The 57,671-nt window shown below is 36.8% G+C and carries 59 protein-coding genes, 1 other RNA gene and 1 riboswitch (1 of these 61 cut by a window edge); of the genes, 16 read left to right on the top strand and 44 right to left on the bottom strand.

Translation table 11 applies throughout. The annotated features are described in order from the left end of the window. Window positions 1-51: 51 nt before the first annotated feature. From M948_RS24465 to M948_RS24485, 6 genes are all read left to right on the top strand, one after another. The gene (locus M948_RS24465) at window positions 52-1,002 is read left to right on the top strand and encodes a metal ABC transporter solute-binding protein, Zn/Mn family (protein ID WP_021288984.1); all 951 of its coding nucleotides are present in this window, start codon (window positions 52-54) and stop codon (window positions 1,000-1,002) included. 74 nt (window positions 1,003-1,076) lie between these two features. After that, a complete protein-coding gene (locus tag M948_RS24470) occupies window positions 1,077-1,832 on the top strand; it encodes a metal ABC transporter ATP-binding protein (RefSeq protein WP_021288985.1) in 756 nt (251 codons plus the stop codon). A 15-nt stretch (window positions 1,833-1,847) separates the two neighbouring features. Continuing rightward, window positions 1,848-2,699, top strand: coding sequence for a metal ABC transporter permease (locus M948_RS24475; RefSeq protein ID WP_021288986.1), 852 nt, complete (start codon window positions 1,848-1,850; stop codon window positions 2,697-2,699). Between the two features lie 17 nt (window positions 2,700-2,716). Continuing rightward, window positions 2,717-3,136 (top strand): Fur family transcriptional regulator, encoded by a 420-nt coding sequence (locus M948_RS24480; RefSeq protein WP_021288987.1) that lies wholly within the window; start codon window positions 2,717-2,719, stop codon window positions 3,134-3,136. Next, the gene (gene crcB / locus M948_RS42705) at window positions 3,115-3,510 is read left to right on the top strand and encodes a fluoride efflux transporter CrcB (protein WP_051739042.1); all 396 of its coding nucleotides are present in this window, start codon (window positions 3,115-3,117) and stop codon (window positions 3,508-3,510) included. Before M948_RS24480 ends, crcB begins: the two co-directional genes overlap by 22 nt. Next, window positions 3,507-3,851: a fluoride efflux transporter FluC gene (locus M948_RS24485; protein WP_021288989.1), complete on the top strand. Its 345-nt coding sequence runs from the start codon at window positions 3,507-3,509 to the stop codon at window positions 3,849-3,851. The genes crcB and M948_RS24485 overlap by 4 nt, the downstream gene beginning before the upstream one ends. Before the next feature lie 55 nt (window positions 3,852-3,906). Here the strand turns inward: M948_RS24485 and M948_RS24490 are convergent, their stop codons facing one another. The 6 genes from M948_RS24490 to M948_RS24515 form a co-directional block, all read right to left on the bottom strand. After that, on the bottom strand, window positions 3,907-4,689 hold the full coding sequence (locus tag M948_RS24490) for a VLRF1 family aeRF1-type release factor (RefSeq protein WP_021288990.1): 783 nt from the start codon (window positions 4,687-4,689) through the stop codon (window positions 3,907-3,909). A 76-nt stretch (window positions 4,690-4,765) separates the two neighbouring features. Next, window positions 4,766-5,080 carry a DMT family transporter gene (locus M948_RS24495; protein WP_021288991.1) on the bottom strand — a complete coding sequence of 105 codons (315 nt, stop codon included), beginning with the start codon at window positions 5,078-5,080 and terminating at the stop codon, window positions 4,766-4,768. A gap of 2 nt (window positions 5,081-5,082) precedes the next feature. Beyond that, window positions 5,083-5,418 (bottom strand): DMT family transporter, encoded by a 336-nt coding sequence (locus tag M948_RS24500; protein ID WP_021288992.1) that lies wholly within the window; start codon window positions 5,416-5,418, stop codon window positions 5,083-5,085. Window positions 5,419-5,508: 90 nt separating this feature from the next. Then, window positions 5,509-5,610: riboswitch (guanidine-I (ykkC/yxkD leader) on the bottom strand. Between the two features lie 115 nt (window positions 5,611-5,725). Continuing rightward, window positions 5,726-7,012, bottom strand: a complete 1,287-nt coding sequence (locus M948_RS24505; protein WP_021288993.1) for a hemolysin family protein — start codon at window positions 7,010-7,012, stop codon at window positions 5,726-5,728. Window positions 7,013-7,243: 231 nt separating this feature from the next. Continuing rightward, the gene (locus M948_RS24510; protein ID WP_021288994.1) at window positions 7,244-8,758 is read right to left on the bottom strand and encodes a BCCT family transporter; all 1,515 of its coding nucleotides are present in this window, start codon (window positions 8,756-8,758) and stop codon (window positions 7,244-7,246) included. 153 nt (window positions 8,759-8,911) lie between these two features. Further along, window positions 8,912-9,532: a nitroreductase family protein gene (locus M948_RS24515; RefSeq protein ID WP_051170017.1), complete on the bottom strand. Its 621-nt coding sequence runs from the start codon at window positions 9,530-9,532 to the stop codon at window positions 8,912-8,914. A 269-nt stretch (window positions 9,533-9,801) separates the two neighbouring features. Between M948_RS24515 and M948_RS24520 the strand changes: the two genes are divergently transcribed. Continuing rightward, on the top strand, window positions 9,802-11,043 hold the full coding sequence (locus tag M948_RS24520; protein ID WP_021288996.1) for a Bcr/CflA family efflux MFS transporter: 1,242 nt from the start codon (window positions 9,802-9,804) through the stop codon (window positions 11,041-11,043). Window positions 11,044-11,123: 80 nt separating this feature from the next. Here M948_RS24520 and M948_RS24525 read toward each other — a convergent pair whose 3' ends face one another. The 5 genes from M948_RS24525 to M948_RS43420 form a co-directional block, all read right to left on the bottom strand. Beyond that, window positions 11,124-12,239 carry an MFS transporter gene (locus M948_RS24525; protein WP_021288997.1) on the bottom strand — a complete coding sequence of 372 codons (1,116 nt, stop codon included), beginning with the start codon at window positions 12,237-12,239 and terminating at the stop codon, window positions 11,124-11,126. 78 nt (window positions 12,240-12,317) lie between these two features. Beyond that, window positions 12,318-12,854, bottom strand: coding sequence for a TetR/AcrR family transcriptional regulator (locus M948_RS24530; RefSeq protein ID WP_021288998.1), 537 nt, complete (start codon window positions 12,852-12,854; stop codon window positions 12,318-12,320). A gap of 201 nt (window positions 12,855-13,055) precedes the next feature. Beyond that, window positions 13,056-14,279 (bottom strand): C40 family peptidase, encoded by a 1,224-nt coding sequence (locus M948_RS24535; protein ID WP_031334955.1) that lies wholly within the window; start codon window positions 14,277-14,279, stop codon window positions 13,056-13,058. Between the two features lie 320 nt (window positions 14,280-14,599). Continuing rightward, window positions 14,600-15,877, bottom strand: coding sequence for an isocitrate lyase (aceA, locus tag M948_RS24540; protein WP_021289000.1), 1,278 nt, complete (start codon window positions 15,875-15,877; stop codon window positions 14,600-14,602). Between the two features lie 62 nt (window positions 15,878-15,939). Continuing rightward, window positions 15,940-16,044: a hypothetical protein gene (locus M948_RS43420; RefSeq protein WP_021289001.1), complete on the bottom strand. Its 105-nt coding sequence runs from the start codon at window positions 16,042-16,044 to the stop codon at window positions 15,940-15,942. Window positions 16,045-16,227: 183 nt separating this feature from the next. On the opposite strand from M948_RS43420, the gene M948_RS24545 reads away from it, so the two are divergent. Next, entirely contained in the window at window positions 16,228-17,274 is a 1,047-nt protein-coding gene (locus tag M948_RS24545) for an FUSC family protein (protein WP_021289002.1), read from the top strand. Between the two features lie 36 nt (window positions 17,275-17,310). Here the strand turns inward: M948_RS24545 and M948_RS24550 are convergent, their stop codons facing one another. The 8 genes from M948_RS24550 to M948_RS24585 all read right to left on the bottom strand — a co-directional run bounded on the left by M948_RS24550 (window position 17,311) and on the right by M948_RS24585 (window position 24,182). Then, the gene (locus M948_RS24550; protein WP_021289003.1) at window positions 17,311-17,940 is read right to left on the bottom strand and encodes a response regulator; all 630 of its coding nucleotides are present in this window, start codon (window positions 17,938-17,940) and stop codon (window positions 17,311-17,313) included. After that, window positions 17,933-18,973 carry a sensor histidine kinase gene (locus tag M948_RS24555; RefSeq protein WP_021289004.1) on the bottom strand — a complete coding sequence of 347 codons (1,041 nt, stop codon included), beginning with the start codon at window positions 18,971-18,973 and terminating at the stop codon, window positions 17,933-17,935. The genes M948_RS24550 and M948_RS24555 overlap by 8 nt, the downstream gene beginning before the upstream one ends. Further along, window positions 18,970-19,701, bottom strand: coding sequence for a cell wall-active antibiotics response protein LiaF (liaF, locus tag M948_RS24560; protein ID WP_021289005.1), 732 nt, complete (start codon window positions 19,699-19,701; stop codon window positions 18,970-18,972). Before liaF ends, M948_RS24555 begins: the two co-directional genes overlap by 4 nt. A gap of 89 nt (window positions 19,702-19,790) precedes the next feature. Beyond that, window positions 19,791-20,423, bottom strand: a complete 633-nt coding sequence (locus M948_RS24565) for a PspA/IM30 family protein (RefSeq protein WP_021289006.1) — start codon at window positions 20,421-20,423, stop codon at window positions 19,791-19,793. An 18-nt stretch (window positions 20,424-20,441) separates the two neighbouring features. Beyond that, window positions 20,442-20,798 (bottom strand): lmo0954 family membrane protein, encoded by a 357-nt coding sequence (locus M948_RS24570; protein WP_021289007.1) that lies wholly within the window; start codon window positions 20,796-20,798, stop codon window positions 20,442-20,444. A 726-nt stretch (window positions 20,799-21,524) separates the two neighbouring features. After that, window positions 21,525-22,499 (bottom strand): LLM class flavin-dependent oxidoreductase, encoded by a 975-nt coding sequence (locus M948_RS24575; protein WP_021289008.1) that lies wholly within the window; start codon window positions 22,497-22,499, stop codon window positions 21,525-21,527. A gap of 21 nt (window positions 22,500-22,520) precedes the next feature. After that, the gene (locus M948_RS24580) at window positions 22,521-23,579 is read right to left on the bottom strand and encodes a M42 family metallopeptidase (RefSeq protein WP_021289009.1); all 1,059 of its coding nucleotides are present in this window, start codon (window positions 23,577-23,579) and stop codon (window positions 22,521-22,523) included. Window positions 23,580-23,606: 27 nt separating this feature from the next. Next, window positions 23,607-24,182 carry a DUF1836 domain-containing protein gene (locus M948_RS24585; RefSeq protein WP_021289010.1) on the bottom strand — a complete coding sequence of 192 codons (576 nt, stop codon included), beginning with the start codon at window positions 24,180-24,182 and terminating at the stop codon, window positions 23,607-23,609. A gap of 147 nt (window positions 24,183-24,329) precedes the next feature. Between M948_RS24585 and M948_RS24590 the strand changes: the two genes are divergently transcribed. Continuing rightward, a complete protein-coding gene (locus M948_RS24590) occupies window positions 24,330-24,977 on the top strand; it encodes a PAQR family membrane homeostasis protein TrhA (RefSeq protein ID WP_021289011.1) in 648 nt (215 codons plus the stop codon). A gap of 112 nt (window positions 24,978-25,089) precedes the next feature. Here M948_RS24590 and M948_RS24595 read toward each other — a convergent pair whose 3' ends face one another. The 3 genes from M948_RS24595 to shc all read right to left on the bottom strand — a co-directional run bounded on the left by M948_RS24595 (window position 25,090) and on the right by shc (window position 27,842). Beyond that, the gene (locus M948_RS24595; RefSeq protein ID WP_021289012.1) at window positions 25,090-25,527 is read right to left on the bottom strand and encodes a CBS domain-containing protein; all 438 of its coding nucleotides are present in this window, start codon (window positions 25,525-25,527) and stop codon (window positions 25,090-25,092) included. A gap of 113 nt (window positions 25,528-25,640) precedes the next feature. Next, window positions 25,641-25,877 (bottom strand): YppG family protein, encoded by a 237-nt coding sequence (locus tag M948_RS24600; RefSeq protein ID WP_021289013.1) that lies wholly within the window; start codon window positions 25,875-25,877, stop codon window positions 25,641-25,643. A gap of 78 nt (window positions 25,878-25,955) precedes the next feature. Further along, entirely contained in the window at window positions 25,956-27,842 is a 1,887-nt protein-coding gene (shc, locus tag M948_RS24605) for a squalene--hopene cyclase (protein WP_021289014.1), read from the bottom strand. Window positions 27,843-27,924: 82 nt separating this feature from the next. Here shc and M948_RS24610 point away from each other — a divergent pair, with 82 nt between their 5' ends. From M948_RS24610 to cyoE, 3 genes are all read left to right on the top strand, one after another. Further along, window positions 27,925-29,067 carry a DUF2515 family protein gene (locus tag M948_RS24610; RefSeq protein WP_021289015.1) on the top strand — a complete coding sequence of 381 codons (1,143 nt, stop codon included), beginning with the start codon at window positions 27,925-27,927 and terminating at the stop codon, window positions 29,065-29,067. Continuing rightward, on the top strand, window positions 29,048-29,458 hold the full coding sequence (locus M948_RS43945; protein ID WP_031334959.1) for a CBO0543 family protein: 411 nt from the start codon (window positions 29,048-29,050) through the stop codon (window positions 29,456-29,458). The genes M948_RS24610 and M948_RS43945 overlap by 20 nt, the downstream gene beginning before the upstream one ends. A 125-nt stretch (window positions 29,459-29,583) precedes the next feature. Then, a complete protein-coding gene (gene cyoE, locus M948_RS24620; RefSeq protein WP_021289017.1) occupies window positions 29,584-30,501 on the top strand; it encodes a heme o synthase in 918 nt (305 codons plus the stop codon). 684 nt (window positions 30,502-31,185) lie between these two features. Here cyoE and ssrA read toward each other — a convergent pair. From ssrA to secG, 6 genes are all read right to left on the bottom strand, one after another. Beyond that, window positions 31,186-31,525: a transfer-messenger RNA gene (gene ssrA, locus M948_RS42710) on the bottom strand. A 135-nt stretch (window positions 31,526-31,660) separates the two neighbouring features. Beyond that, a complete protein-coding gene (gene smpB / locus M948_RS24625) occupies window positions 31,661-32,125 on the bottom strand; it encodes an SsrA-binding protein SmpB (RefSeq protein ID WP_021289019.1) in 465 nt (154 codons plus the stop codon). Window positions 32,126-32,199: 74 nt separating this feature from the next. Beyond that, a complete protein-coding gene (gene zupT / locus M948_RS24630; RefSeq protein ID WP_021289020.1) occupies window positions 32,200-33,009 on the bottom strand; it encodes a zinc transporter ZupT in 810 nt (269 codons plus the stop codon). Window positions 33,010-33,066: 57 nt separating this feature from the next. Then, window positions 33,067-35,235 (bottom strand): ribonuclease R, encoded by a 2,169-nt coding sequence (gene rnr / locus M948_RS24635; protein ID WP_021289021.1) that lies wholly within the window; start codon window positions 35,233-35,235, stop codon window positions 33,067-33,069. Between the two features lie 49 nt (window positions 35,236-35,284). Continuing rightward, window positions 35,285-36,031, bottom strand: a complete 747-nt coding sequence (locus M948_RS24640) for an alpha/beta hydrolase (protein ID WP_021289022.1) — start codon at window positions 36,029-36,031, stop codon at window positions 35,285-35,287. A gap of 150 nt (window positions 36,032-36,181) precedes the next feature. Then, window positions 36,182-36,415: a preprotein translocase subunit SecG gene (secG, locus tag M948_RS24645; RefSeq protein ID WP_021289023.1), complete on the bottom strand. Its 234-nt coding sequence runs from the start codon at window positions 36,413-36,415 to the stop codon at window positions 36,182-36,184. A 247-nt stretch (window positions 36,416-36,662) separates the two neighbouring features. Between secG and M948_RS24650 the strand changes: the two genes are divergently transcribed. Both M948_RS24650 and ptsP read left to right on the top strand, forming a co-directional pair. Beyond that, complete coding sequence (locus M948_RS24650) at window positions 36,663-37,589, top strand: alpha/beta fold hydrolase (protein ID WP_021289024.1); 927 nt, start codon at window positions 36,663-36,665, stop codon at window positions 37,587-37,589. A gap of 155 nt (window positions 37,590-37,744) precedes the next feature. Then, window positions 37,745-39,457 carry a phosphoenolpyruvate--protein phosphotransferase gene (gene ptsP, locus M948_RS24655; RefSeq protein WP_021289025.1) on the top strand — a complete coding sequence of 571 codons (1,713 nt, stop codon included), beginning with the start codon at window positions 37,745-37,747 and terminating at the stop codon, window positions 39,455-39,457. A 36-nt stretch (window positions 39,458-39,493) separates the two neighbouring features. On the opposite strand, the gene M948_RS24660 is transcribed toward ptsP, so the two are convergent. The 9 genes from M948_RS24660 to rpoN form a co-directional block, all read right to left on the bottom strand. Then, window positions 39,494-40,489 carry a nucleoside hydrolase gene (locus tag M948_RS24660; RefSeq protein WP_021289026.1) on the bottom strand — a complete coding sequence of 332 codons (996 nt, stop codon included), beginning with the start codon at window positions 40,487-40,489 and terminating at the stop codon, window positions 39,494-39,496. Window positions 40,490-40,810: 321 nt separating this feature from the next. Beyond that, complete coding sequence (gene eno / locus M948_RS24665) at window positions 40,811-42,097, bottom strand: phosphopyruvate hydratase (RefSeq protein ID WP_021289027.1); 1,287 nt, start codon at window positions 42,095-42,097, stop codon at window positions 40,811-40,813. A gap of 26 nt (window positions 42,098-42,123) precedes the next feature. Next, window positions 42,124-43,659, bottom strand: a complete 1,536-nt coding sequence (gene gpmI / locus M948_RS24670; protein WP_021289028.1) for a 2,3-bisphosphoglycerate-independent phosphoglycerate mutase — start codon at window positions 43,657-43,659, stop codon at window positions 42,124-42,126. Next, window positions 43,656-44,414: a triose-phosphate isomerase gene (gene tpiA / locus M948_RS24675; RefSeq protein ID WP_021289029.1), complete on the bottom strand. Its 759-nt coding sequence runs from the start codon at window positions 44,412-44,414 to the stop codon at window positions 43,656-43,658. Before tpiA ends, gpmI begins: the two co-directional genes overlap by 4 nt. A 21-nt stretch (window positions 44,415-44,435) precedes the next feature. After that, window positions 44,436-45,617: a phosphoglycerate kinase gene (gene pgk, locus M948_RS24680; RefSeq protein WP_021289030.1), complete on the bottom strand. Its 1,182-nt coding sequence runs from the start codon at window positions 45,615-45,617 to the stop codon at window positions 44,436-44,438. 156 nt (window positions 45,618-45,773) lie between these two features. Then, entirely contained in the window at window positions 45,774-46,781 is a 1,008-nt protein-coding gene (gene gap / locus M948_RS24685; protein WP_021289031.1) for a type I glyceraldehyde-3-phosphate dehydrogenase, read from the bottom strand. 47 nt (window positions 46,782-46,828) lie between these two features. Then, window positions 46,829-47,851, bottom strand: a complete 1,023-nt coding sequence (locus M948_RS24690; RefSeq protein WP_021289032.1) for a sugar-binding transcriptional regulator — start codon at window positions 47,849-47,851, stop codon at window positions 46,829-46,831. Between the two features lie 196 nt (window positions 47,852-48,047). After that, complete coding sequence (locus tag M948_RS24695; RefSeq protein ID WP_021289033.1) at window positions 48,048-48,296, bottom strand: glutaredoxin family protein; 249 nt, start codon at window positions 48,294-48,296, stop codon at window positions 48,048-48,050. A 1-nt stretch (window position 48,297) separates the two neighbouring features. Continuing rightward, complete coding sequence (rpoN, locus tag M948_RS24700; protein ID WP_021289034.1) at window positions 48,298-49,584, bottom strand: RNA polymerase factor sigma-54; 1,287 nt, start codon at window positions 49,582-49,584, stop codon at window positions 48,298-48,300. Window positions 49,585-49,734: 150 nt separating this feature from the next. Between rpoN and M948_RS24705 the strand changes: the two genes are divergently transcribed. Continuing rightward, window positions 49,735-50,124, top strand: coding sequence for a ribonuclease HI family protein (locus tag M948_RS24705; protein WP_021289035.1), 390 nt, complete (start codon window positions 49,735-49,737; stop codon window positions 50,122-50,124). 253 nt (window positions 50,125-50,377) lie between these two features. Here the strand turns inward: M948_RS24705 and M948_RS24710 are convergent, their stop codons facing one another. The 4 genes from M948_RS24710 to M948_RS24725 all read right to left on the bottom strand — a co-directional run bounded on the left by M948_RS24710 (window position 50,378) and on the right by M948_RS24725 (window position 54,038). After that, window positions 50,378-50,671 carry a DUF2087 domain-containing protein gene (locus tag M948_RS24710; protein ID WP_021289036.1) on the bottom strand — a complete coding sequence of 98 codons (294 nt, stop codon included), beginning with the start codon at window positions 50,669-50,671 and terminating at the stop codon, window positions 50,378-50,380. 333 nt (window positions 50,672-51,004) lie between these two features. Further along, the gene (locus M948_RS24715) at window positions 51,005-52,534 is read right to left on the bottom strand and encodes a solute symporter family protein (RefSeq protein ID WP_021289037.1); all 1,530 of its coding nucleotides are present in this window, start codon (window positions 52,532-52,534) and stop codon (window positions 51,005-51,007) included. Next, window positions 52,531-52,881: a DUF485 domain-containing protein gene (locus M948_RS24720; protein WP_021289038.1), complete on the bottom strand. Its 351-nt coding sequence runs from the start codon at window positions 52,879-52,881 to the stop codon at window positions 52,531-52,533. Before M948_RS24720 ends, M948_RS24715 begins: the two co-directional genes overlap by 4 nt. A 230-nt stretch (window positions 52,882-53,111) precedes the next feature. Next, window positions 53,112-54,038 carry a fumarylacetoacetate hydrolase family protein gene (locus M948_RS24725; protein ID WP_021289039.1) on the bottom strand — a complete coding sequence of 309 codons (927 nt, stop codon included), beginning with the start codon at window positions 54,036-54,038 and terminating at the stop codon, window positions 53,112-53,114. Window positions 54,039-54,191: 153 nt separating this feature from the next. On the opposite strand from M948_RS24725, the gene M948_RS24730 reads away from it, so the two are divergent. Further along, window positions 54,192-54,839, top strand: coding sequence for a hypothetical protein (locus M948_RS24730; protein WP_021289040.1), 648 nt, complete (start codon window positions 54,192-54,194; stop codon window positions 54,837-54,839). 84 nt (window positions 54,840-54,923) lie between these two features. Here the strand turns inward: M948_RS24730 and M948_RS24735 are convergent, their stop codons facing one another. The 3 genes in view from M948_RS24735 to M948_RS24745 are tightly spaced (at most 37 nt apart) and all read right to left on the bottom strand, a layout consistent with a single transcriptional unit that may run on beyond the window. Further along, window positions 54,924-56,207 carry a GntP family permease gene (locus M948_RS24735; protein WP_021289041.1) on the bottom strand — a complete coding sequence of 428 codons (1,284 nt, stop codon included), beginning with the start codon at window positions 56,205-56,207 and terminating at the stop codon, window positions 54,924-54,926. Between the two features lie 37 nt (window positions 56,208-56,244). Further along, the gene (locus M948_RS24740) at window positions 56,245-57,423 is read right to left on the bottom strand and encodes a thiolase family protein (RefSeq protein ID WP_021289042.1); all 1,179 of its coding nucleotides are present in this window, start codon (window positions 57,421-57,423) and stop codon (window positions 56,245-56,247) included. A gap of 20 nt (window positions 57,424-57,443) precedes the next feature. Continuing rightward, window positions 57,444-57,671, bottom strand: the 3' end of a protein-coding gene (locus M948_RS24745; RefSeq protein ID WP_021289043.1) for a 3-hydroxybutyrate dehydrogenase. The gene runs 549 nt beyond the window's last position; the window shows 228 of its 777 coding nt (coding positions 550-777); the start codon falls outside the window, past its right edge; it ends in the stop codon at window positions 57,444-57,446.

A 57,671-nucleotide genomic window follows, 5' to 3' on the forward strand; every position in this document is an offset into this window, starting at 1 on the left:
AATGATTACGATAATATAATAAAAGACATTCACCTAAGGAGGAACATAATCGTGAAAAAGTTTGCAATTATAATAGTTATCGTCGGATTTATTCTAGCCGGGTGTTCCTCTAATGAAGCATCTACAAAGAAAAAATCCGATTTAACAATATATACTTCCATTTATCCCATTCAATACCTAATTGAACAAATTGGCGGAGATACAGTAAATGTGAAATCTGTTTATCCAGCAGGCGTTGATGCACATACGTATGAGCCTACTTCCAAAGATATTACTGCTATCGCTAAAAGTGATGCATTTATTTATATGGGAGCAGGTATGGAAGGATTTGCAGAAAGTGCAGCAGATGCCCTTTCCTCAGAGGATATAACCCAAGTCGAATTAGGGAAGCAGGATTCCCTCTTCCATTCTAATCATGAAGAGCACAATCATGCAGACGAAAGCAGTCATGACCATTCTCATGATGGTCATAATCACGGTGATCATGACCCACATGTTTGGTTAGATCCATTACGCATGGTAGAACTTGCTGAAATGCTGAAAGAAGAACTTATTCAATTAAATCCCGATCAACAACAAGCATATACAGAGAATTTTAATCAGTTAGAAGAACGTCTGACTAATTTAGATAACGACTTTAAAGAAACCTTAAATAAAAAAGAAAACAAACATATCCTCGTTTCTCACGCTGCTTACGGGTACTGGGAGGAACGATATGGGTTAGAGCAGATTTCCATTAATGGTTTATCTTCAAGTAGTGAACCATCGCAGAAAGAATTAACTAAAATTATCGACCAAGCAAATCAATTCCAATTAGATTATGTTGTTTTTGAACAAAACAGTTCAAATCAAGTGTCTGAAATTATCCAAGATCACATTCATGCGGAGGCAGTAACGATTCATAACTTGTCCGTATTAACAGAAAAAGATATTTCAAATAATGAAGATTATTTTTCAATAATGAAGCAAAACTTACAAGTACTTGATAAAATTACAAAGTAAAGCTGGGACTTATAGAAAGAAAGCATCAAATCCATTGATGCTTCTTTCATTTGTAATTGAAAGGAGTTAACGACATGACTGACGTCGTAGTATCTATGAAGAATATCAATTTTGCTTATGAAAATAAACAGGTGTTAGAAAACATAAATTTTTCGATACCAAGTGGTTCGTTTTTAGGTTTAATTGGGCCAAATGGTGGTGGTAAAACAACACTTATTAAACTTATTTTGGGATTAATTAAACCAAATTCGGGGTCAATTGCCCTTTTCGACCAGCCATTAGACAAATTCTCAGCATGGGATAAGATTGGCTTTGTCTCTCAAAAAGCCAATACATTTAACCGAGGATTTCCTGCTACTGTATTTGAAGTTGTATCCATGGGATTGACTGCAAAGGTCGGTTATTTCAAATTCTTTACTAAACATCATAAAGAACAAATCCAGCAGGCTATCGAGCAGGTCGGTATGCAAGCATATACCTATGAAAATATTGGTAATTTATCCGGTGGACAACAACAACGTATTTTTATTGCACGGGCATTAGTAAGTGATCCTCAATTTCTCATCCTCGATGAGCCGACAGTTGGTGTTGATCATGAAAATGTACACCGTTTTTACGAATTACTATATCAATTAAATCATGAACAAAACATTACAATGCTAATGGTGTCACATGATACGGGAACAATGACAGAACATGCTACGGATATTGCTTGTTTAAATAAGCAATTGCATTTTCATGGAAAACCAGATGAATATCATGCACTTACTGCAAATGATTTGTCACGAATTCATGGACATAACGTCAATATTGTTACACATGATCATTAAGTTGGAGGAAACCTTATGTTAGCAGATTTTTTACAATACGACTTTTTACGAAATACTTTTTTCACAGGAATATTAATCGGGATTATTGCACCATTATTAGGTACATTTATTGTGGTTAGAAGATTATCTTTAATTGCAGATGCCTTATCTCATGTTACACTAGCAGGTATAGCCTTTGGACTTTTACTCGAGAAAAAATTTGCTATTATGTTAAGTCCACTTTATAGTGGCATGGCCTTTTCCGTCCTAGGTTCTATACTTATTGAAAGGCTACGTGGACTTTATAAAGCGTATCAAGAAATAGCTATTCCCATTATCCTGTCTGGAGGCGTAGGATTAAGTGTCATTTTCATTTCACTAGCGGATGGTTTTAATACCGAGTTATTCAATTATTTATTTGGGTCCGTCTCAGCTGTGAGTCAAAATGATTTTTACACCATTGCGGGAATTTCGATTTTTATTATTATTATAATTGGGTTATTTTTTAAAGAGCTATTCACGCTTTCTTTTGATGAAGAACATGCGAAAATTGCTGGCTTGCACGCGAAATATATTCATTTATTATTTATTGTACTAACTGCTCTTGTAATTGCAGCATCGATTCGAATTGTTGGTGTGCTTCTTGTATCTGCCTTGATGACATTGCCAGTTGCTGCAAGTATGCGAATAGCTAAAGGATTTAAGCAAATGTTAGTTTTATCTATTGTATTTGGTGAATTAGCTGTTATTATAGGGTTAATCTCTGGGTATTATTTAAGTATACCTCCTGGCGGGACCATTGTTATGGTTTCAATTCTTATTTTACTCTTATCGATTGTCGCCAAAAAGTTAAAGAACTATAACAGAAGGAATAAAACCGTTAAATAAAAAGTGAGGGAAGCTGAATGAAGATAAATGAAGCGATCGAACTCTTGAAGCAAAAAGGATATAAAACAACAGGTAAGCGAAAAGAAATTTTAACATTTTTTGATAATGCTGATGGGTATCGAACTGCAAAAGATCTTATCCAACACTTAGAAGCGAGCTATGAAGGAATTAGTTTTGATACCGTTTATCGAAATCTGCATCTTTATAATCAAGTTGGTATTTTGGAAACCACCGAATTAAATGGGGAAAAACATTTCCGTATGAACTGTACTCATCACCATCACCACCATTTCATATGTAGGGATTGTGGAAAAACGAAGGAAATTGAAGTTTGTCCAATGGATGAAGTACAGCATTCACTTGCAGGTTATTCCATTGAAGGGCATAAATTCGAGATTTATGGCAGGTGCCCAGGATGCAGATTGGCTCTAACTTAAAAACCTATGCTTTAATCGGTTTAGGTGGTGCAATTGGTGCAATAACTAGACATGGTGTATCTATAATCATAACAGCAAAGGGATTTCCCTTTGCTACTTTATGCGCGAATTTAATTGGATGTTTTTTACTCAGTTTCTTTTTAAGTCAAGATGCAATTAGAAAAAAACTTTCCCCTGACTTGTTTGCAGCCATGAATATCGGCATAATTGGCTCTTTTACAACATTTTCTACTTTCGCAATTGAGACCATTGAACTTTGGCGTACAAGTGAATTAGCAGCAATGACATATTGTTTAATGAGCATCATCGGCGGATTAATAAGTTGTTTCCTTGGTTACACTGCCTCGCTTAGAAAAGTGAGGGAGCAAGGATGAATTGGTTACTTATTGCAGTTGGGGGGATTATTGGTAGTATTACACGCTATCAACTGTCGCTTTTAGCCAACAAACGATTAATTGGTACATGGACAGCAAATATAACTGGCTCTGCCTTATTAGGTGTTCTCCTTCACTACTATCTGGATGGCGTATTGCCTAGAGCAGGTTGGCTTCTGTTAGGTGTGGGATTTTGCGGCGCATATACAACATTTTCTACGTTTGGAAATGAATCACTACGATTAATATTAAAAAAAGAATTCAAACTTGCCATGGTTTATATTAGTACTTCTGTCCTTTTCTCACTATTCGCTGTACTGCTAATCCTTTATTTATTATAATTTGATGACAAACAAGGACTGTCCCTTAATACGGGACAGTCCTTGTTTGTCATGATTACCCAAATATTTCTTCTAATACCTTTGTTTCCTCATGATCAAGCATATTTTTATTAATGACATCATTAATTGGTTTATTCATTTGATCTTTAAATGCTTGAGTTGGTCCTGGTTCGCCAACCACATAGATTTTATCCCACTGATTATCCTTTGCTTGCTTATCTATTTTTGGTGCGATTTTTTTATACCAACGGTGTTTATTTGCATTAAATCTTGCATTTAAGTTATCTTTTTGAACAGTTGGATTACCTGGGCCCATGGCTGTTTTTTCACGCCAATCGTCGGTTTCTATATCCAATTCGTAGGACTTCTTATCTTCAATTTCATTTAAATAAGATTCGATTACCTTCACCTGGTTTTGTTGAACAAGAATAATACCCGACTTCGGATGTGCTTCTTCAAGACTTTTTAACTGATCTAATACTGGAGTTTCTTGCCAAAAGAAAGCCGTATCCAAACGCATTTGTACTCGTGCAGCAAACCAAACTTCTTCGTCAGCTGTTGCGAAAATAATAATGCCTCTACGAAATTCTTGCTCATTGCCACGAACAAATTTTTCTACCTTCTGTTTTACTAATTGAAAGCTTTTTAGCTCTTCTTTATTATTCGCCTCTTCCAAATACTGTTCAAAATTACGCATCCCATTTTTAAACTGGATTTTCCATTCTCCACCTTGTTGTTCAGGGTCGGAAGGGTCTGTATTTAAATACATGGTAAAAACCTTATCCGCTCCATCTCGTTGGATGGCTTCCAATTGTTTTAATTCTTTAGCTAAATCCATTATTATCGGCCTCTCCTTTAAGATTATTGCGTTTATTAATTACTGTTTATCCGATAACTATGAACGATAAACATATTTAGGAGATCAGCTTCAGTCCAATTGCCGCACAAAGAATCATGGCAATAAATAACAGTCGTCGCCAATCTTTTGATTCATTATAGAAAAACATACCTGCCAATGCACTGCCTACGGTACCAATACCAGTCCAAACCGCATAAGCAGTACTCATTGGAATTGTCTGCATGGCTATACTTAAGAGGGCAAAACTTAGAATGAATCCGCCAATTAACCAAGTAAAAGAGGTGATTGTTCGCTGTTGGTTTACTTTATTAATCCCCATTACGCCAAAAACCTCACTGACCCCGGCTGCAATTAAGAAAAACCAATCCATACTTACACCTCTTTTCTTTCTTTTTCAGTTGTAATCATTTTTAAGCCAATCACTCCAGAAAGCAAAAGCAGTATGAGTACGATTTTTGCAATCTGAAACGCTTCATTAAATAAAACAATTTCAAGAATAACTGTCCCAGTAGTTCCGATACCAGTAAATACAGCATAAGAAGTACCAATTGGCAGTCTACGAGATGCAATGATTAATAAATGCATACTAATATAAATCGCTACTATCGTTAGCAGCCAAGTTATCCAATCATTAGAGTGTTTTAAGCCAATAACCCATCCTATCTCAAACAGTCCGGCTAAAAAGATAATATTCCAATCCTTTTTCATTTGTATCACCTCATATAAGTAGCTTTTCCAAACTTTCAAGAATCTTTCAGGCATAAAAAAAGCCCGAGAAGATATCAACCAATTTCGATATCCTCCCGGGCTTTTGTCCCTCCGTGTACACGAATCACGTGCATTTTCTCTCGGACCAGTCCAAGCAAAAAAACTACTTGCGGAACCCTAGAAAATAATTTCTTGAATTCATTTTAGTATATCCATACATACGATGCTTGTCAATTTATAGTTTAGAACAATCGCTAAACCTAGGTTAATTTGACTTTCAAATAACTTTGGTTACACGCGGTATCAGCTATCCTTTGACTATCTTTACTTCTTTGATCTGGTATCCTTCCATTTCTTCTACGATAAATTGATAATTCTCATGGTGGATTGTCGTACCTTTTTTGGCATCCAGATTATTCAGAAATATCCAACCCCCAATCGTATCAATTTCTTCATCACCTAACTCTGTATCAAGCAAATTATTTACTTCCTCCAGTTGCAGTTTCCCAGAAACAATGTTCACATTTTCTTCTACTTTTTTTATCATTGGTTTTTCATGTAAGTCAAACTCATCCCGAATATCACCAACTATTTCTTCTAGTATATCTTCAACAGTTAAGAGACCAGCAGTTCCTCCATACTCATCATTAACAATTGCCATATGAATACGTTCTTTTTGCATCTTTAATAACACTTGCCTAATTGGTGTTGACTCTGCTACATGGATAATAGGCCTGATAAACGTATCAATGGATTGGGGGTTAGCCTTATCCATATAGTTGGTAAATAGCTCTTTAATATTTACCAGTCCAACAATATGATCCTTTTCCTCATCGGCAACTGGATATCTTGTGAACTGACCTTCTTGAACCACCCGAATATTGTCCTCATAACTATCTTCCTTAAAAAAGCAGATCATTTCTGTGCGTGGCGTCATGATTTCCTTTGCTATCCGTTCATCAAATTCGAATATATTCGTTACATATGTCATTTCTGACTGATTAATTTCACCGCTTTTATAGCTTTCGGATAAAATGAGTCGTAATTCTTCCTCTGAATGTGCCATTTCATGTTCTTTAACGGGTCTAAACCCAAACAATTGGATAAATAAGCGTGCAGAACCATTTAATAGCCAAATAAATGGATACATCAACTTATGAAATAGCATAAGTGGTCGAGCAAGATATAATGTAACAGTCTCTGCCTTTTGAATAGCAATTGTTTTTGGAGCTAACTCACCTAACACCACATGCAGGTAAGTAATCAGAACAAACGCAATCCCAAATGATAGAATAGAAGATACTGTTTCAGTTAGTCCTAATCTATCAAATATTGGATGTAACAATCTTTCGACAGTAGGTTCTCCTAGCCATCCCAGTCCTAATGCCGTTACAGTAATACCTAGCTGACAGGCAGATAAATAAGCGTCCAAATTATCGATTAATTTCTTAGCATAGACCGCTTGCTTATTACCTTCCGCAATTAAATGGTCAATACGTGTTGCACGAACTTTTACAATTGCAAATTCGGTTGCTACAAAGAATGCAGTAAGCAAAATCAATATAGCAACCAAAACTAAATTAACAATATCCAATTAGCATCCTTGTATCCTTTGGATACAAGGAATCCACCTCCTGTATGTCGATAAATAAAATTATCCGTCTGCAGGTGAGTCACCTACCATTAGTAAATATGCGAATGCTATTGCCTTCCCATGTGAATCACCTACCTGCCTTTTTTCTATATTCATTTTATCTTATTACCTATATTACGTCTATTATTACAAAAAACAGGTAAAGGAAAATGCCCCTTACCTGCTTTTCATTTATTTATTTTCTTCTTCCTTTTTCGTCTTCCGATAATCTTTATTGATCATCCGTAAGAAGGAGATCATCATAATTAATAAAATAACCGTAAATGGAAGTGCCGAAATAAGTGAAGCTGTTTGTAAGGCCTCTAAACCACCAGCCAATAACAATACAACAGCAATGGCTGTAATTAATACACCCCATACAATTTTAGTAAGTAGTGCAGGGTTTAGACTTCCTCTAGATGTCATCGATCCTAAAATGTATGTTGCTGAATCAGCAGATGTGACGAGGAATGTAAAAATCAAGAAGATCGATAGTAACGATAAAATTGTTGTAAATGGTAAATGTTGATAAGTCTCAAATAAGGCTACAGCAACATCTGCATTGACTGCTTCAGCAATGGATGTACCATTAAATAAATCGCTATAAAGTGCTGTTCCTCCAAATGCAGCAATCCATAAACAAGCAATTGCCGGAGAAACAACTAATACACCAACAACATATTGTCTAATACTTCTTCCCCTAGAAACTCGTGCAACAAAAGCACCAACGAATGGGGACCACGCTGTAGACCATGCCCAGTAAAATATCGTCCAATCCCTCACCCATGATTCACCAGAATAAGGTGTTAAACGCAAACTGTATTGAACAAAATTTGTAAAATAATCACCTAAGCCTAATACAAATGTATTTAAAATGAATACAGTCGGACCAGCTAAAAATACAAATACTAATAATAATAAACAAAGTCCTAGATTAATATTACTCAACCACTTTATTCCTCGATCCAACCCTGTACTGGAAGAAATTAAATATGTAATCAACATTACCGCAGCAATTCCTATTTGTACCCAAATAGAGGTAGGTACATCAAAAACAGATTTTAACCCTCCATTCATCTGCAGAATACCTAAGCCTAATGAAGTTGCCACTCCCATTACCGTTGCTATAACAGCTAACGAATCAATGGTATCTCCCAATACTCTATTCTTTCCGACCACCGGCTGGATGGAAGTAGATATTAAACCTCTTTCCTTCTTTTTAAACTGTAAATAAGCGATGACTAGACCAACCACTGCGAATACGGACCATTGGCTAATCCCCCAATGGAAGAATGCATATCCCATCGCAACTCTCGCCGATTCTTCAGACATCGATTCTAATTCAGGGAATGGTGTATTAAAGAAATGACTCATTGGTTCTGCTACACCCCAGAAAACAAGACCAGCACCAAATCCTGCTGAGAACAGCATCCCTATCCAGGTGAAAAATGAATATTCAGGCTTAGAATCAGCTGCTCCTAAGCGCATTTTCCCAAATTTGCTAAATGAAATCGCGATTAGAAATAAAATAAAGACAAAAACTGCCAGTAAATAAAACCAGCCAAAATTATTCGTCGTGAAATTAAATAATGTATTGGCCACTTCCCCAAATTTTTTGGGTGTCGTTGCGCCAATAACTACTAAAAGCAATACAATAAACGCAGATACATAGAACACTGGGTTCTTAAACGAGTTATTATTTTTCATAACATATCCTTTCTATCGGTTTTTATGTCTCGCGTTGTTCAGGTGCCAGGAGTACATTTACATATACCCCAACTACTATTCAATAAACCTTTCGCCAATATTGAAAATATCACAAGTAAAGACTTCTTTTCTTCATCGTATGTTGTTCTGTATTTAAAAATTAGTATTGTGAAAATCCCCCTCAAATAAAAACGAATCCACCTCATTTCTATTGGACGGGACTTCACGTTGCTGCAGCCCTTCAGAGAGCCATTCCTTTTCCCCTTGATAACCGATAGCTACAATGGCATGTATTTCAAAATTATCCGGAATTCGCAATGCTGCTTTTGCTTTCTGTTTATGAAAACCAGCCATTGCATGTGTAATAATTTCTCTTCGTGCTGCCTCCAAAGCTAAGCAAGCCCAAGCTGCACCCGTATCAAACGCATGTGTAGGATTATGCCCGCCAAATTTTTGCTCATCCATTTTAGAGATCACCGCAGCTAAAACAGGTGCGTGCTTACACCAAATCGTATTTGAATCGTGAATAAACGATAAGAACGCTTCTTTATCCGCTTCATTTCTTGCAATAACAAATCTCCAAGGCTGAACATTTGCTGAAGATGGGGCCCATCTTGCTGCTTCAAATAAGCCTTTTAAATCATCATCTGGTATTGCTCTGCTTAAGAAAGATCTTGGAGACCAACGTTTTGTATAGATCGGGTCAATATCATATACAGGTTTTCGAATAGCGTCCTTCAACAACAAAACCTCCTTTTTAGTTTTTAAAAACATATAATTTTCATTATAAATGAAATAACATACTTTTCAAAACCTTCCATATAGAAGAATCAGCTGAAGCTTTTTAATAGACAAAACGATAGCTTCTCTCTATTTTAGATGATGATGTTACAAATCGATGGAATGTACCGAAAATAGAACGAGTTAAAAGAGAAGCAGCTATGATACGATGATGTTTTCGGATTATTAACCTTGTTTATCTAATAAATACTTAACAAAACATAACTGAGCACGTAAAATATAATGGTTAGGAGTGATGACTTTTGTATCTTGAACAACAAGAACCAGTATTGCACAATCCGACGGGAAAAACGCGTGTGGGACTAGCACTGCTACTCGGTCTGCTCGCATTTCTAGGACCACTCAATATCGACATGTATTTACCTAGTTTCCCTGGAATTGCACAGGATTTAAATACCAGCGCTACATTGGTGCAAACCAGTTTAACTGCATGTTTGCTCGGACTTGCTGTCGGTCAATTAATTGTTGGACCAATTAGTGATGCACAGGGAAGAAAGAAGCCATTATTAATTGCTACTAGTCTGTTTGCATTAACATCTATTCTCTGCGCATTTGCACCTAATATTGCGATATTAATCGCAGTACGTTTTTTGCAAGGATTTACCGCCTCGGCAGGAGTTGTTCTTTCACGCGCTGTCGTACGAGATGTGTTCAGTGGTAAAGCTCTAACGAAATTCTTTGCACTGTTAATGGTTATTAATGCTGTTGCCCCAATGATCGCACCTATGGCCGGTGGTGCAATTCTCTCTTTTGAGTCTGGAAGCTGGCAAAGCATCTTTTTATTTTTAAGTTTCATTGGCATCTTGATTGTAGCTGTTGTCGCCATGAAATTAAAGGAGACCCTACCACCAGAGAAAAGGATACCAAGTTCACTTGGTGCAACTGTTGTAACCATGGGAAGCTTACTGAAGGATCGTTCGTTTATTGGCTATGCACTGGTCGTTGGATTTGTACATGGAGGAAGCTTTGCTTATGTATCGGGAACACCATTTGTATATCAGGATATTTATGGGGTATCCCCACAAACGTTTAGCGTACTATTTGGCATAAATGGGCTGGCAATTATTACAGGGAGTTTTATTATCGGACGTTTTGGTGGAATAATTCCAGAAAAAAAACTACTTCAGACAGCCATCACGATTGCGTTAACAGCAACATCCATACTGCTTGTCATGGCAATAATTGAAGGACCACTAACATCCATTGTCATATTAATCTTTATATATATGATCACAATCGGAATGGTTATTACAAGTACATTTACCCTTGGAATGGCCAAGCAGGGACACCGTGCAGGAAGCGCAAGTGCCGTCTTAGGTATGCTACCGTTATTGCTCGGTTCAATATTCTCACCACTTGCTGGTATTAATGAAGCATCAGCTGTCCCGATGGCAGCTATATTATTTACTACTTCCCTGATTGGCTTTACAGCTTTCTTCTTGCTAGTTAAAAAAGAACATACAAAGATTGAATTAGATGATTAAGTAGAAGCTGATCCCCAAATTTTATTAGGATCGCGCGGGGATCAGCTTAAATTAGTCGATTCTATCTTGCATAACCATTATTAATTAGAATTTTTAGTAGGAACGATTACCCCAACCAATCCAATTAGAGAAAATAAAACAAAAGTAAAAGGATATGAAATAGCATCAATTGTCCCTCCAGCAATAAAAGAACCAATGGACTGACCTATTCCCAACGATAAAAAGGATAAGCTAACACCGATGGATGGCAAGGACGTAAATATACGTGTTGACCAAACAATTAAAATCCCCGTCATAACGATATAAGATACGCCAAAAAAGATGGATGAAGTATAAATCGTTATAGGGTTTGGTATTGTAATGATAACAAGAGAAGTCATCATTATTAAGAGTGTTAGACGATAAGATAAAGACAAACCTATCTTATTTATGAAACTTCCTGCAACTCCTCCAATAATGCCTGATATCCCCATTAAAATCCAAAAAAATACACTTTCAAAGTCACTCATTTGATAAACAGCTGTTAAGTAGCTTCTTGAAAAAGTCCAAAAAACAGAAGAACTTCCCCCTACCATTATAGAAGCAATTATCAACCATTTAGCTCGTTTTAACGAGCGAGAACCCGTTACTGTTTTATCTTGGCTTGGAAAAGAAGCTGGAGTTGGTATACGTATTGTATTCCAAATAAAAACGACGATAGCCATAAGTGCAAAAAGAAGAAATGAAAGTCTCCAGTGTTCTGTAAACAGAAGTGCTATTGGACCAGACACGATAAGTCCAAAACTAGTTCCACTATTCATCCAAGTGTTGCCTCTATCTCTATCTTTTTCTCTTAATGAGGTTGCAGCAACTTGAGAAAAAGCTGGAGAAGACCAGCCACTCCCGAGACCGGCAATAAAAGTACTTAACGCTAATATATAAAAATTAGGAGAAAAGGCGATCCCTAATAAACCTAGAATTGCACTTATTCCAGCCAATTGAATTACCCGTAATTGTCCCCATTTTTGAATGAATAATGAGGCTGTCAATAAAGCCAAAGTATAGGATGCATAAGCAGTTGAACCAACAAAACCAGCATTGCTTTCCGTGAGGTCTAATGATTCAGTTATATGAGGTAAAAACAAACCAAAACTAAAACGTGCAAATGCATAAGTGACACCAATCATTGCAATTCCAGGTAGTACAAACTTCCACATACGATCTCCCCCTCCATTTATATAGAACGATCATTATATATTTATTGAATATATAAGTAAGCTAGACATCATTCCAGCTTACTCTCTAAATGAATCTTTTATTAAACTTCTAAACTGAATCGCTATATCATTTACATCGAGTATTTCTGAAAGTGAGGTAGCCCCTTCAAACAACATTGCTAACTGAATCGAGTGAGCATGAGAAAAGCCTTGTTTAACCAAGAAAGAAATGAATGATTTTTTGTGAGCAATGACTTGATTAACAATTTCTTCATTCTCTAAAGCGTACTCTTCCTTTGCTCTTAAAAACATACAACCATTCGTTCCAGAAGAGCTTAGCCATGCAATATGTGCTTCAGCAAACAGTAATGCAACTGAAACCGTACCTTCTGTATTTCTACATTCAGCCATACTGTTTAGATGTGAAAAATATCTCTTTTCTCGATTTTTAAGGACTTCAAGAATTAGGTCTTCTTTAGAGTCAAAGTGATTATATAACGTCATTAAAGCAACTCCAGCATCATGAACAATACGTTTAAGACCAATCGCGTGAAAACCGTTTTGATAAAATAATTTTTCAGCATGTTCTAATAAATCTTGCTTTTTTTTACTCATTATACACCACCTTTAGATAGAACGATCGCTATAAAACCATCTTATCATATCAAAAAGTACGTTACAATAATTAAGTGTATGTGGATAAAGCTAATTGTACTAAGTGATCACTCCTGCTTACAAAATGGAAAATTCCCTTTCACATTTCGGATAAAAAATCAGGTAGTTGAGTATATCTCAACTACCTGATTTTATTCTGTATTATCTAATGCGGCGTACATGTCCATTAAATTTTTCGTTCCAATAACCACTCGTCATTGTTTCTACCGATAACCCCGGTGTACTCTGTGAACCGATAAATTTACCGCCTCCGATGTAAATGCCGACATGTCCATTTTTCTTATATGTGTCAAAAAACACAATATCTCCAGGTTGAATATTACTATAGGAAACCTTTGAACCTGTACCTGCTAAAGCAGATGTACTAGATGGGATCGAATAACCACCCTGTGCAAATGCCCATGAAACAAATCCAGAACAGTCAAATCCACTTGGCGTTTTACCTCCCCATACATATGGAACACCTAGGTATTGATAGCCTGCATTAATTACCGTACTTAGGCCACCGCCTCCAGTAGAAACAACAGCTTTAGAAGGAGAGCTTTTTTTACTTAGTGTTTGCAATTCCCCTCCATCTGAACTAGCTACTGGTTGTTCTGCTGCAGCAATACTTTCTTGTACTTGTGATTCAAGGGTTGCTAAGTTACTATCCTTAACTTGAAGTTCATCTTTTAGTGCTTCCAAATCTTGTTTTTTTGATTTTAATGTATCTTTTTTTGATTCATTTTCTTGTTTTTGTTCTTTAATGGTTGCCTGGATGCCTTCTAATTCTGCTTTCATATCTTTCAATTCTTCAAGACTATTGAGCACCTTATTTTGTTTTTCTTCTACTTTCTTTTTATCCGCTTCCTGTTTCTCCATTAATTCAACATCCGAATCAGATATTTTATTTACAGCAGAAACACGATTAATAAAGTCACCAAAACTCTTGGAACCAAAAATTACTTCTAGATAACTTACATTACCGCCACTTTGTTGATATGAAACAGCTCGTTCCTTTAAAATGTCAAATCGTTTCTCAATCGCTTCTTCAAGTTGTTTAATTTCTTTTTCTAATTTATCAACTTCTGCTTGTTTAGATGAAATGCTGTCCTCCGTCTCATCCATCTTTTTTTGGTTTTCTGTTAGGGCATGATTAACTTGACTTATTTCTTTATTTAATTCTTCTAATTCTATTAATACATCTGCTATCTCAGATTCCGCATCGGATAGATCCGCTTTTATCTCCTCGCGGTTATCTTGGATTTCAGATTGCTTGTCCTTTAAGTTATTGATAGATTCTGCGTTTGCTTCGGTTTGGAAAAATACACTACTAAACCCGACGACTGCTACAGCCGATACTGTTAAAACTGATTTTTTCAACATTCTCCCCCACTTCTTGAATCACGGTCTGCCATCATTTATCTATGTATCGTGTTATTCTTCCGTTGTAGCTAAGCAGTAAAGTGAAACTAATTTTTTATGTATTTCTATTTATTTAGGCAATTAGTAGTATAACAGGTAAAAATTTCACTCATATTATGAAAATGTTACAATTATATTTCAAATACGACATATTACCTGGTAATTGGATATGAATCTGGGCATTTCGCTATGAATAAGATCGAAAAAAATCGTATCGAATCATATAAAAAGCGTTCACCCCACAAAGGAATAAACGCAATTATATCTATTATTCTATCATTCTAAGAGGTAAATTGTTCTTCTTCTGTTGATCCTTTTAATGCTGCCGTTGAGGTTGTTCCACCAGCAATTACTTGAGCAACTTCATCAAAGTAGCCTGTTCCTACTTCCCGTTGATGTCGAGTAGCACTGTAGCCATATTTTTCACTCGTAAATTCACCTTGTTGTAATGCAGCATAGGCCTTCATACCCTCTTCCTTATATTTCCTAGCCAGTTCAAACATACTATGGTTTAATGCATGAAATCCTGCTAGTGTTACAAATTGAAATTTGTACCCTAACTCTCCTAGCTTTTCTTGAAAGGACGCAATTTCTTGATCGGAAAGTTTTTGTTTCCAATTAAAAGATGGGGAACAATTATAAGCTAATAACTTATTTGGATATTTCTTATGAATTGCTTCAGCAAATTGCTTCGCCTCCTGATAATTTGGTTCAGCTGTTTCACACCATATAAGATCAGCATATGGAGCATATGCTAATCCACGAGCAATCGCTTGATCAATTCCCGCTCTTGTCTTATAAAATCCTTCTGTTGTTCGCTCTCCCGTAATAAATGTTGAGTCAGATGCATCAATATCACTCGTAATTAAATTAGCAGCATTTGCATCGGTTCGAGCAATTATAATGGTGGGTGTGCCCATTACATCAGCTGCAAACCGAGCAGAAATTAAATTACGAATAGCCGTTTGTGTAGGTAATAACACCTTTCCACCTAAATGTCCGCATTTCTTCTCCGAGGATAATTGATCTTCAAAATGAACAGCTGCCGCGCCAGCCTCTATCATTGATTTCATTAATTCAAATACATTTAGTTGTCCGCCAAACCCTGCCTCAGCATCAGCGACAATTGGAGCGAACCAATCCAAATTCTGGTCCCCTTCTGCGTAATGGATTTGATCTGCTCGTTGTAAGGCCTGATTTATGCGTTTCACTACATGCGGAACGCTATTGGCAGGATATAAACTTTGATCCGGGTACATTTGACCGGAAAGATTCGCATCAGCTGCTACTTGCCAACCACTTAAATAAATTGCTTTAAGACCTGCTTTTACCTGCTGTACCGCTTGATTTCCAGTTAAAGCTCCTAATGCATGAACATAATCTTCTGTGTGCAGTAGCTCCCATAATTTATTTGCTCCTCGTTCAGCCAAAGAATAGGTTATATCCATACTCCCCCTTAAACGGATTACATCTTTAGCGAGATACGGCCTTTCTACCCCTATCCAACGTTCGTCTTTCTCCCAATTTTCGATTAGCATATTAACTCGTTGATCTTCCATATTAATCCTCCCCATTTGTTATATTTCATATATTTTTGTTATATAACAGATTAGTCAAAAAATTAATCTTCCTTTTTAGACAGACAGTAATCGCATTCCAAGATATACGTTTTATTATTTACTTTCTCTCCACATTCAGGGCATCTTGTTTCATTTTCATGATTCATTTGCGCACCTCCTTTTATATAACAGTTAAAATTTACTATTTATTGTTATAAAACAGTTTATTCTAATAGTCTAAAAATTGCAACCTTTTTTAGGGAGATAGTTGAAAAAATTTTTTTATTAGTGGAGAATAGATCATGATATTATTGTTCACATAGGATTACTTCAACTAGGAGATGACCAACGTGAAACGAAAAAAATTTCACTTTATTGGGAGCAGGGTCGTGAAAACAGGAGTAGCTGTTTTTCTTACAGCGTGGATTTGCTCAATATTAGAAATCCCGGCGGTATTTGCAGTTATCACTGCGATTGTAACAATTGAACCAACGGTTGCCGATTCCATCCGAAAAGGGATGATTCGCTTTCCTGCTTCAGCTATTGGCTCAGCGTATTCAGTACTATTTATTTTCTTATTTGGAAATTCACCTTTAACCTATGCACTCGCTGCTACACTAACAATAGTCACCTGTTTCCGCTTAAAACTTCATGCAGGATTATTAGTTGCAACCTTAACAGCTGTAGCAATGATTGAAGTCATTCATAGTAATTATTTTATTTCTTTTCTAATTCGATTAGGTACGACCACTATTGGTTTATTGGTTTCGACTGGGGTAAATATGTTTGTCTTACCTCCTAATTATACCGAGCATATTACCCAAAACATTGAAAGTGTGAGAAGACAGACGGCTCGTTTAATTGAACAGGTGTTTCAAAGGGTTATTGAGGTAAATAATCATGATGATGTGTTAACTTCGATAAACCCAGCCGATCAAGTGTATAAAAAAATCCAACAAACAGAAACGCTGATCCGTTTTCAAAAAGAGGAATCGAACTACCACCCACTTGGCGAAAATGAAAAGAAACGCTTTAAAGAAATTGAAAAACAGTTAATTTGTTTAAGACTGATACACTATCACACGGATAATGTTTTAAATACGCCTTCCCAATTTACCATGTGGGGTACGAAAGAGAAGAAAACAATATTATTAGCTGTTAACGAACTAGTTCAAGGATTGGCAAGTAAATCAAAAATTGAATCCGAAAAACATCAAGCTTATCTGAAACAATTAAGTGATATGTTTTGGGAAGAAACTGGAATATCCAGAACCAAACCTAACGTTGAAGCAACAACGTTTCCTCCTGAAGTAATAATTATTTATGAACTTATTTCCATCTATCAACTTGTAGATAAATATTTTGAACATTGCGGACCAGAAAGAGTGACTAACTAAAAAACGAGTACATAAGTATGTGCTCGTTTTCCACTTCTATTTTACTAAGCTATGTTTAAACGCATAAATAACTGCTTGCGTACGATCCTGAACTTCTAATTTTCCTAGTATATTACTAACATGTACTTTTACTGTCTTTAATGAGATATATAATTGATCGGCAATTTCTTGGTTCGTTTTCCCTTGAGCTATAAGTAGCAGGATTTCTTTTTCTCGTACCGTTAGCTGTTCATGTAATTCCGCTTTAGGGGTACGCATGCGATTCATTATTTTTCCAGTTACTTCCGGTTCCAAAACCGTTTGTCCTTCATACGTTGCCCGGATAGCCTTTGCTATTTCCCCCGCTTTCGATGTTTTCAACATATAACTGGTAGCTCCAGCTTCAAGGGCAGGATATACTTTTTCGTCATCTAAGAAACTTGTCACGATAATTATTTTTGCTTCCGGCCATTGCTCGATAATCTGTTTTGTTGCCTCAATGCCATCCATTTGCTGCATAACAAGATCTAATAAGATAATATCGGGTTTTAATTCAAGTGCCAATTCTACAGCTTGACCACCATCATCAGCTTCGGCTATGACTTCAATATCTGGTTGAGCTGATAAGTAAGATGTGACGCCTATTCTCACCATTTCATGATCGTCAGCAAAGAGAACATTAATCATTATTTTCACCTTCCTTTCCCAAATTCGGAACTTTTACTTCAATCCGTGTCCCTTCATTAGGAACACTGACAACTTTGTAACTTCCACCAACTTCATACGCTCGCTCTTGCATATTTTGCAATCCATATGAGCCTGTTTTCATTTTCTCCATATCAAAACCTATTCCATTATCGGCAGCTCGCAGAATAACATTTTCATCTCGTTCCACCAACATAACATGTAATTTTGTTGCTTTTGCATGTCGTAACGTGTTTGAAACGGCTTCCTGAAGAATACGAAATAGTTGATCTTCTACGCCTTTATCAACAGTGAATTCCTCAATTTTCCAATCAATTTCCATTGGTACTTTTTGCGTTAACTCAATGAGTAATTCTTCAGCACCTTCCTGCAATGACTTCCCTTTTAAGGCAACCGGACGAAGGTGTAGTAATAGCGCACGCATTTCCAACTGAGATTGATGAATCATATTTTCTACCATACCTAACTGTTTTTTCATTGTTTCATCTTCAGGGGGATTCATATCATTAATTGCTGACATCATCATAGAAGCAGCAAATAATTGCTGACTGACAGAATCATGTAATTCCCGTGCCAAGCGATTTCTTTCTTGTGCTACAACTTCTTGCAAACTCTTTTCTCGCTCTCTTGTTCGTTCCGAGGCTAATCGCTGCGCATGTTCTGTTTGCGATCTTATTTTATTTTGAATTTGATGCAAGTATCGTTGGATAGCTTCTAGATCTTTATATGTTTCCATATGAAACGTTATTCTTTGCCCTTTAATAATTTCGTCCATTTGTCTTTCAACTTGATGAATTCGCTGCCTCCAATAAAAACCAGTGACCGTGCCAATAATTAATCCAGCTCCAATCGCCACGGTAAATATGATGATGAGGAACGAGATATCACCGATTTGCTGTTCAAAGACAAGTGACCAGTCATCGATAAAGGCTACTAGTGTCAGACCGGTCACAACAATAGTTAATGCAATACTAAACATTACTGAAGTAAACACATGTCGTAAAATCAGATTCATACTCGTTTCACCTCAATATCGCCAGATAATAATGAGGTAATGACTTTTACTCGAGGGAATTTCGTATTATAGTTCTCCGTTTGATACAATAATGTTTTATTCATTAGCTTTTCATGAAAATGTCCAAAAATCAATGCACGCCCAAATAAGGAGCTATGGTGAATGCTTACCTCCACGTCATATGGTACATAGATTTCAATATTTCCAACCATATGTCGTATAGAGATAATAGCTGTATCATTTGGAAGTACGGTATTGCTTAAGTCAATAATACGATCACCAAACGCACCGTGGATATTGACATCTTTCCATTGATAAGAAGGTTCTTCGGTTCGCTGGTCATCAAATAATTTATGATCAAACAATGGCTGTTTTCTTATAATAGTTTCATTCGTTTCCTCCCGTTGTTTAAACTCCTTTGGGTGAAGATAAGCTGATTCTTTTTTGGACTTGGAGTAGTGAATAAGAAATAAAATAATTGCAGCAATAATTAAAAATCGTATTGCCAGCATATTAAGGATGGCAAACACGATCCCTACCACACCAACCCAAAAAATAACCTTTCCAAAAAGACTATGATATTTTTTTCGTCCAATATAAATCAACAAGGAGAAGAATAAAGCATTAATTAACATTCCACCGTGGTAAAAGGTAAGTTCAATGATAAAGAGGATTACTCCAATGATTAATATCCAGTTTAGCGTGTCTGTGGTTAATTGTCTAAACATGAAGTAACCTCCCTTCGTAATTATGTAAAACAGACGCAACCCCTTGCGCCTGTATAGTATATCATTTTTTTATTTATTGACGAAGGATTTTATGCTTGTTCTTTCTCCTTCATTTCTTTCTCCAAGTTAGCAATTTTGTTGTCAAAGGTACTACGATAGTATGAACTATTCACTTTATATTCTAGCGTTTCAATATACTTTTCCATTTCAGCGAACTTAGAGAAAGGTTTATCTGATGTTTGCTCCACTACTCGATTCATTTGATGGTTTGCACGAGCAACATTTTCTCGTCCCATTAATTCCATTCTTCGAAGATGCATGTCTTTCAATTTATGTTTCATATCTTCGTATTTTTTTTCTAATGCCTCTAATTCTTCGGCAGCTTCATCACGTGATGTCTTCATCCGATCTGCCCGAGCTTGATACTCTTGATGCTCCTTCATGGCAAATTCATGCATCTGTTCTTCGTTTGCTTTCTCAGCTATTTCAGCTTGCTTTAGGCGTTTGTCTGCTAGATCTTGTGCTAATTGCTGTTCTTTAATAAACTCATCTTTTAGCTTATATTGTCTTTCAACAAGCTTCCGAACCTTCTCTTTTTCCTGCTCGCTTTGGCGTAAATAATGGTTTAAAGCTGCAATTGGATTTTTTTGTTCTTTTTGATCCATCATATGATGAAGATCGCTCGACAACGTATCCTTTATACGAGTAAAAATATTTGTCATCGTCATCTACACTCCTTATTAAGATTTGTTTATTTCAGCCCATTGCCGTTCAAAGTTAGTAAATGGGTCATCATATTTCATTTCATCAACTATGGAATTGTGATCATCTTTCTTCCAGCTTTTATAAATGAGATACAGAGCAATTGCTGCTGCAACTCCGATCAATGCAAACATATTGGAGATGGTGAAGCTTAATACAATTAAACCCAAAATGACCCAGCCAATTTTTCCAGCTGTTGACTCACTTTTCATAAATTGCTTGAAAATCACATAAAGCAACCATATACCGAGTCCCAATAATACCATTGGACCAAGATTAGCTAATAAGATAATCAAAGCAGTTAATCCTGCTAGAAATAAGAGAAATTTCTTCACTGTGTTTCCTCCTTTCTTTAGCTTAATTTCATCATACAAGGTAATAGAATTAAGTGTAATGAACGCTAGGCATATTTTGCACTAGTACCTTAGACGTAGATTTTGTTGCTGAAGGAGAGAAACTAAATCCAGAGGATAATAAACGCTATATCAGCTTGTCGTGAAAACCGCTAATTTTCCCCACGTTTCTTGCTATACACTCAGACCTTTCTCTTTTCGCGTACGAGCTCCCCGAACTTCCTTGCGAAGTGATGCGCAGTGATCTCGGATTAGTTGTTCTTCCGCAGGAGTGGGAGGGTTCTAGTTACTTAAGACAGAAAAAAACTCCCTTTCAGCTAACTCGACTTGGATAGTTGAAGGAGTCTTTTTCATGTTCTGGCATACTGCCTTAAGTAGTGCTTATTCACGATATTCTATTATCCTTGCAGGCGGCAATAACACACGCATGCAATTCTTTTGAATCAGCAAAAAACTACGCTCTACTTCTATTTTTCTCATTCGATACGGTCACTTAATATCCCGTGAGGAATTTGAAGCAATCTAAAAAAGCAGCACATAGCTAGTACCGCTTTTATTCACCGAGGAATGATACGTATTTTAATAATGTCCTTAGTGATGTAAATAAGAGATAGAAAATTCATGTTACTCCTGGCAGATATTGAAATGAAACTTCTAACTAATGGGATCAGCTACATAAGAAACCAGCACATCCATTGCCATAACAATTTATAACACAGCTTCTGCAATTAATTCATACGAAGCTTTTCTTGATTGATAATCAGGTGTGATGGTAATGATCATCAATTCATTTGTTTGATAAGTAACTGCAAGGTTATGTAGCTCCACCCTTACATCACATGGATCTCCGATTATCATTTTTTGTTTTTGCTTTCGTATCCAATCTTGTTCATTGTTTGTATAGTTATGGCTTTTCGCCTCATTTTCTGTAGGAACAAAAGCATTTTCTTCCCCATTATTCTGTTGCATTTTCCATAAAAGGGCAGCTTGGGCAAGTTCTTGTGCTCGTTCATTTGTCTCTGCACAAATGACAGAGACAGCGACAATGGTATCAGCAGAGCTCTGTTGTTTAAATGATTGGAGGATGGCAGGACCATCTTTATCTGTCATAAAATGACCAAATGCATAAGCCATCCCTTTTTCAGCAGCTAGTTTTGCACTTTTTTCACTTGTACCAAGTAACCAAGGAATGGAAGGAGTTGTTGGAACAGGCGTTGGGGCAACTTTGGAATACATGTGATTGTTCAAGAACGATTGATTTAGAAATGCTAACAATTCATCCAATAAATTGGGCATGTCCCGGACATTTTCTAAAAAATTTCCCGATAAGGCAATTGCTGCCTCTGCAGATGCACCTGGTGCTCTTCCAATGCCTAAGTCAATCCTATTTGGATACATGGTAGCTAATAAATTATATCTTTCAGCCACTGGAAATGCTCGGTAATGAGGGAGCAAAACAGCACCAGACCCGATACGAATCTTCTCTGTCTTACTCCCAATGATGCTCAATATCATATCAGGTGCAGGGCAGGCTAAACCTGGCATATCATGATGTTCGGCTACCCAATAGCGATAATAACCAAGCCTATCAGCGAGCTCGGCAAGTTCTAAAGTTTCCTGTATCGCCTGCTTCGATGAGCTATGGTTTAATAGAGGGACCTGATCTAAGATACTAAGTTTCATAAGTTATACACACCTTTATTATTACTTAGCTGTTATGGTTTCTGAAAGCAAATAATGATATAAAAGCAATTCGGTATTTTTTAATGAATCCTCATGTGTTCTCTCAAAAGCATGAGAAGAATCAATTCCGGGACCAATCAAGCCATGAATAATATCATTACCAGCTTTTATTGCAGCTGATGCGTCTGAACCATAATACGGGTATATATCTAATTTATAACTAATATGATGTTGCTTGGCGAGATTTACTAAGTGATTACGCAGCCCAAAATGGTAGGGCCCAGAAGCATCTTTAACACATATGGACACTGTATATTCATCGGTAGATTGACCATCGCCCATCGCTCCCATATCTACTGCTAAATATTCCGTCGTTTCTGGTGGGATATTCGAATTTCCACCATAACCAATTTCTTCATTATTGGAAATGAGAAAATGTGTTGTATAAGGGAGTTCGATATTCTCATCCTTTACACGCTTCATAAGTTGCAATAGGATTGCTACACTCGCTTTATCATCTAAATGCCGTGATTTTATAAATCCGTGGTCTGTTAATTGAACACGCGGGTCAAACGATACAAAGTCCCCCACTTCAATTCCTAATGCACGAATTTCATCAGCAGAAGCTACCCGCTCATCAATACGTACTTCCATGTTTTGTTGATTTCGTTCTGCTTTACCAGCATCTTTATAAACATGTACGGAGGTTTGATGCATTAAGATGGTACCTGTAAAACCCCTACCGTCTGCTGTATGAATCGTACAGTATTCTCCCTCAATAGAATTAAATTGAAACCCACCAATTAAGTCAAGACGCAATCTTCCGTTATCTTTGATTTCTTTAACCATCGCTCCTAACGTATCAACATGAGCGGTTAACATACGATGTTCCCGATTATCTTTCCCTGGCAATGTGGCAATTAATCCGCCCTTTAAATTACGCTTTGTCTCAATATTCCAATCATAAAGTAATCCCTCTACATAACGAATAACCCGATCGGTAAACCCTGAAGGGCTAGGAATAGTTACCAACTCTTGAATCATTAGCTTCGTTTCAGTGACATTTGGATATGTAGACATCGTTATGTTTTTTCCCCTTTCTTCATTTTATTTTTCATTTCTTTCGATAGCGTCCACAATCTTCTCAGCTGCTCTACGATAATAATTACTCATATTGACAAAAGAAGCAACTAATAGCAACTGTTTAAGGTAGTCGGCACGCTTGCTATCATACGCAGATGTATGGTCCTCTACTTCAGTTGTTAATTGCTTCATTTCAACTTTCAATTGTTGCATACGATCATTAGCGATATCGACATAGCTCTCGTATAATTTTGTTAAGTCAAAGTTTTCTTCTGTTATCATCTTGTTTAAAGCGTCTAATGTCATCCTGACGTCATTTATTGATAACGCACCTTTCATCTGATAAATCATGGCAATTAACATTAAATGGTTCTTTGAATATTTTTTGTTTTCGATTGGAAAAAATAGCTTTCCTTTTGCATAGTTGTTGATCATCGTTTTTGTAAGTACTTTTTCTTCCTCATCTCGTTTTAATATACCAAATTTATTCTCAAATAGCTGAATAACTTGATCCATATATAGATCCAAATCTGGAATTTCATCAAGCTTCAGTTGTTTATTTAGCTCCATTTTGTCAACGTATTCATATATATCCTTCATTTATTTAACCTCTTTTAGCTATTATTCAAATCTATTTTATTATACGAGATTAAGATTAACAAGTAAATCTTGACTACATATTAAAACAGCTATATGATTATTATATAGTTTTGAAAACTACATAAAACATGATGAAGGTGTGATTTCATGGGCGTATATATCCGGGAACCAATTAATGGACTGACCCACCTATTTGGAGCAGTATTATCATTTTTTGGTCTACTAGCATTAGTGATCAAAGCAACTGCTACAACCGAATCATTCTTAGCGATAACTGCAGTCATCATATTTGGAATTAGCATGACTTTATTGTATGCTGCTTCTGCTACATACCATATGGTGATAGCAAGAGATAAGGTTATCGCATTTTTACGACGAATTGACCACTCAATGATTTATGTATTAATCGCTGGGACCTATACCCCGTTCTGTTTAATTAGCTTAAAAGGATCCCTAGGTTGGACACTATTTGCAATTGTAAGTACCTTAGCCTTACTTGGAGTTGTATTTAAGTTAGTCTGGTTTCACTCGCCACGATGGCTTTCTACCGCCTTGTATATTGGGATGGGTTGGATTGTCGTATTCTTTAGTTCAGCACTAGCTCCGATTATTAATACAGCTGGTATGATTTTTCTCATTTTAGGCGGCATTTTTTATACCGTAGGTGGCATTATCTATGGCCTTAAACCGAAAGTATTATCATTTAGGCATATGGGATTCCACGAAATCTTCCATATCTTTATCTTAATCGGCAGCCTTTTTCATTTTATTTGTGTATATGGCTATGTATTATAAACGTTGGATTAGTGGTAGAACATGCAGTAGCATTCGCTACTGCATGTTTTTTGCTTCCAAATAAATACGCTGACCCTCATTAAAAAAAGTCAGCGTACCACATTTGAAAGTTTCACTTCTGTGGATCAGATGGATTAGAAATGTTTGACAAAGCTTGCCCTGCTTCATTTCCCAATTGGTTGTCGACAGCCAAGTCTCCTAATGCTACCATCCCAACAATTTGACCATTTTCCACAATTGGCAGCCTACGAATTTGCTGTTGGGCCATTAATTGTGCAGCTTCATGGGCATCCATTTCCGGGGTACCCTGAACTACTTGTTGTGCTGTCATTACTTGCGAAACAGGGGTTTGGGCAGCTTCTCCTTGAGCAGTGGTTCGCAACGTAATATCGCGATCTGTAATAATTCCTACCATGGTTCCATTCTGATCTACAACTGGAAGTGAACCGATATTATGTTCACTCATTAATGCAGCTGCTTCTTGAACAGATTGCATATCGGTCACTTTATACACATTTGATGTCATAAAATTACGTAACTGTTGTTGCATCGTTATAACCTCCTTTTTAACAATAGCATTCTTCTTTTATCCAATTTTTATTACAAAAATACATAAAAATAAAACGTGTCACGAACTTGTGACACGATCCAATCGAAATATGTCTATTTTTTAAAGAAAGTTGTAATGAATGGACTAACTTGACCATATAATTTTCCCATTTGCGACGCAACCTCTGTCATTTTATTAAAATCGAATTGACCATCCTGATCACGAAATTGCGAAATAATGTTTTCTGTAGTAGAAGGTTTTTGTCTAGGCTGTGGTGGTCTCCCAATCCAAGCTGGCTGACGTCTAGGAGTTTCTGGTCTCATCGGTCTTCTCAGTCTATTTGGAAACATACGCATATCACCTCTTCATCGAATTCTGTTATAGTTTATGTGCATCGATTGACAGTGATAAGGATGTTTATCCTATAATTACGCTTCTTCAATAAATTTCTTTCTATAATGAGCGAATGCCAAAAGTGGAAAAATATATTCATAGCTATGATAATGCATATAAAAATTACCTGGCAAAGCTTGCCCTTTGGGATATTCTTTCGTCCACTTATCCTTATTTTCTTGCTCCTTCAATAAGAAGTGAATGCCTTGCTTTAGTTCTATTGTTACTTTATCCTCAGCAGCAATAAGTGTATCTAATGCCCACGCGGTTTGTGTCTTGGTACTTGTTTGTAATGGGATATACGTTTTTGCTTGATCACTTTTACATGATTCTCCCCAACCACCATCTTCATTTTGAATCTGATACAGCCAATCAATTGCCTTTTTTACGGATGAATGTTCTCGGTCAACCCCAGCTGCTATTAATCCGGTGATTGCTGCCCACGTTCCATAAATATAGCAAATGCCCCATCTTCCATACCATGATCCATCTTTTTGCTGATTTTTGATTAACCAATTGACTGCTCGCTTCATAAAAGGATGAGATTGATTTAATTTCGTGTACAATCCCAAAAACTCCAAGGTTCTTCCGGTTAGGTCTGGGGTTGAAGGATCAAGTAAAATTAATTCTGCTCCTTTCACTGGGAGCCATGATAGAAATGGGCTATCTATGTCCTTTTCAAATGCCCCCCAGCCACCATTACCATTCTGCATGGATAAAAGCCATTCGATTCCTCTATCCCAAATGAAGCGATTGGTATTCTTATCAAGAACACTGGTCCGTAAAGCACGTAATGCTGCCGTTGTATCATCATTATCTGGATTGATTGTGTTGATATTTGAAAACCCCCACCCACCAGGTAATACATGAGGCGATTGGATTGCCCAATCTCCATATAAGTGGTGCTGTTTTGACCGAATATATTGTGCAGCTTTATGAATTGTCTCTGATGACGAAGATAATCCTGCCTCTTGGAGACTATAACTAATAAGGGAAGTATTCCAAACAGTTGCCGTAGTAAATTGGATATGTGGTTGATTATTTATGGATATTATGAAAGTTTTTAATCCTGCAACAGCTCGTTGAATAACCGGATGATTTTTTGCATACCCTCTTGCCAACAAAGCAAATATCATCAGAAACGTTGAACTAAAATAGCTATAAAAGGTACCATCTGGCTCAATACGTTGAAGCATATATGTTTCAGCTTGTCTTAACGCCAAATTATGTAATTCATGAGGTAGTCCGATTAATTTTGCTATAGCTTGTTTAATCAAGGAGAAAATGGAGTTCCAATTGCGAAAATCATCATCCCAATTCTCCGTTCTTTTCATGCTTAATTCCGTTAAGTCTGGAGTTAAAGGAGTCGTTACTTGTATTTTTTTATCAGCGATAATTAAAATTGGAGTTAAATGTGCGCGTGCATACATCGATAGATCAAAGAAATTAATTGGAAAAGAAGCAGGCAATAATAGACCTTCAATTGGTATTGGAATATGGTTTGGCCATTGAAGCTGGCCAGTTAATGCAAGCATGATTTTCGTAAATAAGTGAATACGGCTGAGCCCGCCTTTATTCATAATAAAGCGCTTTGCCAAGCGCATATGCCTATCATTTCTCGAATAAAACCCACTATACAGTAAAGCATAGTAGGCTTCCACAGTTGCTGTTAGATTTCCTCCTCCTTCTTCATCATAATATAACTTCCACGCCCCATTCGGACCCTGCTTGTTAGCAATACGTTCAGCTAATGACCAAATTAAATCATGGTCATCGATTTCCAACGAACGTAATAATATAATCATATAACTATCCGTTGATACTCCAGTCTCAAATGGATAATTCCATGAGCCATTAGGACGTTGCTTCTCTTTCAATTCATCCACCAATTCATTGATTTTCGATCCAATTCGTTTATCCATATAGTAGGTACTCCTTTTCAAATCATTATGCAAAAAACATATGTCGATTGCTCGAAGCATATGCCTTAAAAGGAGGTGCTTTATGATTAATTGTTTTAAAAAACGGCCCAAGATAAATCAGAAACTGAAAAAACAATTAAAACAAAAAGCAAAACAATTGCCTTCTTCATTTTCAAAATCAGATCTCACTCCATGGGAAATCAACATTATTGAACAGATAGATAAAAAAACAACAAAATTCAATAAAAATAATATAACTCGAACGAAAGCGTATTATGAATTTTATCGTGCTCATCCAGAAATACACTGGGCATTGCTTGGCCATTTAGTATCACGTAATGGTGGTTGGAATATGACGGATTTAAAAGGCGACCTATTGCCGAGGTTAATGACAAATAGAGAACGAGAGAATTTTTTTTCATTTTTAGAACGTGGAAACTGGTTAATCTTTCAAGATGTCTTCCCTCAATGCTTATTGTATCAACAAAGTCTTGCAAAACAAAAAAACTTATTCTACTTACTTCCTTATTTAGATGTCTCGATTTTCATGGAGGTGATTTGGAATAATTTTTGGAAGTACCGAGATTGCAGGCAATTAGCCATCGCCATGATTATTAATGAACAAAATTACCTTGAAGAACGTGTGATTCAAAACAAACATTTTCAGGACACGGTACTACATACGATTGAATTTAAACTATATGATACGTTTCGTTTTAATCACATTATCTTCCCTAAGCTTAATGAAATAACTGGGAGACCAAGTGTTGTTGGAGACACCCTCTATCAGTTTGACGAGCTTCATCAACGAATTAACATAGGTATTCGATTATACGACTTACTATTTCAACGTAAAGCAAGGTTACAAGCTATTATTCAATGGGCGGCTAAGCACCCTCATACTGGGTCTAGATCAGATTATTGGAAGGACCTCTTTCATCCAGTGAATGAATCTGCTCCAGGACCAAGTTACAAGCGAAGGACAAAAAACTGTAGATTAAAAAAAGGAAAAACAAGAATTTATAGCCCGCCATTACAGTTTGCTTGGGCAGATGTAGAACATAAAGAGGCAGAAAAGAAGGATTGGTTCCATGATTATCAAGTATTGTATTATTTAGATAAATCGGAAAAAGAAATAGGTGGGGAAATATATGATGATTATTGTAACGCACTTGAAAAAATCGAACTTGCAATCATCGCAAAAAATGCGATCTTTTTCAAATAAGTCTAATATAATAGCTTCTTGTTTGATTGCTTTATTTTCATGCATACTTGGTACATACTTAGACCTGTTTTTTGTTGGTAAAGGCCTTTATTCCTTCCCTGAACGACTTTTTCCAGAAGTATTTCAAGTAAATATTTTATTCACTATCTTCATTCTTCCAACAGCTACTGTTCTTTATGTCTATATGATCCGTTCGTTCCGAGGACTGTCAAGAATAATTTTTATATTCATATGTAGTTTGAGTGCTTTTATTATGGAGCATATTGCAGAACATTATGGGTTATTTGTTCATGCTGCAAATTGGAGTCATTTGTATAGCTTCGCTGGTTACTTCGTTTACTTCATAGCCATCTGGACGTTATACTCAAGGATTAAAAAGATATTAAAATAGACAAAGAATTACTTATTTTTCTCTGCATTTACCATTTATTTGACCATTATGTGAAAAAAAGACATTTTTAATGCTTTGCTAGCTTTTTTTGATAAAATGGAAGGGTAAGAAAGAGAGATGGTCAGATGCAGAAGAACGATAACCGAGTCGAATCCAAACAAACCTTGATAAACGCACTCGCACAGACAGTAAAGACAGGGATTATAAAATCAAATTTAATCCCCATGTTTGCTGGATTATTTTTAGCTATTTATACCTATCAATATAGTCTAACTGAAAAACTTCCCGAGATTTTATTCGCTCTTATTGGGACAAGTTTAGTAATAGGAGCCGCTGGGGCATTAAATAATTTGTATGACCGAGATATTGATAAAATCATGGAAAGAACAAAAAATAGACCAACCGTTACTGGCAGAATTAAACCTAGAAATGTTTTACTACTTGGCATTACGATGGCTGTACTGGGTATTTTCATATTGGCTCTAGCTACGCCATTAGCAGGTTTATTAGGATTTTTAGGGTTGTTCTTTTATACCGTACCTTATACGATGTGGAGCAAACGTCGAACAGTATATAATACAGAAATTGGGAGTATCTCTGGCGCCATGCCACCTCTCATTGGCTGGGCATCTATTTATCCTGATATCACCCACCCTGCTATTATTGGTCTATTTATTATATCAATTATTTGGCAAATGCCTCATTTCTATGCCATTGCCATACGCAAACACAAAGAATATCAAGCCGCAGGAGTTCCTATGCTACCAGTAGTTAAAGGAATACGTAGAACGTATATCCAAACCAATATTTATTTAATTGTTGTGGTAGCAACCAGCTTCTTACTAGGTACCTTAAGTTTAGGACTTCAATTAGTCGCTCTTCTTTTAAGCCTATCCTGGCTAACGCTTAGTATCCTTGGGTACCATAAGATGGACTCAGAGAAATGGGCAAAATCCATGTTTCTATTCTCTCTTATTTATATGACGGTACTATTCTCTACAGTTATTATCTATTCATTAATGGGGACAATATTTGATTTATAACGTATTAAAACCACCTTGGTAAGACTGAAAGGTGGTTTTCTTTTTTCTCTAATTATATATAACTTTATCCTAACTTATTGCTATAATATAACTAAAAAGGGAGAGATAACATGGAACAATGGGAGGTAGCTGCTGGGATTATAGAAGGAGAAGGAACAATTACGTTAACCAGAAACCAATCAAAAGAAAATAGAAGTATTTAATACTTTAAAAGCTATCTATCCTTATCTAAGAATCAGCAAAAAAAGAAAAAGAGCGAATTGGATTTTAAAAACTATGAGTTGGTTACTCCAAGAAATGGAAAATATACTCCATCGGCTTTTAAAAAAATTACTATTTGAAGAAGAATTCTTTCTACAATAAATTTAATAACAATAAAAAACCACCAATTATGTATTGGTGGAGACGGTGGGACATGCACTCCATGCTTTCGTCATGGCACTGACTATATCTTGAACCCTTGTAAAGGTTCTTCGGCGTCTTATGTGAAATTTAGATTTACTTTACAAGCAGCATTTCACATCCTAGTACTACCTATAAGGTAGCCTATAAGTCGATACATGGCTGTTGAATTACTTCAATCACCACTCGGTATTGCCTTATTACTAATCAATATAGCAACTTAGGTTTCACCGATAAAGCCGAATTATCACTTTTACGTTACCGTAAAAGGCGACTATTTACTAATCGAACCCACGTCCAGAGATATCGCCACTCAGGCTTCTACACGCTTATTCGGTATATTATCATTTACTTACTCTGCAGCCTACCGACGGGCTTTAGAGAAGCTAGTCTGATTCGTTTCAACAACCATCCTCAGACGGCGAATGATTGTATAGCCCGTTTCATTTGAGACCCTTCAATCTGCTACACGGGCAATAGCAGGAAGGATCGCTTAGCAGAGCTTACGCAGCTGCTAAAGCAGGTTGATTGTTTTCTTTGCCAGTTATATTTAGGCATAACGTTTTACGAGCCGTAACCTCGACGTGCAACCTGAGCTCAATCTATCCCTGTCGAATCCGTAACGTCCCCATATAAAATAAGAGTAACGCTCGGAAGAATGAGCATATTTATATGATTGTTTTAACTTCCTAATGACAATTCCTATTATAGCATTTTTGGCGAAAAAGTCAAGTTACTAGTAAGGTTACAGCTAGCTTTATCGCGTCTGTTCTTTAATCGCACGATCAGCATCTCGCTTCATTTGCTTTCGTTTCAGATCCTCGCGCTTATCGTATTTCTTTTTCCCTTTTCCTAAACCTAGTAATACTTTAGCATATCCATTTTTAATATAGATCTTCAATGGAACAAGTGCGTAGCCCTGTTGTTGTGTTAATCCAATTAATTTATTAATTTCTTTCCGATGTAATAATAGTTTTCTTGTACGAGTTGGGTCGTGATTGAATCGATTTCCTTGTGCATATTCTGCTATGTGCAGATTAATCAATTTAACTTCTCCACGATCAATTCGGGCATGGGAATCTTTAATGTTTACTCGACCTGCTCGAATGGACTTGATTTCAGTACCTTGCAGAACGATACCTGCTTCATAGGTATCTTCAATAAAGTAATCATGAGAAGCACGTTTATTTTGTGCGACTGTATTTCCTTGTCCTTTTGGCATAAGAACTTCCTCCTACTGCTTGCATGCCCCTTATTTTATCAAATATTCTAACGTATTCCAATTATAATTGCGTCTTAATTTAATAATAATAAACTTAAAGCCATTACAGCCATGCCGCTAATAACACCATAAATAGAAAGGTGTGCCTCATCATATTTCTTAGCTGCTGGCAATAATTCGTCTAAAGAGATAAACACCATGATCCCCGCCACCATAGCAAAGATAATCCCAAACATTAGGTCTGTTAAAAACGGCATTAAAATAAGAAACGCGACAATTGCCCCAATGGGTTCAGCCAGTCCAGATAAAAACGATAAGCGAAAAGCTTTCCGTTTATTATTAGTTGCATAATAAATGGGTACTGATACGGCAATTCCTTCAGGAACATTATGTATTGCTATCGCTATAGCAATAGCTAAACCAAGCGCAGGATCTTGCAACGCTGAAATGAATGTTGCAATACCCTCAGGAAAATTATGAATTGCAATTGCTAATGCAGTAAAAACACCCATTTTTAATAAATCAGGATCATTTATTACTGCTTGGGGATGCTTCATATCTTCTACTTTTTTCAATTCATGCGGGTTAGTACTTTTAGGAATAAAACGATCAATGAAAAGAATAAATAGGATTCCAACAAAAAAAGATCCAACCGTGGCCCAGTTCCCATATCCATCGCCAAGTTCAGTTATTAAGGCATCTTGGGCTTTGACAAAAATATCGATCATGGAAACATAGATCATAACACCAGCTGAAAACCCTAATGCGTAAGATAAGAATTTAGTATTTGTCGTTTTCGTAAAAAATGCTAATAAACTCCCTATTCCTGTAGCTAAGCCAGCGAATAAAGTGAATAAGAATGCTACGATTACCTCCTGTGTCATGATCTGCTCCTTTGACTTAAAAACCGCTGACCGATTATGGCAACAGCGGCTTCTTCACTATTTTTTTGCTTTCTTTGCTTTTATTCGTTTCTTCTTTTTCGGTTTTTCTGCATAAACCATTTCAAAGTCTACCGTACGTTCATCTGTATTAACACCAGCTACTTTTACCTTCACTTCATCTCCAATGCGGTACATATTCGCTGTACGCTCACCAATCATGGCTTGACTTCGTTGATCATAGTGATAATAATCATCGGTTAAATAGCTTACATGAATTAACCCTTCAATCGTATTCTCTAGTTCAACAAATAAACCAAAATTGGTAATGGAACTAATCACGCCAATATATTCTTCGCCAATCTTATTTTGCATAAATTCTGCTTTTTTCAAATCATCCGTTTCACGTTCAGCATCTACTGCTCTTCGTTCTGCTTCCGATGTTTGTCTAGCAATTTCCGGCATTGCATCCTTCCATTTCTGCAATGTTTTCTGATCCATATTTTTTTGAATCAAGTACGTACGAATAAGGCGATGTACAGTTAAATCCGGATACCTGCGAATTGGGGATGTGAAATGCGTATAGAATTCGGTTGCAAGTCCAAAATGACCAATACTTTGAGGATCATATTTTGCTTGCTGCATCGAACGAAGCATTAACTTGGAAACAATCATTTCTTCTGGTTTTCCTTGTACTTCTTCTAATACTTTTTGTAATGCTTGGGGATGGATCTCATTATTTGCCCCTTTCACTACATAACCAAGACCAGCTAGAAATTCAAAGAATGTTTGTAATTTCCCGGGATCCGGATCTTCGTGAATTCGATGAATAAATGGTACATCCATCCAGTGGAAGTGTTCAGCTACTGTTTCATTTGCTGCGAGCATAAATTCTTCAATAAGACGCTCCGCAACAGAACGTTCCCGTAGTACCACATCTTCCGGTTTGCCGTTCTCATCTACTAGCACCTTCGCTTCCTTGAAATCGAAGTCAATCGCTCCTCGGCCCATTCGTTTTCCCCGTAATATGGCGGCTAGCGCCTCCATATCTTCAAAGAAAGGTACTAATTCTTTATAATGGTTACGTAACTCCTCATCCTTATCCACTAAAATTTTGTTGACATCGGAATATGTCATTCGTTCATTCGTACGGATAACGCTTTGGAAAATTTCATGATCCACTACATTTCCAGAACGGTCTATTTCCATTTCACAACCTAATGTTAGACGATCCACCTGTGGGTTTAATGAACAAATTCCGTTGGATAAACGATGTGGAATCATTGGAATAACACGGTCAACGAGATAGACACTTGTACCTCTTTCTAGTGCTTCTTGATCAATTGGACTTCCTTCATCTACGTAGTAACTAACATCCGCAATATAGACACCTAATCGATAGTTTCCATTCTCTAATTTTTTTACAGAAACGGCATCATCCAAGTCCTTGGCATCGGCTCCGTCAATGGTGACAATGGTTTCATCACGAAGGTCTCTTCTCTCCTTAATCTCATCTTCGGATATGGTTTCTGGAGTATTAGCTGCTTGGTCCAATACTTTAGTTGGAAAGTCAACCTTAATTCCGTGCTTATGAATGATCGATATGATATCAATTCCCGGATCATTCTTATGACCAAGAATATGAATGATTTCTCCTTCAGCACTTTTTCTACCTTCAGGATACTTTGTAATATGGGCAATTACTTTATGTCCACTTACTGCACCGTTCGTCATGCTTTTCGGGATAAAGATATCATTTGGAATCCGCTTATCATCCGCAATGACAAAACCAAAGGAACGATTATCTTCAAACGTCCCAACAACTTGCAGCGTTGCGCGTTCTAATATACGAATAACGGTCCCCTCAGGGCGATTCCCATCCTTATCTCTTTTCTCAATACGTACTAACACTTTATCGTTATTCATCGCAGAAGCAAGATCAGAATGATGAATATACACATCATCTTGTTGTTCATTATCAGGGATTAGAAATGCAAATCCTTTCGCGTGCATCTGAATTCTACCACGAATTAAATTCATTTTTTCTGGCAGTCCAAAACGATTTTTTCGTGTCCGAACAAGTTCGCCTTCTTCTTCCAATTCATTTAGTGCTTTAACTAGTTGTTTAAATTCTACTGCATCTTCAATTTCTAATACTTCTTCTAATTCATCTACAGCTAATGGTTTGGTTCCATTTTCTTTGAAATAATTTTGTATTTTTTCTTTCACTTTCTTCACCTTCTTTCTTTTTATTGTTCACGTTCTTTGATAATTATAATCATTCTTCCCAATCCAATGTTTCAAGGAATTGATAAATATCTTCAAACACTTGCTCTTTCTCTTTATCCATGGTGATTACATGTCCAGAATTTTCATACCAGTTCAAAGCCTTATGATCTGATTCTACATTCTCATAAATATAATTGGCGCTATCTGTATTAATCATTTCGTCCTGTCTTGCTTGAACAACCATTGCTGGTGTATAAATGGTGTCTACTTCATTTTTTACTTCTGTAATAAATTTGCCTAATTGCTGGAATACTTCCGTTGATTGCTCAAGTAATTCCTCTACTTCTTTTTCAATAACAGCTTCATCTTTCCCTTCTAATTGTTTGTATTCTTTAGAAAAAGTTTGGAAGCCTTTTGTAAGTTGTGTCTCATTGTCAAAAAACATTGGAGAACACATGGTTACTACTGCTTTTGTTTTTTCCGTGAAGGCTAATTTCAAGCTTAATACCCCGCCTAAAGATAACCCTGCCACCGCTATTTCCTCATAACCAAGTTCCTTCAGATGATTATATGCTTCTTTGACATCGGCCCACCATTCTTTTGGTGTAGCTTTTACTAGTTCTTCTGGTGGTAATCCATGACCACGGTAAATCGGGGCGTGACTCGTGTAACCCCTTTTTTCTAAATATCTTCCTAACATACGAACATCAGCTGAATGCCCAGTAAACCCATGTAATAATAATACCGCACGTGGTCCTGCTTCAAACGTAAAAGGTTGTGGTTGTTTTACTTTCATTCTTCCTGCAACTCCTTCTGCCATTCTTCTTTAGTACTTTACCCATATTCTAAAATTAAATCATAAAGCCTATTTTAAATGATAATGCAGACTACTCCCACATTATATAATAAAAACCCTTATCACTATTAGCGATAAGGGTTTCGTTATTTATTGTAAAACATATGCGCTTAGGAAAGCTAGTACAAAAAAGATAACTGCTGTTACAATTGTTCCTCGGTGTAAGACAAGATCAATCCCTCTTGCTTTCTGTTTTCCAAACAATTGCTCTGCACCACCAGAAATGGCACCAGACAGACCTTCACTTTTCCCAGACTGCAATAAAACAAGTACAATCATAATAATTCCATCAATCACTAATAATACGTTTACGATTCCTAGCATATTTGTATGATACCCCCTGTAACCTATACCAAAACCAAAAAATCTGGAATTCTTCCGCTGCTTGTATGTTAGTAGAAAAAACATACGTGAACTTATATTAACTTTAGCATAGTTTACTTTGAAATAGCAAGCTTTTTCCTATGCTCAGCGGTTAATGTGACACTTTTTAAAATTGCTATCTCCTATTCCTAGAAAAGGTGTAACGAATTATAATAAAAGCATATTAAATTGATGGGAGCTTGTGATAATGATAAAAGAATCATTTTGGTATCCATCCAAGGATGGCACTTGCCTATTTACTAGGGTATGGAAACCGAATCTATACCCAAAGGCAATTATTCAAATTGCACATGGTATGATGGAGCACGGTGAAAGATATGATGAATTTGCAAGTCATTTAGCTTTAAAAGGATTTATTGTATACATAAATGATCACCGTGGCCATGGTAAAACAGGAGAACGACAAGGGCAACTTGGATTCTTTGCAGACTCAGATGGCTTTATGAAAACAGTGGATGATCTTACCCAATTATCCAAAAGGATCAAAATAGCGTTTCCTGAACTTCCGCTGTACTTAATTGGTCATAGTATGGGTTCTTTTTTAATACGTATCTATCTTCAAACCAATAGTCACCTAGCTAACGCAGCTATTCTTTCTGGTACCGGCTATTTTCCATTTGTAAAGACTTTAGCAGGCAAGTGGTTTGCTTCTTTTTTACCAAGTAGACAAGAATCCCCCCTTATGAATAAGCTTGTTTTTGGAACCTATAATAAAAAAATACCCCATTCGCCTACTGGTTTTGAATGGCTAAGCAGGAATGAAAGTACCATAAAAAACTATATGAAAGACCCTTATACTGGCTTTACTCCAACCGGTAGATTCTTTTATGATTTAATGAATGGGTTAATTGCCATGCAGAAAACAAAGCGGAACCGACAAATACGTCCTGATTTTCCAATTCTTATTTTAAGTGGAGATCGTGATCCAGTTGGCAATTATACAAGAGGTGTGTGGAAAACAGCTACGACCTATAAAAAAGTTGGTCTAGAGAATGTAACTACCATGTTCTTTGCAAACGGAAGACATGAATTATTACATGAGGATAATAGACAAGAAGTATTTGACTTACTAACAAAGTGGTTAGAGGCAATTAAAGAGAAAGAAGAAGCCTAGTTGTTGTATTGGATAAAATTAACATTCCTTTTAAAAAAGCTATTTTTCTAGTTTTTTCGACAAACTTTTAAGAAATTGCCTCTGATTGCTTGTACCTAAAATGTCGACAGGTTAAAATAGAAAGTGATTGAAATGTAGAAAGGTTGGAAATGATTATGTCGAATGTTCAAGGAATTGCAGCATCTTCTGGAATTGCAATTGCGAAAGCTTATCAGCTTGAAACCCCAGATTTATCATTTGAAAAAGTCTCTATCGATAACCCAAATGAGGAAATCGAACGATTAAATAAAGCATTGGAAATTTCCAAGCAGGAATTAGAAAAAATTAAAGCCCATACAAAAGAGGCGATTGGTGATGAGCATGCGGAAATATTTTCAGCTCATTTGTTAGTTCTTAACGACCCTGAACTCATTAATCCAATTAAAGATAAGATTACTACCGAAAATGTCATGGCTGAAGCAGCACTTGATGAAACTGCTAATATGTTTATTGATATGTTCAAAAACATGGATAATGCATACATGAGGGAACGAGCAGCCGATATCCATGATGTAACGAAACGAGTAATGGCTCATTTATTAGGGGTTACTTTCCCCGATCCTGCTCTAATTAATGAAGAAGTAATTGTAATTGCTAATGATCTAACTCCTTCCGATACGGCCCAATTAAATCGCGATTTTGTAAAAGGGTTTGCAACAGACATAGGAGGACGTACTTCCCACTCTGCAATTATGGCAAGATCTCTTGAAATACCAGCTGTTGTTGGTACAAAAGAGGTTACTAAAATAATTAAACAAGGAGACCTCCTGATTGTTGACGGGAATGAAGGTGATGTCATTATCAACCCTTCTGAGGATCAAATTGCAAGTTACCGTCTGAAGCAACAAGAATTTGCTGAAAAGAAACAAGAATGGGCAAAATTAAAAGATGAACCTACATTTTCTTCAGATGGAGAACAGGTAGAGTTAGCTGCTAACATCGGAACACCTGAAGATGTTGCCGGTGTACTTGCCAATGGTGGTGAAGGTATCGGACTTTACCGAACAGAGTTTTTATACATGGGCAAAAGTCAATTGCCAACAGAAGAAGAGCAATTTGATGCTTACAAATCTGTCTTAGAACAAATGGAAGGAAAACCAGTGGTAGTTCGCACATTAGATATTGGTGGAGATAAGGAATTAAATTACTTAGATCTTCCAGAAGAACTAAATCCTTTCCTTGGATTTCGTGCTATTCGTTTCTGCTTAGAAAACGAACATGTCTTCCGTCCACAATTAAGGGCTCTTTTACGTGCTAGCGCATACGGTAATTTAAAAGTGATGTTCCCAATGATTGCAACCCTTGAAGAATTCCGTAAAGCGAAAGCACTTTTATTAGACGAGAAAGAAGCTTTACAAAAAGAAGGTTATGATGTCTCTGAAAATATCGAGGTTGGAATTATGGTAGAAATTCCTTCTACAGCTGTTACAGCAAAACAGTTTGCAAAAGAAGTTGATTTCTTCAGTATTGGGACGAATGACTTGATTCAATATACAATGGCTGCGGACAGGATGAATGAACAAGTATCTTATCTTTATCAACCGTATCACCCGGCAATTCTAAATCTTATTCACAATGTGATTGAAGCTGCTCATCAAGAAGGAAAATGGGCCGGAATGTGTGGTGAAATGGCAGGCGATTCCATTGCAATTCCGATATTATTAGGACTTGGTTTAGATGAATTCAGTATGAGTGCAACTTCCATCTTACCAGCCCGTACACAAATTCTTCGCCTTTCTAAAGAGGAAATGACTGCTTATAAAGAACAGATTCTATCCATGGGAACAGCTGAAGAAGTAGTCGAATTTATTAAAGAGAAAACGCAATAACATATTTCCCCTATAGTTGATTACTATAGGGGTTATTTATTTCGCATATCCATCAAATCTTTCGCCTGTCATGATTGACATCAAATCGATATAGAACTTCTGGTAATCTAATTGAAAAGCAATGCGATGAATTTTTCCACCCACTGCTTCATCTGTTTGCATATCTTCCAAATTAACATATGGACGAATATCGGCAATACTCTGTCCCCTAACTATACCGCTTTTAGCTTGCACAATATGAATAGGCAACTTTTGATAACTTAACATACCTGGTTTATAAACAGCCATTAACGTTAACACATCATGTAATGGGCTTCCCTGGATAGTTGGATTTCTTTTTTTATAAAAATCATAATAATAATCCAATAGTACTTTAACAATATGTACAGATCCCATTTGATCGATAAAATCAACCATTTGTGGTGTAGCGATAGCATATTTGGTTACATTTAAAGGGATTATCGTTACATTTTTTGCATTTTCTAAGACAACTTGCGCCGCAACTGGATCACCATGAAAATTCGCCTCAGAAACTGCTGTAATATTACCAGGGACCCAAAAAGCTCCTCCCATAATGTAATATGCTTTAATGGAAGACATGAGTGATTTATAAAGAATAAATAAACTTGCTAATGAGGTTAATCGACCAATATTTACAATAACCAATTCATCTTTATACCTATTGATTAATTCGACAACTTCAAAGAAGTTCTCACTTATTCCATTGCTCAAATGTTTTTTTGGTGGAGTAATTGGACCAAGGCCATATTCGCCATGGATCTCTGGTACGTATTCAGGAGCTTCCCCAGTCATCGGGATATGCGCGCCAGCAATAACTTTTATATCTTGCACTTCCTGTGTAGGAAATAAACTTCGTATATACAAGATATTAGCAATAGCATTATCTCTAGATACATTCCCATAATCCGCCACAATCCCAACAATCTCTATATCATCGTTGAGATACGCGTAAATTAAAGCAATGGTATCATCTATACCAACATCACCAAATAAAAGCACTTTTTGAACCATTCTACCCCTCCATCATCCAGCTTCATCCCATTTTGTATTATATTCCCAACACTTTTCGTCCTATGATTACCTTTTATCTATATTTAAAGCATAATCTAATTTTTTACTACGGCTTAGACTTGTTTCAATCATAAGAAAAACCAAAAGTGACTTTACAAGAATTTTCGCATTATGCGGTATGGCCAGACTTATTGTGCTGATTGCTTAAGCCGGACGATGGGTAATTCACTTATTTCGTTAGTACAATTGTAAAATTTTATATTTCTTAGACCAATAAAAAACCTCTTGAAGCATCACCCTTCAAGAGGTTTTATTATAAGATTATTTGTTTAGATTATAGAATGCTGTTTTACCAGCGTATTCTCCCATACCTGCTAGCTCATCTTCAATGCGAAGTAATTGATTGTATTTAGCTACGCGATCCGTACGAGATGGTGCACCGGTCTTAATCTGTCCTGCATTGGTAGCAACAGCAATATCCGCAATCGTAGCATCTTCTGTTTCACCAGATCGATGTGAAATAACAGCAGTATAACCAGCACGTTTAGCCATTTCGATTGCTTCAAATGTTTCAGTTAACGTACCGATTTGATTTACTTTAACTAAGATCGAGTTTCCAATACCTTTTTCTATACCCTGGGAAAGTTTATTCGTATTGGTTACGAATAAGTCATCTCCAACAAGTTGGACACGTCCACCAAGACGATCTGTTAAGACTTTGAAACCATCCCAATCATTTTCATCAAGGCCATCTTCAATTGAAATAATTGGGTATTTATTAATCATATCTTCATACCAATCAACCATTTCTTCAGATGTACGAACGACTCCTTCACCTTTCAAATTGTATTTACCATCTTCGTATATTTCAGATGCTGCTACATCCATAGCTAGCTTTACTTCTTCCCCAGGTTTATACCCAGCTGCCTCAATTGCCTCAACAATTGTTTGTAGGGCTTCTTCATTGGAACCAAGATTTGGTGCAAAACCACCTTCATCACCTACAGCTGTATTATAGCCCTTTGAATTCAATACTTTTTTCAATGAATGGAAGATTTCAGCACCGGTACGTAACGCTTCCTTAAAAGATTCTGCACCAACTGGCATGATCATAAATTCTTGGATATCCACGTTGTTATCAGCATGTTCCCCGCCATTTAGTATATTCATCATTGGTGTTGGCAAAGTTTTCGCGTTAAATCCACCTAGATAGTTGTATAATGGCACTTCTAAATAACTAGATGCCGCATGCGCTACTGCCATGGAAACACCAAGAATCGCATTGGCACCAAGCTTCCCTTTATTTTCCGTTCCATCTAATTCAATCATTAATGCATCAATGATATTTTGACGAGTAACATCAATACCCAGTAGTTCCGGTGCAATCACTTCATTTACGTTTTGAACTGCTTTTTGAACACCTTTTCCTAAATAACGATCTTTGTCTCCATCTCGTAATTCTACCGCTTCATATTCACCAGTAGAAGCTCCACTTGGTACAAGTGCAGATCCAAATGCTCCAGATTCGGTAAATACTTCTACTTCCACGGTAGGGTTACCGCGCGAATCTAATACTTCACGTGCATAAACATCAGTAATGTATGGCATAATTATTCTCTCCTTTAGTTTTCGTTTTATTTTATTAATGAATTGCCAGTCATTTCTATTGGTTTTTCAATCTCTAATAGATCCAGTAAAGTTGGTGATAAATCTGCTAAAATCCCACCATTCCGTAAGGTAACATCTTGTTTCGTTACAATTACCGGTACTGGATTCGTTGTATGAGCGGTCATCGGTTTGTCGTCTACAGTAATTACTTCATCGGAATTACCATGATCGGCCGTTATAATGGCATTCCCACCAAGTTCTTTAATTTTATCAACGATTTTTCCAAGACATTCATCCACTGCTTCAATAGCATCAATAGTCGGCTGGAGTTTTCCTGAATGTCCAACCATATCTGGATTAGCAAAATTTAGGATAATCGCATTTTGTTCCCCAGTGTCAAGTTCTTTTAGTAACGCGTCCGTCACTTCATAAGCACTCATCTCTGGTTGTAAATCGTAGGTTGCTACCTTTGGTGAATCAATTAAAATTCGTTTTTCTCCTTCGAATTCTTGTTCACGTCCACCACTCATAAAGAATGTTACATGCGGATATTTCTCCGTCTCAGCAATCCGTAATTGTTTCATACCATGTTGCGATAACACTTCCCCAATCGTATTATCTAAGTTCACTGGCTCATATGCTACATAACCATCTACGGTTTCACTAAAGTTTGTTAACATCACAAAATCTAAATTCTTTGGTATATGTTCACCACGGTCAAATTCGCGAAAATCTTCGTTAGCAAACGTACGTGAAATTTGGATGGCACGATCTGGACGGAAATTATAAAAGATAATGGAATCCCCATCCTGTACTTTCCCTACTGCTTCACCTGTCTCATCTGTAATAACAGAAGGAATAACGAATTCATCATAGATTTCATTCGCATAGGAGTCATCAACGACATCGATTGGGTCTTGATATGCTGGCCCTTCACCGTAAACCATTGCATCATATGCTTTTTTCACTCGATCCCAGCGTTTGTCACGATCCATCGAATAATACCTACCAGAAATCGTGGCAAATTCTCCAACACCATAGTCGTTCATTTTTTCTTGGGTCTGTTTAATATATGTTTTTGCTGTTTGTGGACCGACATCTCGTCCATCAAGAAATGCATGAACATATACTTTTTGCAGTTCATTATCTTTTGCTAGTTTTAATAATGCGAATAAATGATTGATATGACTGTGCACACCACCATCTGATAGTAAGCCAAAGACATGCAGCGCTTTATTATTTTTCTTTGCATTCTCAATTGATTTCTTAAACGCTTCTTTTTCAAAGAAGTCTCCTTCTTTAATCGATACATTCACACGTGTTAAACTTTGATAAACAATACGCCCTGCTCCAATATTTAAATGACCAACTTCAGAGTTGCCCATTTGGCCTTCTGGAAGTCCAACAGCTTCTCCACATGCAGTTAATTGGTTATGCGCATAGGTATTCCAATATCGGTCAAAATTTGGGGTGCGAGCTTGCTTGACAGCATTCCCTTTTTCTTCGTCTCGAATAGCAAAGCCATCTAAGATGATTAATGCTGCTAATTTATCTTGTTTCATTTTGTACCTGCCTCCACTAATTGTAAGAAGGAATCTGATTTAAGGCTAGCTCCGCCTACTAATGCTCCATCAATATCCGATTGAGCTAACAATTCTTCAATATTAGCCGGTTTTACACTTCCACCGTATTGAATAACCACTTTTTCTGCTGTTTCTGGTGAAGTAATTTTTCCAATAACTTGGCGAATATGAGCACATACTTCATTTGCCTCATCACTTGTAGCTGTTTTACCTGTACCAATTGCCCAAATCGGTTCGTAGGCAATGATTGTATCTGCTACTTGTTGATTAGATAAACCTTTTAATGTTTTTGTAACTTGGTTCTCTACATGATCCATTGTTTCATTTGCTTCACGCTGTTCTAAAGTTTCACCAACACATACAATTGGAACCAAATGATGGTTAAACGCAGCATGTGTTTTCTTGTTTACCGTTTCATCTGTCTCGTTATAATATTCTCTACGCTCAGAGTGTCCAAGAACGACATGCGAAACGCCTAAATCTTCAAGCATAGTTGGGCTAACTTCACCAGTGAACGCTCCGCTTTCTTCATAATGCATCGTCTGAGCAGCAACTTTTAGGTTTGTATTTTTGGTTTTATCCACAATCGCTGCTAGAAATGGAAATGGAGCACAAACAATTGCCTCCACTTGTTTATCTTCAGGTACTTTCGCTGCGACCTCATCAACAAATTCATTTGCTTCGGTGGCAATTTTATTCATTTTCCAATTTCCAGCGATTACTTTCTTCCGCATCCGTCTCACCTCATTATCGTATTATTTGTCACTTAATGCTTCGACTCCAGGTAGTACTTTCCCCTCCATAAACTCTAAAGAGGCGCCTCCTCCTGTGGAAACGTGATCCATTTTATCACTTAAATCAAATTTTTCTACTGCAGCAGCAGAATCTCCACCACCAATTACAGTGTAACCTTCTGTTGTTGCTAATGCATCCGCAACAGCTTTTGTTCCATTAGCAAATGCTTCCATTTCGAATACGCCCATTGGTCCGTTCCAAATAATTAACTTGGAATCTGCCACTACCTGTGCGTATTTCTTTCTTGTCTCTGTACCAATATCTAGCGCTTCCCAATCAGCAGGAATTTGATCAATACCAACTTCTTTTGTATTCGCAGTTTCTGAAAAATCGTCTGCAACAATCACATCTACTGGAAGTATGAAGTTGACTCCCTTATCCTCTGCTTTTTTCATGAATTCTTTCGCTAGTTCAATCTTATCTTCTTCTAACAAGGATTTTCCAACTTCATATCCTTGTGCTTTAACAAAGGTATAGGCTAGTCCGCCACCGATAATCAAATTATCTACCTTATCAAGTAAATGATCAATAACATTAATTTTATCTTTTACCTTTGCTCCACCGATAATTGCTGTAAAGGGGCGTTCAGGGTTTTCTAATGCCTTGCCGAGTACTTCAATTTCTTTTTCCATTAAAAATCCTGCAGCGGCTGGTAATTTTTCAGCAACTCCTGTAGTAGATGCATGTGCACGATGCGCAGCCCCAAAAGCATCATTCACATAGTAATCAGCCATATTAGCAAATGCTTTTACAAGATCTTCACCATTCTTTTCTTCACCGGCTTCAAAGCGAACATTTTCAATTAAAATAATATCGCCTTCACTTACTTGGGAAATAGCTTCATTGACTTCATTACCATATACAGCATCCGTCTTCACTACTTCTTTTTCAATTAAATCACTTAAACGTTCTGCCACTGGATCTAGACGCAACTCTTCAACTACTTCGCCTTTAGGTCGACCAAGGTGACTTGCTAAAATGGTGATTGCCCCGTGATTTGAAAGGTATTCAATCGTTGGAAGTGCAGCTTTTATACGTGTATCATCCGTTACTTTACCTTCACTCATCGGAACGTTAAAGTCCACACGGCAAAATACTTTTTTTCCTTTGACATCAAGGTCTTTCAATGTTTTTTTGTTCATTTTATCTACCTCCCAATTTTAGGAATATGTACCATTTACTCTCATTTATTAGGGATTCCCTCAGGTGGGATCATTAATCATTCATTTAATTCAGCAGAGCTATTTTTACACATGGAAACGGAGGAGGATTTGGTTCCTCCTCCGCAACTCCTATTCTTATAGTCCTTGTTTTTTCAAGAATGCAGCTAAGTCCACACAACGAGAAGAATATCCCATTTCATTATCATACCATGAAATTACTTTTACCATATTATCTTCTAATACCATTGTAGATAAACCATCTACGATAGAAGAATGTGTGTTACCTACAATATCTGTTGATACAAGTGGTAGTTCACTGTATTCAAGAATTCCCTTCAATTCACCTTCAGCAGCTTCTCTTAATGCTGCATTCACATCTTCAGCTGTTACATTTTGATCTAATTCTGCTACAAGATCTACTAATGAACCATCTGGAGTAGGAACACGTACTGCTCCACCGTTTAGCTTCCCATTAAGTTCCGGTAATACTTTACCTACTGCTTTAGCAGCCCCAGTAGTTGTAGGAATGATATTTTGAGCTGCTGCACGAGCACGACGATAGTCTTTATGCGGCAAATCAAGGATTTGTTGGTCGTTTGTGTAAGAGTGGATCGTTGTCATTAAGCCACGTTTAATCCCGAATTTGTCATGTAATACTTTAGCATATGGTGCAAGACAGTTTGTTGTACAAGATGCATTCGAAATAATGTTGTGTTTAGCAGGGTCATATTGATCGTCGTTAACACCCATAACCATTGTAAGGTCTTCATTTTTACCAGGTGCAGAGATAATTACTTTTTTCGCTCCTGCATCAATGTGTTTCTGTGCATCTTCACCATTTGTAAAACGGCCAGTAGATTCAATTACTACTTCGACGCCAAGATCTCCCCAACCTAAGTCAGCAGGGTCACGTTCAGATAATACTTTAATCTCTTTTCCACCAACTACAATATTGGAACCATTAACCGTCACTTCTTCTTCAAGATGACCGTGAACAGAATCATATTGTAAAAGGTGAGCTAACATATTAGCATCTGTTAAATCATTAACTGCAACTACTTCCACCTCATCATTTTTTAGAGCTTGACGAAATACATTACGTCCGATTCTACCAAAACCGTTAATTCCTACTTTTACTGCCATGTATATTCCTCCTAAAATTTGTTTTTGACTATTTATATTTAAAGAGATTAATTTCCCTTTAAAATCTGTTCTGCGGCTGCTTCATCTGTAATAAGCAGATCGCTCTTGCCTTGTTTAAAATAGGATGCTATTGCCCGGGCTTTAGATTTCCCTCCAGCGATGGTGATTACATAAGGCATACGCTCTAAATCTTCTAGTTGAATTCCTACTGTACGCACCTTATGTACAACATTTCCTTCTCCATCAAAGTAATAACCGAATGCTTCACTTACAGCATGGTTGTCTTTTAACTTTTGAATGATAGCATCCGTTGTTTTTCTACGTTGTGCCATGGTTAGTGCGTCCCCAACTCCATGCATTGCAATGGTTGCACTTTTTATTTGCTGCAATGTTTCGTTGACAGAGGGTTCTTGAATAATAGACTGATAAGCTGACTCACTTAATGGATCTGGAACATAAAGTAGTCGATAGTCTCCATTGGCTTTGCGAGCCATTTCTGAAGCAATGGTATTTGCTTGATTTTCTACTTTTTCCCCTATTCCACCACGAGCCGGGACAAATAAGGGATCGCCTTGGTTTGTTAAAGCCGTCATCATTCTGGCAGCTGCAGCCATCGTTGTACCACCAGTAACTGCGATCGTGTTGTTATCACCTATGATGGTTTTTAAAAAGGCTACGCTTGCTTTTCCCATTTCTTGTTTGACCCATTCATGGCTATCACTATTACCAGGTACTACAATAGCACTCCTTACTGATAATTTATCCTGAAGCTGCTGTTCTAAAACACGCAAACCCATAATTTCGCTCATAAATGAAGCTAATTTTTCTAAAATTACTTTACCCTCTTCTGTGATAAACATTCCTTTTGCAGTAATTTGAATTAAATCCTGCTTCTGAAAAAAATCAACTTCACTACGAACACTTCGTTCGGTAATATTTGTGTTTTCAGCTAGCCCCCTTCTGCCGATTGGTTGAAGTAAGTCAATGCTACGCAGAATAGCATAGCGTTGCTGCATAATTTCTAAAACATCTGGCAATAATTTCTTTTGTAATTCAATTAACTCTCTCATTAAAGGACTCCTTCGCATGGACACAAATAGTCCCACATGGTTATATTATGTCCCGGAAGCATCAAAAAAATTAATCCTTCCTTCAAATTCATTATAGCAAAGATCAAAAATTTCACAACCAAAATGACTATAATAAGCAAAAACCCTATATTAACAAGGGTTCTACGCTCATTATAAGCATAGATCTGATCTTATTTCAATCCAGCTCGTTCGATTGTAATGCTTGCTCTAATGTGTTCCAATTCATTTGTGAACCATCAATCGTATGTTCTCCGATAATCACATAAGGTATTCGTAAGTGATAGTTTTCTAACCATTTTTCATTATGGTGTATATTTCGTTCTTCTATATCAAATTTGTATTCTTTCATTAGAAGTTCGAGCATCATCTTCGCGTCATCACATAAAGGACAATGGTCTTTTGTATAAAATATTACGTGGCTCATCTTAATTTTCCTTTCGCTTAGCAGAGGATGGAAGATTTAATTGTTTACGGTACTTCATAATTGTTCTCCGTGCTATTTCAATTCCATGCTCTTGGTATAGTTTATCCATTAATTTTTTATCTGATAAGGGCTTTTGTTTATTTTCATTATCAATAAATTCAGTGATAAGACGTTTTATAACAAAGGTTGAAGTCTTTGAACCATTTTTCTGCTGAATACCTGTCTGTAAGAAGAAATTTAACGGCAACACACCATTCGGTGTTTGCACATATTTATTAGAAATGGCTCTGCTTATTGTTGATATATGCAAATCCAGGTAATCAGCAATTTCTTTTAATGTTAATGGCTGAAGGAAATGGATGCCATTCTCAAAAAAAAGATATTGTTTTTCCATAATACATTGAATTACGCGCTCTAACGTATTTCTCCGATACGAAATTGCTTTTTTTAAATCTTCAACTTGTTTCCATTTATTCTTGAGATAATCTACCGTTTGCTTTTCCCTATCCATGAGTTGCTTGTAATCTTGATTTAGCTGTAATGTTGGAGAGCCCCATGAAAAGAATGTAACTACCCACTTACCACTTTCCTTGAAAATAGATGCCTCCGGAATAATGTAGCTCGACTGTTTAGTAGATAATAGCTGACCGGGTTTAGGATGGCAATTCTTGATTTCTTCAAGCAATTCGCTAATGTAAGATTCTGGCAGCTGGTAGCTAGATGAAATGGTAGGAATCTCTTCTTGAGCAATCCAATCCAGATGATTTTCCAACAGATCTTCTAAAAAAAGTGGATCGTGCATGGATGTGTCCAATTGCAAACGAATACACTCGCTTAATGATCTCGCTCCAATCCCTGCAGGCTCTAATGATTGGATATGCAAAAGCGCCTGTTCCACATGATTTATAGTGGAGTGACATTTCTCCGCCCAAAGCTCCATTTCGACTTCTAGGTAACCGCTTTCATTTAATGAATCGATACCAAATAAAACCAACGGCCTTATTTCCTCGGCAATATCCAGCATGAATAATTGCTTCTTTAGTTGTTCATACATGTTCAATTCCTTCGCATTAATTTCCCCAGCAGCTGTATTATTATCAGCTGATGAATGATAATATGTTAAATCATCCTGGTATTGGATTTCGTCAATTAATGGATTTTCTTTCTCAACTTCTTTGATATAATCCATTAATTCTATACTGGAGAATTGCAGAATTTGAATTGACTGCATAAGGGATTGATTCATCTTCCATTTTAGAACTTGTTCATTAACAAGTTGTAATTTCATACATACCCTCTCCCAAATCAACTGCCGTTTCTTTTATTTTGACACAAATTTGCTTTTCCTTCTAGTCTATTTTATACAGCGAAATTTTTTACTTCATAAAACTATGCTATACTTACTATTCAGAATGACTAAAAAAGGGGTAGATTTTCTATGATCGAAGTATACACAGATGGTGCAGCCAATGGAGATCCAGGGCAAAGTGGTGCTGGTATTTATATGAAACAAGGAAAATCAACCTTTGAGTATACAATTCCACTAGGCATTCTTTCCAATCATGAAGCTGAATTCTTTGCAGTTATAAAAGCATTGGAAATATGTAAAGAACAATTCCCTGATGAAATATTATCGTTTCGTTCCGATTCCAAATTGGTTGTAGAGACAATTGAAAAACGTTTTACAAGAAACCCAAAATATATGCCTTTATTAGAAGTGATTCTTACAGAAACTGAGCACTTCCCTTATTTCTTTATAAAATGGATTCCTGAAAAGCAAAATATTCACGCGGATAAATTGTCTCGACAGGCAATTCATTTACATTGAATCCCAATGAATTACGCTTCCTGTCCCCACCTCTAGCATAAACCTAAATTGCAATTTAATCCGTCGGCTTCCTTCACCGTGAGCAGAAAACAATACCTACCACAGATTGAACTTGCCCTCTACCTAGAACATTTACTTGGATACGGATTATAATAAGAATAAGGTATTCATTTTTTTAAAGCTTCTTAGAGAGTTTGTAGACACTCCTATCTTCTACACGGACTTTTAATCCAGGCTATATGGTGCCTCTACCCTAAACATTTACCCAGTATTTTGATCCATCTTTGTTTCGTTTCATAAAACCATAATCAATTAGATATCTTCTAATTATCGCAAAATCACGATAAATTCTTTTTAGTACATCATTTACTTCTTTCTCTGTATAATTTTTGGTTTGATCAAATCGAGTGATTATATGTTGTAAGATAATTAGCTTTCGTTTTTCTTTACTAGGAAATGTTTCAATTGGTCCATCTGCACCCTTTTTAAAAAACGTACGTAACACCTTTTCTTGTTCTTCCATAGTTGCAACATATCGTTTATCCAACCTTTTTCCCTCCTTGTGAAAATGTATAAATGCTCGCTATATATCTTTATCCTAATCACAACGAATGAAAATAGGCCTGACTCCAGCGGAACAACACGGATTATAAGCTCATAAGCTACACCCAGTGGAAGTGCTTTTACTTCCCGGGTTAGCCATTGCTGCGTCCGCAAAGAGCAGTGCCTATTTCAGTTGGTTTAGCGAATAAATCGATAATTACTAAGAGCTAAATATCTCATCCTCTGAAGTCATAATAAAATCACCGATCTATTATAGAATTTGGCTTAATCCATTGAAGGATGATTTCCTCCTTGTGAAATTATTGATCGTTGTTATTCACTCTCGATAACCTGTATTTGCTTTTACTTGTACCTCTGCAAATCGTTTTAAATCCGCTTCCTTCGAAAATACCGTTCCCAAGTATCCACCAATAAATCCTAAAGGAACAGATATTAAAGCTGGATTAGTAAGTGGAAAAATAGGTTCACCAACTAATATGGCGGCTCCTTCTGTAGGAGAAAATACATTTGGACTTATGGATACCAAGATAATGGCGGAAAGTAAACCAAATAGCATGCCTGTAATTGCACCAGTTGTATTGAACCGTTTCCAATAAATGGTATAAAGGATAACAGGTAGATTCGCACTAGCGGCTACACAAAACGCTAACGACACCAAAAATGCAACATTCATGGTTTGGGCGAATAAAGCACATAAAATTGAGAAAACAGAGACACCTAAAGAAGCATACCGTGCAGCAATCATTTGTTGTTTATCTGTGGCCTTTCCTTTTTTAATAATTTGGCCATATATGTCATGCGCAAATGCAGAAGCACCAGATAAAACCAATCCTGCAACAACAGCAAGAATGGTTGCAAATGCTACTGCTGAAACGAACGACATGAGTAGATTACCACCAAGAGCCTCTGCTAATAATGGTGCTGCCATATTCCCTGCTGGATTGGCTGCAGTAATAAGCTCTTCTCCTACAAAAGCAGCTGCTCCAAACCCTAAGAAGATGGTCAGTACATAAAATATCCCTACAACCCACGTAGCTGTAACAACAGAACTCCTTGCTGTTTTTGCATTTTTCACAGTAAAAAACCGCATCAAGATATGAGGCAATCCTGCTGTTCCAAGCACTAAGGCTAACATTAATGAAATCGTATCGAGTGGTACTTTATACTTTAAGCCAGGATTTAAGTAATCAGCGCCATGGCTTGTCACGGTTTTCATTTCACTAAACATACCTAGAATATTAAAGTTAAACTTAGCCAATACCATAAATGCTATGATTACTGTACCAATCATCAATAAAACTGCTTTTATTATTTGTACCCAGCTAGTAGCTGTCATTCCACCAAATAATACATAAATTGTCATCATGACTCCAACAATTAATACGGCTATCCAATAATCAATATCAAATAATAGCTGAATTAATGCACCTGCTCCAACAAGCTGTGCAATCATGTAAAAAATCACAATCGTAATTGTACTTAAAGCTGCGATCGCTCTTACTTTTTTAGCATCGAATCGTGCATTAATCATATCGGCGAGTGTGTATTTCCCTAAATTCCGTAATGGCTCTGCAACTAAAAACATTACAACTAAGTAGGCAATTAAAAAACCAATACTATAAAAAAATCCATCGAAACCATAAAGTGCAATTGCTCCGGCAATACCTAAAAACGAAGCGGCTGATAAATAGTCCCCTGCAATAGCAAGTCCATTTTGCCAGCCAGTTAAACCTCCTCCTGCCGTATAAAAATCACCAGTCGTCTGTGTTTTTTTAGCAGCGTAATATGTGATAACTAGTGTGGCAAGGACAATTGCTAAAAACAATGTAATAACGGTCGCATTCATTCTCGTTCTCCTCCTAATTGATCTTCAATAATTTCATCCGATTGACGATCAAACTGGGCTGATTTCTTCACATAGATAATGCAGAAAACCCAAGTCATAATAAATTGCGCAAAAGCAAACAACCATGCCCACGATATATCCCCTATCGCTGGAGTATTCAAAAAGGTAGTATAAGAAGTTAGAACTGGAAGTAGAAAATAAAACACTAAAAAGAAAATGGTAAGGGGAATAATAAATCGTTTTCGTCTTGTAATTAAATCCTTAAATGAAGCACTTTCAGCCACCTGTTGATAATCAGGTTTTGTTTCTTGATACGACAATTCTTTGTAATCGCTTCCAACGTTCATATTGTTTCCTCCTTTTTTCCTGCTATTACTTAAAATAGCAGGCTTATTTTTCAATAACCAAATCGTATACTAATTTAAAACAATATTCAATAAATTATAAAAATTAAACCGGAATTTAGTAAAATAGTTGGATGCCTTCAAGGGACTCTTATAGCTTATAAACTTATCAATAAAATAAGGCCTTCCATACATATATGCTGGTAAGGCCTTTGTTATTATCATCGTAAAGATTATTCAACTACTTTATTTTCCATGTGTCCAATCTGTTCAACTTCAACTCCTACTACATCCCCATCTTGGAGAAACTGGGCAGGATTTCTAGCAAAGCCAACTCCATTAGGAGTACCTGTCATAATGATATCCCCTGGTTTCAATGTTATCAGTCTTGATATAAACTGGATAAGAAATGGGATATCGAATATGAGATTACTTGTATTCGATGATTGTCGTTCCTCACCATTTACAAATGATTTAATCTGTAAGTTCGCAGGATCTGTTATTTCATCAGTAGTTACTATACATGGCCCAATAGGTGTAGACCGATCTAACGTCTTTCCTTGTAGCCATTGCGGTGTCCGTTTTTGTAGGTCTCTAGCTGTTGTATCATTTCCAATGGTATATCCAGCGATATACTGAAATGCCTCATCCTTGAGTACTTTTGATGCTTCTTTTCCAATTACCACTGCGAGTTCTACTTCATAGTCAAGTTCTTTTGTAAACGCAGGCTTTTCAATATAAGCTTCTGGTCCAATTAATGCATTATCGTACTTGGCAAACAATACAGGAAACTCTGGAATATCTCCCTTCATTTCTTCTACATGATCAGCATAGTTTTTTCCAATACATATAATTTTTGAAGGAGAAGGAACTGGAGTTTCTAACCGTAGTTCTTCTCGGTTCATTCGTAACTCTATTGCTTCTTGCTCTAAGTTATAGTTTAATGCCTTTTGCGCTTTCTCAATTGCTGGGATACCTCTTGTAAAAAAATGTTGCGGATTAGATGGAAGTTCTTGTTCTAATTGGTCTACTGACTTCTCCTCATGTACGGAGATCAGATACTGTTTGTATGCATCTTGTAAATCCAATACTTGATCATTAATTAGGCAGCCAACTCTCGACTCATCCAATTCTTTCAACTGATAATTCACTAACTTCATTTCCTTACACTCCTTTCCTTTTTAAGGCAAACCATTGTAATATTTTAAAAATACAGGGAATTCCTCCTATTGTCTAGGTATAGTTTAAACAGGAAATTATCGTTCTTTTTTTATATAATGTTATATAAGATATTGTACAAGGAGGGTAAAAACTTGGACACCAATACGATTATTGAGTTAGCAGAGAGTGTTAACATACAGAATGAAAAACAATCATTAACCGTTGCTGAGAAACATCCATCATTAGAAGTTATTGGTGTAGGACGTAGTGCGGTTGTCTTTAAAATCAAGTCTACTTCCAAGGCCCTCAAAGTCTTTCCACCAGAATACGAACACATTGCATCAGAGGAAGCAGAAATTTATCAATTATTAAATGAAAACTCTTTTTTCCCTAAATTATATCAATCCGGAAAAAATTATCTACTAATCGATTATATTAATGGATACACATTATATGACTGTTTAACACTTGGCATTCCATTAACAGAAGAAAATATAAAAGAGGCAGACTTTGCTTTAAAACTCGCTAAACAGCAAGGGTTAAATCCCTCGGACATTCATTTACGAAATATTATTTTAACCCCAGAAGGAAATATAAAATTAATTGATGTTGCTCGTTTTCGACAGCTCTCACACGATCATCAATGGGATGATATTAAATTTATGTTCTCACGTATGTATTTTAGGAAATACAGCCCTAAAAAAGTACCTGCGTTTATATTAAATGGGATTGCGTATTTATATAAGAAAAAAGTAATACAAGTTCCGCTAATAAGATTGAAAAGGACTGACAATAAATAACAAAAAACTTCTATCGAAATGGTTTTTCTTTTTTGCAGGTGACATAAATAGCAGGTACAGGGTTTTTCCTGTACCTGCTATTTATTAAAATATACCTAGCGAAGCTAAAATAATGGCTACAATTACAGATATTACTGGAATCAAAACAGCTACTACAAAAATATCTTTATAACTATCTTTATGGGACATACCAGTAATGGTCAGCAAGGTTAAAACAGCTCCATTATGTGGCAGCGCATCTAGACCACCGGATGACAATGAAGCGATACGATGAAATGCTTCCGGTGAAATACCGGTATTTATAGCAATTTCGTAGTATTTTGACCCCAATGCTTCAAGGGCAATTCCCATCCCTCCTGAGGCTGACCCAGTTGCTCCAGCCAGCACATTGACAGCAACTGCTTCTGAAATTAACGGGTTTCCTTTGATGCCCATTAGGATTTCGGTTAGTTTCTCAAATCCTGGTACAACTTTTACCACAGTTCCGAATCCAACTGCCGCACTTGTATTTATAATAGCAATCACTGACCCTGTAGCACCATTATTAATCGCTTTAACAAAACTTTTTGCTTTGTGTAGATTTAAAAATAATAGCAGGGTAATACCCGAAATTAAGGCAATAACAATATCCCATTTGAAAACATTTAAGGTAATGAGAACGGCTAATAATGGTAAAAGAGATAATATAAAATTCGGTGTGGGTGCTTCCTTATTTTCGATATTATTCTCTTTCGGCTCTGTATAGGTTTCTCCATTCTTTGTTAATTTTTTCTCTCGCCAGCTTAGATAAAAATAACCACCGCCAGCCATTATTAAAGCTGCAATAATCCCCATTATTGGTGCAGCTGTGGCACTTGTCTGAAAGTAATCCATAGGAATTAAATTTTGAATTTGAGGTGTTCCTGGCAATGCAGTCATCGTAAATGTAAATGCACCTAATGCAACTGTTGCAGGAATTAGCCTTCTGCTTATATTCGCTTCACGAAATAATGTTAAAGCTAGTGGATAAACGGCAAACACCACTACAAATAAACTAACCCCTCCATAAGTCAAAACTGCTGATGATACTAATACCCCCAAGATCGCACGCCTTGTACCAATAATTTTCGTTAAAGCAACTGCAACGGATCTAGCCATCCCTGTATCTTCCATTAGCTTTCCAAATATCGCACCTAACATAAACACAGGAAACCATTGCTTAGCAAAAGATACAAATCCCCCCATGTATGTATCTTTGTATGCATCGAGCAAGTCTAATCCTCCTGTTAATGCAACCACTCCTGCTGCAATGGGTGCTACCCAAATAATTGACCACCCTAAGTAGGCTAACAGCATTAATACAATCAACCCCAGAATGATACCGATCATGAACAATCCCCCCCCCTATTTTCTTCTTGTTAACTGATTACATAACTTCTACTATCATGGCTATTCCTTGACCTCCGCCAATGCACAATGACACCATGCCATGCGTTTTGTTTTTACGATGCAGTTCTTTAATAAGTGTATATAATACACGCGTTCCACTAGCACCAATTGGATGCCCTAAAGCAATTGCACCGCCATTTACATTGACTTTATCTCGATCTAGCCCCAGTTCTTTTTCTACGGCTAAATACTGTGCTGCAAAAGCTTCATTCACTTCGAAGAGATCAATGTCTGACAACGATAATCCTGCATTCGCCAATGCTTTTTTCATAGCAGGAACAGGGCCTATTCCCATAATAGAAGGATCTACTCCAGCTATCCCCCATGAAATAATTTTAGCTATTGGTTTTAAACTGTTTTCCTGAACAAATTGCTCTCCTGCTAACACAACAGCTGCTGCTCCATCATTAATACCACTTGCATTTCCCCCAGTTACCGTACCATCTGATGTAAAAGAAGGCTTTAGTTTCGCTAATCGCTCCATCGTTGTATCTTCTCGAATATGTTCATCGGTATCCATTAGGGACATTCCTTTTCTTGTTTTCACCTCAACGGGGACAATTTCATCGGTAAATATCCCTCGATTCCTTGCTTCAGCTGCACGACGATGACTTTCGTATGCATACGCATCTTGAGCTTCTCGGGAAATATCATATTTTTTCGCTAAATTTTCTGCAGTTACCCCCATCCCTGCTCCAATATATTCATCGGTAAGAGCCGCCCAAAGCATGTCATCCATTTTGGGTGTTCCTAATTTTGTACCAAACCTGCTGCCTCTCAATGCATATGGGGCTAAACTCATATTTTCAACTCCACCAGCCAGTGCTGCCTGTCCTTCTTGTAATTGAATTGATTGCGCAGCATTGATAACCGCTTGTAGCCCAGAACCGCATAATCGATTCACAGTTAGGGAGTTACTTTCTAATGGAATGCCCGTTTGCAACGACAAATGTCTCGTTAAATAAGGGGCGTTTTTAGCTGAGTGAATCACATTTCCCATAACAGTGAAATCAATTGAACTAGCATCCATTTTACTTCGATTGAGTGCTTCTTTGCTTGCTATCACTCCAAGCTCCGTTGGATCAATATCTTTAAGAGCTCCACCAAAAGTACCAAATGGAGTTCTTGCGCCTTCTAATAGATAAACATTTTCCATGTCTGTTACTCCTCTCTTAATTATTGTGCTGTATAGCCGCCATCAATAATGATCGCCTGCCCAGTGACACCTTTCGCCTTATCACTTGCTAGGAAGATGGTATAGTCCGCAATTTCTGCCACGGACAATAACCGCTTTTGTGGAACCAGAGGATAAATAACTTCTTCCAACACTTTCTCCAGAGAAACATCTCGCGTTTTTGCCAGATCCTCCAGTTGATTACGAACCAATGGTGTATCCACATAACC

Origin of the sequence: Virgibacillus sp. CM-4 (assembly GCF_000445495.1) — a bacterium.
In the GTDB taxonomy this organism is placed as follows: Bacteria; Bacillota; Bacilli; order Bacillales; family Amphibacillaceae; genus Virgibacillus; species Virgibacillus salexigens.

Coding starts and splice junctions, on each gene's coding strand:
- crcB (WP_051739042.1), top strand. CDS start 3,115: ATGCAGATTGGCTCTAACTTAAAAACCTATGCTTTAATCGGTTTAGGT.
- M948_RS24485 (WP_021288989.1), top strand. CDS start 3,507: ATGAATTGGTTACTTATTGCAGTTGGGGGGATTATTGGTAGTATTACA.
- M948_RS24495 (WP_021288991.1), bottom strand. CDS start 5,080: ATGGATTGGTTTTTCTTAATTGCAGCCGGGGTCAGTGAGGTTTTTGGC.
- M948_RS24610 (WP_021289015.1), top strand. CDS start 27,925: ATGATTAATTGTTTTAAAAAACGGCCCAAGATAAATCAGAAACTGAAA.
- M948_RS24490 (WP_021288990.1), bottom strand. CDS start 4,689: ATGGATTTAGCTAAAGAATTAAAACAATTGGAAGCCATCCAACGAGAT.
- M948_RS24525 (WP_021288997.1), bottom strand. CDS start 12,239: ATGTGGAAGTTTGTACTACCTGGAATTGCAATGATTGGTGTCACTTAT.
- M948_RS24585 (WP_021289010.1), bottom strand. CDS start 24,182: ATGAAGGATATATATGAATACGTTGACAAAATGGAGCTAAATAAACAA.
- cyoE (WP_021289017.1), top strand. CDS start 29,584: ATGCAGAAGAACGATAACCGAGTCGAATCCAAACAAACCTTGATAAAC.
- M948_RS24500 (WP_021288992.1), bottom strand. CDS start 5,418: ATGAAAAAGGATTGGAATATTATCTTTTTAGCCGGACTGTTTGAGATA.
- gap (WP_021289031.1), bottom strand. CDS start 46,781: ATGGCAGTAAAAGTAGGAATTAACGGTTTTGGTAGAATCGGACGTAAT.
- liaF (WP_021289005.1), bottom strand. CDS start 19,701: ATGTTTAGACAATTAACCACAGACACGCTAAACTGGATATTAATCATT.
- M948_RS24555 (WP_021289004.1), bottom strand. CDS start 18,973: ATGAATCTGATTTTACGACATGTGTTTACTTCAGTAATGTTTAGTATT.
- M948_RS24690 (WP_021289032.1), bottom strand. CDS start 47,851: ATGAGAGAGTTAATTGAATTACAAAAGAAATTATTGCCAGATGTTTTA.
- M948_RS24650 (WP_021289024.1), top strand. CDS start 36,663: ATGATAAAAGAATCATTTTGGTATCCATCCAAGGATGGCACTTGCCTA.
- secG (WP_021289023.1), bottom strand. CDS start 36,415: ATGCTAGGAATCGTAAACGTATTATTAGTGATTGATGGAATTATTATG.
- shc (WP_021289014.1), bottom strand. CDS start 27,842: ATGGATAAACGAATTGGATCGAAAATCAATGAATTGGTGGATGAATTG.
- pgk (WP_021289030.1), bottom strand. CDS start 45,617: ATGAACAAAAAAACATTGAAAGACCTTGATGTCAAAGGAAAAAAAGTA.
- M948_RS24535 (WP_031334955.1), bottom strand. CDS start 14,279: ATGTTGAAAAAATCAGTTTTAACAGTATCGGCTGTAGCAGTCGTCGGG.
- M948_RS24530 (WP_021288998.1), bottom strand. CDS start 12,854: ATGAGTAAAAAAAAGCAAGATTTATTAGAACATGCTGAAAAATTATTT.
- eno (WP_021289027.1), bottom strand. CDS start 42,097: ATGCCATACATTACTGATGTTTATGCACGTGAAGTATTAGATTCGCGC.
- gpmI (WP_021289028.1), bottom strand. CDS start 43,659: ATGAAACAAGATAAATTAGCAGCATTAATCATCTTAGATGGCTTTGCT.
- M948_RS24705 (WP_021289035.1), top strand. CDS start 49,735: ATGATCGAAGTATACACAGATGGTGCAGCCAATGGAGATCCAGGGCAA.
- M948_RS24725 (WP_021289039.1), bottom strand. CDS start 54,038: ATGAAGTTAGTGAATTATCAGTTGAAAGAATTGGATGAGTCGAGAGTT.
- M948_RS43420 (WP_021289001.1), bottom strand. CDS start 16,044: ATGAATCATGAAAATGAAACAAGATGCCCTGAATGTGGAGAGAAAGTA.
- rpoN (WP_021289034.1), bottom strand. CDS start 49,584: ATGAAATTACAACTTGTTAATGAACAAGTTCTAAAATGGAAGATGAAT.
- M948_RS24590 (WP_021289011.1), top strand. CDS start 24,330: ATGGGCGTATATATCCGGGAACCAATTAATGGACTGACCCACCTATTT.
- M948_RS24575 (WP_021289008.1), bottom strand. CDS start 22,499: ATGAAACTTAGTATCTTAGATCAGGTCCCTCTATTAAACCATAGCTCA.
- M948_RS24475 (WP_021288986.1), top strand. CDS start 1,848: ATGTTAGCAGATTTTTTACAATACGACTTTTTACGAAATACTTTTTTC.
- M948_RS24600 (WP_021289013.1), bottom strand. CDS start 25,877: ATGTTTCCAAATAGACTGAGAAGACCGATGAGACCAGAAACTCCTAGA.
- M948_RS24595 (WP_021289012.1), bottom strand. CDS start 25,527: ATGCAACAACAGTTACGTAATTTTATGACATCAAATGTGTATAAAGTG.
- tpiA (WP_021289029.1), bottom strand. CDS start 44,414: ATGCGGAAGAAAGTAATCGCTGGAAATTGGAAAATGAATAAAATTGCC.
- M948_RS24480 (WP_021288987.1), top strand. CDS start 2,717: ATGAAGATAAATGAAGCGATCGAACTCTTGAAGCAAAAAGGATATAAA.
- M948_RS24640 (WP_021289022.1), bottom strand. CDS start 36,031: ATGAAAGTAAAACAACCACAACCTTTTACGTTTGAAGCAGGACCACGT.
- M948_RS24740 (WP_021289042.1), bottom strand. CDS start 57,423: ATGGAAAATGTTTATCTATTAGAAGGCGCAAGAACTCCATTTGGTACT.
- M948_RS24565 (WP_021289006.1), bottom strand. CDS start 20,423: ATGACAAATATTTTTACTCGTATAAAGGATACGTTGTCGAGCGATCTT.
- M948_RS24470 (WP_021288985.1), top strand. CDS start 1,077: ATGACTGACGTCGTAGTATCTATGAAGAATATCAATTTTGCTTATGAA.
- M948_RS24660 (WP_021289026.1), bottom strand. CDS start 40,489: ATGGTTCAAAAAGTGCTTTTATTTGGTGATGTTGGTATAGATGATACC.
- ptsP (WP_021289025.1), top strand. CDS start 37,745: ATGTCGAATGTTCAAGGAATTGCAGCATCTTCTGGAATTGCAATTGCG.
- M948_RS24510 (WP_021288994.1), bottom strand. CDS start 8,758: ATGAAAAATAATAACTCGTTTAAGAACCCAGTGTTCTATGTATCTGCG.
- M948_RS24550 (WP_021289003.1), bottom strand. CDS start 17,940: ATGATTAATGTTCTCTTTGCTGACGATCATGAAATGGTGAGAATAGGC.
- M948_RS24720 (WP_021289038.1), bottom strand. CDS start 52,881: ATGAACGTTGGAAGCGATTACAAAGAATTGTCGTATCAAGAAACAAAA.
- M948_RS43945 (WP_031334959.1), top strand. CDS start 29,048: ATGCGATCTTTTTCAAATAAGTCTAATATAATAGCTTCTTGTTTGATT.
- smpB (WP_021289019.1), bottom strand. CDS start 32,125: ATGCCAAAAGGACAAGGAAATACAGTCGCACAAAATAAACGTGCTTCT.
- M948_RS24515 (WP_051170017.1), bottom strand. CDS start 9,532: ATGTTTTTAAAAACTAAAAAGGAGGTTTTGTTGTTGAAGGACGCTATT.
- M948_RS24580 (WP_021289009.1), bottom strand. CDS start 23,579: ATGTCTACATATCCAAATGTCACTGAAACGAAGCTAATGATTCAAGAG.
- M948_RS24715 (WP_021289037.1), bottom strand. CDS start 52,534: ATGAATGCGACCGTTATTACATTGTTTTTAGCAATTGTCCTTGCCACA.
- M948_RS24735 (WP_021289041.1), bottom strand. CDS start 56,207: ATGATCGGTATCATTCTGGGGTTGATTGTATTAATGCTGTTAGCCTAC.
- M948_RS24695 (WP_021289033.1), bottom strand. CDS start 48,296: ATGAGCCACGTAATATTTTATACAAAAGACCATTGTCCTTTATGTGAT.
- zupT (WP_021289020.1), bottom strand. CDS start 33,009: ATGACACAGGAGGTAATCGTAGCATTCTTATTCACTTTATTCGCTGGC.
- aceA (WP_021289000.1), bottom strand. CDS start 15,877: ATGGAAGATCAACGAGTTAATATGCTAATCGAAAATTGGGAGAAAGAC.